We start from the raw sequence: 57,671 nt of genomic DNA, 5'->3' as shown, positions 1-57,671 counted from the left end.
CCGGTGTTGTGATGATGCATATGGGCTACACGATAAATAACCGGATCACGCATATTGATGTTCGGGGATGCCATATCAATTTTCGCACGCAATACCTTTTCGCCATCCGCATATTTGCCTTCTTTCATCTCCTCAAAGAGCTGTAAGTTCTCCTCGATGCTGCGGTTGCGGTATGGGCTTTCCTTACCAGGATTGTTAAAATCACCGCGGTACTCACGGATCTGATCAGCTGTCAGATCGCAGACGAATGCTTTTCCCTTTTTAATAAGAAGAACTGCACACTCATACATCTGCTGGAAATAGTTGGATGCAAAAAACAGGCGGTCCTCAAAATCAGCGCCCAGCCATTTTACATCCTCGATGATCGACTCAACAAACTCCGTCTTCTCCTTCGTCGGGTTGGTGTCATCAAAACGGAGATTGAATTTTCCGTTGTATTCTTTTGCCAGTCCAGAGTTCAGAATAATCGATTTAGCGTGTCCAATATGAAGATATCCGTTCGGTTCCGGAGGAAATCTCGTCTGGACATGATCGTAAACGCCCTCTGCCAGATCTTTGTCAATCTCGCGCTCGATAAAGTTCTTGGAGACAGCCTCTTCCTTCTCCTCTCCCTCTGCCAATGGTTTTTTATTTTCTTCCATATACATTCCCTCCGTTGTTTCTTTTCGTAAATTGATACTGTTGTTTGAGTCAAATCAAACAGTTTTATTTTTTATCATATCACATTTTGGAGTTTTCGAAAAGGGGATATTTGCCCACAAAAAAGGAAGCGCCGCGGGAGGACACTTCCTTTTCTGATTTTCAATTTTTAAGCATCTTTATTATGGCAATTTAAGATGTCCTGCGTTCGCAGGTAATTGTACTTCTTCTTATTATATATGTGTTTTTATGCGATTTTACTTATGCGTTTGCAAGAGCCTCGCCCAGTGCCTCGCACTCAGCACCTGCTGCCTCGTCCGGCGTTGCGTTGCAGATTACCGGCTCGCAAGCCATGGTTACGCCCAGAGTCATGCAGTCGCTCTCCCAGGTACGCATCCACTCGCCGTCGCCCCATCCGTAAGAACCGAATAATGCAATCTTTTTGCCAGAGAGAACCGGGCTAACCTCGTCGAACATCGGCTGGAACTCAGACTCCTCTAACTGTTCAGCCCCCATAGACGGGCAGCCAAATGCGATTCTGTCATACTCGCCAGCTTTGTCAGCGCCAAACTCTGCGGAAGTAAATAAATCAGCCTCGCCACCCGCTTTCTTAACGCCCTCTGCTACGTAATTTGCCATAGCCTCTGTGTTTCCCGTTCCGCTCCAGTATACAATTGCTACCTTGCTCATTTTTATTTCCTCCTTGTGAATAATTTACTTACTTAGATTTATTATGCGGCTTTTACAAGCTGAATAATCGGTGTCCCCTGACGGTATTTCTCCCGGCACACTTCCGTGCATTCCCGGTATGAATCAAACCGCCGTTTTGCTTCCTGCGGGTCGCCATACGTCTTCCAGTAACCGCTGCAGGTATAATTTTTTCCCTGATTTTCAATGAATCCAACAACATCCTCAAGCGGATACCCCAGGAAAATGCCAATCTCATGTGGAAAATCATGTTCCAGACAAAGCCGGTTGGAAAGCTGCCTCAAAAATCCATCGACCGTCTTCTTCATCTGGTAACCAGACTTTTTTAAAAAGTGCTGTACAGATATTTTACCCAGAATGAAGCGAAGCCATTCCTCGCGGTACACCAGAATCAGAAACGCGCCCGTCCGGCTGCACTCTTTAAGCGCCCGCACCTGAAGCCCCGACGGTTCCAGTTCCCGGTTCCAGAAATCAAGCGTTTCCAGGAGTTTATCACGGTTCTGCGGCTGATAGCGGAACAAGTTCGACGGTTTGATACCACGAAGAGTCGGCGCACACACCTCTACGAATACTTCTTCAAACAACCGTTCCATCTTTCTGCCTCCTAACTGCTTCTCTTAGTTAGCCATATCTACCTTTAGTTAGATATGGATAACTATCTTTTAAAAAATAAAAGGCTTTTTCTGCCTTCTATTTTCCTTTTCATAGGTTAGTCTCATCTAACTTTAATGAGACTATATCATGAATCACTTACCACGTCAAGCAAATTTTGTTCATTTTTGCTTACTGAGTTTTTTTATCAGTAACATCATTTTCTATCTTTTGGGACGATAAATAATCTCATTCACCGCATACACCGTCACAAATGCCTTCGGATCTGTTTTTAATATATACGGCATGAGCTGTGCATATTCGTTTTTATCTACGATCGTGATAATTTCCGTCTTCGGCTCATTGTCAAACGCGCCGAATCCCTGATAGATCGTCGCGCCGCTGTGAAGCGTATGCAGGATAAACTGGCGTATCTCTTCTTCTTTTTCCGAGATAATGCAAACTCTCTTTTTCAGATTCAGACCGAAAATAAAATGATCCAGCACAATTCCGTTTAAGTATGTGCCCAGAATGCCCAGCACCACCAGTTTTTTATCGCTAAAAAACACGGATGAGAGCGCCACACACATGCCTGGAAGCGCCATCGCTTTTCCCAGCTCCATATGGAAATATTTGTTTAAGAGCTTTGCCACGATGTCCAGACCGCCCGACGAGGCATTCATCCAGAACAAAAGAGCCAGACCAACGCTGACAACAAAGATATAGCAGACCGTATCCATCATCGCATCCTGGTTGATCGACACAAAATCCGGAAAAACCTGCTCAAACACCCACAGAAAAACCGGCAGAATCAGTGACGTATACACCGTCTTGACGCCGAACTCGCGTCCGATAAAGAGAAAGCCCACCACCAGAAGCGCCGCATTTAAAATAAAGGTCAGCACTGAAATCGGCAGCGGTATCACATTTCCCAAAAGCATCGCCAGACCGGAAATACTTCCCACCGATACACCGCTCGGAATCAGAAAGAAATAGACGGCTGCCGCCACGACAAAGGTCGCCGCTGTGATCATTGTGTACTCCCCGATTACGCGCATGGACTTTTTTGCCATAACTTAAAACCTCCTCATATTACAATTTCGCGCGAGCGCGCATCATTGGCACGTTAGCGCCTTTTTGTGTAATAGAGACTTCCAAGGGATTTCCCATTACACAAAAAGACACATCGCGTCTGCAATGTGTCTTCGTAATGAGGCATCGGGGATTCGAACCCCGGACAACTTGATTAAAAGTCAAGTGCTCTACCGACTGAGCTAATACCCCATATTTAACTGGGCTAGTTGGATTCGGACCAACGAATGCAGGAGTCAAAGTCCTGTGCCTTACCGCTTGGCGATAGCCCATCAGCAAAAGATCCTTTTAAAAGGAAGGTGGATATAGGGATTCGAACCCTAGGCCTCCAGAGCCACAATCTGGCGCGCTAACCAACTGCGCTATATCCACCATAGGAATCTGTCGAAACAGATTCGACGAGCCTGAAGGGATTCGAACCCCCGACCCACGGCTTAGAAGGCCGTTGCTCTATCCAGCTGAGCTACAGACTCATATTCATTTTGCGATTCTGACCGTTTTATCCGGCACTGTAACCATTCCCGCACCTGACCTCTCAGCCAACTGCTTATCTGTCTCATCGACAGCAAAGATAGTATATAACATTTGAAAAAGAATGTCAACAGGAAATTTCATATTTTTTAAAATAATTTCAAAAATTCATTTCTTTTGACTTTCCCCCTATTTTTCCACCTCTTCCTGCTCGTATGACAGGAAGTCCGCCAGAAATCCCTTTTCCCGCAGCGCTGCCTCGATCTCGTCGAGAATCTCCTCCTGATCGGCAGCCACGTGATGGAAATGATAGCCCGATGTCACGTTTAAAAGCGGCGTGGAACGCCCAGTCCGGATATTTTCCACAAATGCCTCAACATCGCGGCGGCTGCGGATATTTAACGGCGCCGATACCTTTCCATAGATGCGGTGGTTGACCATGACATCCAGCACCTCGCCGCCCAGATCAACAATCGTATTCAGCTCTTCGCGCGTCTGCTCGGTCGTATGGCACATTTTAAAAAGGCGTTCCGTCTGGTGCGGCACCTCCAGCACATAACCGCGGGCAGTCGCAAGGACAGGGTGTCCCTCGGTACGCAGAAGCGCGATATCCTGCACCACCACCTGACGGCTCACGCCGACTGCCCGCCCCAGCGCCCCGCCGGAAAGCGGTGTGGATGACTGTCCCAGCATTTCCAGTATTTTCTTTCTCCGCTGTACTCCTGTCATCGTTGTTTCCATCCTGTTTTCCCTGTCCTTTCTTAGTTTTTAAATTTTTATAATGCCCGCAGATGTTTGAGGCTCAAATCCAGAATTGGTGCCGAGTGCGTCAGCGCGCCGCTGGACACATAATCTACGCCTAATTTCGTGATCGTTGCGATATTTTCCTTCGTCATATTTCCGGAACACTCCGTCTCGGCGCGTCCGTCGATGATGCGGATCGCCTCCGCCATCTCGTCCGGGGTCATATTATCCAGCATGATAATATCAGCGCCCGCTTCCACTGCCTCGCGCACCATATCGAGATTTTCCGTCTCCACCTCGATCTTGCGGACAAATGGGGCATATTTCTTCGCCGCCTCAACCGCCGCCTTAACTCCGCCGGCTGCGTCGATATGGTTATCCTTGAGCATCACGCCGTCCGATAAGTTGTAACGGTGGTTGCTACCGCCGCCAACCTTGACCGCATATTTTTCAAATATACGCATACACGGGGTCGTCTTGCGCGTATCTAAAAGCGTCGTCTTCGTTCCTTCTAAGAGCTTCGCCACCTGATTCGTATAGGTCGCAATGCCGCTCATCCGCTGTAAATAGTTGAGCGCCGTCCGCTCGCCGGAAAGAAGCACCCGGATGTCGCCGGTGATCACGCCTAAAAACTGCCCTTTTGTGACGGTATCCCCGTCTTTTACCTCAAATTTTGTCTCGGTCGCCTCGTCCAGAAGTTTAAACACGCGCTCAAACACCTGTAAACCGGCGATAATACCGTCTGCCTTGGCTAAGAGTTGTACCTCGCCCTTGCGGTATTCCGGCATGACCGCGTTCGTCGAAACGTCCTCACTGTTGATATCTTCCTTTAACGCCATGCGGATATACTCATCCGCAACAAGCTGCATCGTAATTGGATTCATACTCTTCGTCCTCCCGTCCGGCGATCTTGCCTGCCGCTCTCTCTGCAAATACAAGGCTTTCCAGCAGACTGTTGCTGGCAAGCCGGTTCTTTCCGTGTACGCCGTTGCAGCTCGTCTCACCAACCGCATACAGGTGGTCCATCGTCGTCTCGGAGAAATGATCGACATAGATACCGCCCATAAAATAATGCTGCGCCGGTACGACCGGAGCCGGTTCCTTCGTGATATCGTAGCCCTCTTTTAAGCACTCCTCATAAATGTGCGGAAAATGGTTCCGGATCGTCTCCTCCGGAACTGCCTTAAACGACAGCCATACATGATCGCTGCCCTCTTTTTCCATCTCCTTCTCGATCGCCTGCGTCACCACATCACGCGGCAGAAGCTCATCGACAAAGCGCTCGCCCTTTCCATTTAACAGAACTGCTCCCTCGCCCCGGGTCGATTCTGAAATCAGGAAGCTGCGTCCCGGCTTCTTGCTGTACAGGCTGGTCGGATGAATCTGGACATAATCGAGATGTTCCAGACGCACGCCGTGTTTCTTTGCCACATCCAGCCCATCACCTGTCAGGCTCGGGAAGTTCGTCGAATGCTTGTAAAGCCCACCGATACCGCCGGTCGCCAGAACCGTGTCTTTCGCATGAATCTTTAAAATATCGCCGTCTGCATTCTTTGCCAGAATACCGGTGCAGATGCCCTTTTCTACCAAAATATCCGTCATAACAGTATATTCCCGGATTTCTACATTCGGAAGTTCTTTTACACGCGTCTGCAGGGTCGTCGTGATCTCTTTTCCCGTGATGTCCTCATGGAAACAGATACGCGGCTGCGAATGCGCGCCCTCCTTTGTATATTTTAAACTGCCATCTGGATTTTTGTCAAACCCTACGCCTAATTTCAGCAGATTATTTATCACATCCCGGCTGGAGCGGATCATGATATCCACACTCTCCTTGCGGTTCTCGTAGTGTCCCGCGCGCATCGTGTCCTCAAAATACGCATCATAATCTGTCTCATCCCGCAGCACGCAGATACCTCCCTGCGCCAGCATGGAATCACAGCTCTCTATATCTTCCTTGCAAATCATTAAGATCCGGTCTTCCGACGGCAGGTTTAAAGCGGTGTACAGACCGCCTACGCCACACCCGACGATGACCACATCATAATTTTCCTCCCGGACCATTTTGTTGCCTTCCTTTCTATACCATACGTTTGCACTTATCTTTTTATCCTGCAGATAGTTCAGCCTTCAAATCGCAGAATACTATCTGCCACTCTATGCTCCTATCGCAAACAGAGTTCTCTTTCAATCCAAAACTTCATTTGTGCATCCGCACCAGTATAGCACATATTATTTCATGTGACAAGACATATGTAATGATATTTTGGGCGATTCTGCAAAAAACATATTACTATTCACGCATACGTGCCCAATAACCAAAAAACTCCAGTTTCATTGACAGTCCACCATAAATCCATTAAAATACCTACTATAATAAGGTATTTCGCCGAATTAAATTTAAACATATGAAGAGAAGGTATTTTCATGAAAATCAATCACGTACACGCAGTCTATTTCAGCCCGACCGGCAACGCGAAAAAGGTTGTTACCACGCTGACGCAGGCGATCGCTGACACACTCGGCGTCCCGATGGATTCCTATGATTTCACGCTGCCGGAAAGCCGCGAAAAAGTTCATACATACGGGGCAGACGATCTGCTCGTCATCGGCACCCCGGTCTACGCGGGACGCATCCCGAACAAGATGCTCCCATTTGTACAGACCCATTTTGAGGGAAATGGCGCGCTTGCCATTCCGGTGGCTGTCTTCGGAAACCGCAACTTCGACAATGGGCTCATCGAGCTTCGCAATGAATTAGAGGCGCACGGTTTCCACACCATTGCGGGTGCCGGTATCCCGACCGAGCACGTATTCAGCGACAAGCTGGCAACCGGACGTCCAGATGCAGATGATCTCGCACAGATCCATGCATTCGGCATCAAAGCAGCTGAAAAGATCACTTCCCTGACCGAAATCCCGGCTCCGATTGCCGTGCGCGGCGATGATCCGGTCGGACCATATTACACACCGCTCGGCACCGACGGAAAACCGGCTGTCTTCCTGAAAGCCAAACCAGTTACCGATCTGGAAAAATGTACCGGATGCGGCATCTGTGCAACCGTCTGTCCGATGGGTTCTATCCCGGCGGATGCACCGGACACCTGTACCGGTATCTGCATCAAGTGCCAGGCGTGCATCAAGATCTGCCCGGCTGGCGCCAAATACTTCGACAACGAGGCTTTTATGTCCCACGTTGCGATGCTGGAGCAGAACTATACACGCAGAAGTGAGGCGGAGTATTTTATCTAAGGATAGCCACATTCCAGCATAGTTTTAGGGCGGCGCCAATTTACTGGTGCCGCCCTATCAATCTACTTTTATGACCGTGCAGTCTTTATTTTTCTATGTCCCGTTCTATTCCTCTGTCTTTTTTCTACCTGTCATTAATACATAGGCTGCTGCCATCATTCCAACTGTAAGTGCAGTCATCGGCACATTCATCTGATCCTCTCCAGTCTTCGGAAGTCCCTCTTCCGGTACGACCGGCTGAGGTTCTGGTTCAACCGGTGTAACCGGTTCGGTCGGTTCTGCTGCCGGACCAGACGCGGTTGTGGTCGAAGACTTTTTACTGCCAGAACCACTTCCACCGCCGTGACCACCATGACCTCCACCGCCATTATGATCCGGGGTCGGATCTGGTGTTGGAGTTGGATTATCGCCTCCGCTCATGGCATTGACAAATTTTACAACTGCTGTTTCTCCACCAGCGATTGTTCCTACATCTCCTGTTTTCGTCACGGTATAGCCTTCATTTCCGCTCTCTTCCACCGTGTAAGCAGTTCCCTCCGGAAGACCGGCTGCTGACTTGCTCTCGCCGTGCTTTAATGTAAATGTTGCTACATTATCGACAAATTCCATATCGCCATAATTTCCGTTCAATGCAGTGCCGCCCTGCAAGGTTACTTTAAACGTGAACGCTTTTTCCTTGTCTCCGCTTCTGGTGACCTCTTTGGAAACCGTCAGGCTGCCGTACCGGATTGGTGCATTGGTCAGTGTAATGTGATAGGTTTTGTTTTCCTTGTCATATTCTGTACTGGAACTTCCCTTCCATCCTTCCAGCGTTTCTTCTTCCACAATATAGTGACAATCTTCCACCTCTCCATTCGAAACGCATTTTGACGGAAGATCCTCAAACGACGCCGACCAGTTATTCTCCGCATTTAGTTCTGCGTGACTGTCGAGCTTCACTTTTTCACCGCTCGTATCGCCTACGCGGTAGAGATCCACGTACACGTGGTCTGGATGAGTTTCTTCGGTCCATTTTTTGGTTACTTCTACCGCCACATCTGCATATTCCATACCAATCACGACTGGACTGTTCGTTGCAATACCGCCGCCACGCTTGGAAACATTGTCACTGATAACAAGCTGCGCCTCCGAAGACGCCAATTTCTGGTGCTCCTCACTCAACTCTCCATGTAAACCAAATGACTTATTTGTATTGGTATAAATAGCCGGATCCGCTTCTGGATTTCCAGCCTGATAGCGATTTTCCGCCTCATCAGAATACCATCTGATCACACCGCCGCCCAGAGAACGACCGGAAACAGAAATGTGGGTAGTTGCGCTCGGCGGGTTGCTCTGAATCGAGAACTTATCCGGTGTATCGGTTCCTTCATAGCGGATCTCATCTCCTGATGCTTCATAAGAATAGGAAATGCCGCCTGTCTTCCCAGTTGCCTTATTTCCATAAAAAGCGCCGCCCAAAGTTGAATAAACCTCTGTCTCAGAGGTCGGGCACGCCCAGATTCCTGCACCACGCGATGCCCGATTTCCTGTTATCAGAACATTCGTAAGATGAAGCGTTGGATTCTCGTGATTCGTGTAATCAATTCCGCCGCCAAAGCCAGACGATCTATTTTCACTGATCAAACCACTGATTAAATTCACCTGGCTGTTCTTATCCATATTCAGCTTCATACCGCCGCCACGCTGACCCGCTTCATTCTTAGCAATGGTATTTCCTTCCAATGTCAGAACACAATCAGCCGCTCCAAGTACCCACAGCCCGGCGCCATTTCCCATGCTGCTATTTTCTGTAATGACATTGTTCTTCAATGTAACTGTTTTCGATATACGGCTGTAAATCGCACCGCCATCGCCGCCTCTGGCTGCCATCTCTGTAATCCGATGGTTATAAGCATGTGAATTTCGAATCCGGTTGCCTGTCAATTCTGCCGTCTGCACCGCATCCAGATGGATTGCTCCACCATAATCCTTAGATGTATTAGAGAAGAAATAATTTTCATTCAGTGTCACCGTTCCGCGATCTGCAAAAAGCGCACCGCCGCCAAACCAATACTGTCCGGTCGTTCCTGTCATATCAATCGCGCTGTTATAAAACAAATTACACTTCTCCATTTTAACCGCTGCCTGAGAAGTATAGACAGCACCTCCGCTCTGGGCGAAATTTCCCTGTCCACTATATTCTTTGTAATTATTATCTTCTCTTGTAAAATAACCGAAATTACATTTCTCTGCTTCCAGCGTACCTCCATTCATCAAAACAGCGCCGCCGTTTCCAGATAACGCCTGAAAACCTGCCAGAATCGTATTCCTCAGAATGACTGTTCCGCCGTTTGCCTCGATCGCACGGTTATCTGCACCCTTGCCGCTTCCGCCAAGCAGACCATTCAAAACCGTAAAGGTTACCGATTCCGCAACCGCAAATGCACTGATTGTCTGTTTTGCTTTTGCTTCCGGAACTACTTTTACTTTTACTACTTTTCCATTCAAATCAAGTGTAAGAGCTTTATCAACTGAAACGGCTTTTGACAGTCCACAGTTTTTCAGCACCTTCACCGTATCCCCATCGTCTGCTGCCGCGAACGCAGCTTCCAGCGTATCATACGCTGTCCCATTTACCTCTGCCACACCGGCAGCTGCCTCGTTTAAAGCCAGCAGAATAGAAAATTCGTTGACGCCAAAGGTCAGTTTTGCTGTCTTTTCACTGTCCTCTGTGCTATCCTGGATTTCAACCTCAGAAAGTTCTGTGATGACATCCTCATGAATATGCAGGATTTTTGTCTCTTCCAAATTTTCTCCTGTCTCACTTTCAACTGCATTCTTTTTAAACTGAATGCTGACCTTGACTTCTTCGGATGGCTCGACTTCCTCTCCTGCCTCGTTTACAAATTTCACATCAAAGGCTGTAAAGGAATCCGCGCGGTATCCTTCTTCATGGATCTGATCGCTCAATGTCTGATGTTCTTCGCTTCCGTCCTTGATCTCTTCTGCTTTCAGCTTTACTTTTTCTTCAAACGCACCCGCCGGTACCGTCAGGGTAAGTACAGCGGAATCTGTATTGACCGTGTAGACCGCATCATCCACACTGCCGGAAAGTCCCAGCTCTGCAGCGGTCGTCACGAATGCAGCAGCTGCCGTATTTTTAAGAAGAACGCTCTCATATGTCTCGCCCTCTAGCCGCTCTGCTCCGTCTTCTATCTCGACTTCCGTCTCCGCATCCGGCTGGTCGGCTGTATTCGTTTCTTTCTCCGATGTCTCATCTTCCGTCTTTATCTCGCTCGCCGTCGCCGGTGCCGCTGTCAGAAACATCTTAAAATGATCCGATCGCGATACCTGCGCCACGTCCCCTGCTTCGCTGCCTGCAGAATCATTCTTTTCATTTTCTGAGCCCGAATCTGCATCCGGCTGACTGTCCTTTTCTTCTGGGGTACCTGTTTTTCCCGCATCACCCGCACCCGAGCCTGCTTCCTGGCTCTTTTCCGGCTCGTTTGCCGGGTTCTCTGCTTCTGCCCCGTTTTCTGCTTTATTCGCCGGATTTTCCGCCTCTGAACCTTTTTCCGGTTCACTTGCCGGGTTCTCTGACTTGTCCACCTTTTCCGGAGTTTCCACCGGATTCTCTTTTTCTGGTTCCTGCGAATCTGTCTCTTTTACATTTTCTTTCTTCTCAGACTCTCCAGCCGTTTTATTTGATTTTTCTTCCGCACCATTCGAAATGGAAACTCCCGTTTCTTCGCTTGCTTCCATTTCTTCATCCTGGATCTGCTTCTTTAACTCTTTAGATGAGAGAATCGAAACTTTTCCGCTTCGTTTTCCATCTACCTCTATCTACCCATATTCTTTCTCAGAAGAACGATTTAACAGCAGAAATAAAATTTCTTCCTCGCCCGTGATCGTATAATGATCCAGATCCTCTTTTTCATCCAGTCTCGCATAGACCTTTAAATTTACCTTTCCGTCCGGTGCTTTCACATCCGGATGCAATTCAAAGAGGGAACCATCTTCCTGAAACAGTGTCTCATACGCTTCTGATTCTTCTCCCTCAAAGGTTAGGGCATCTTCCTTGACCGGTTTTCCTTTCACCGCTTTTAATAGTGCCTCACTCAGCTCTTCCCGATCTAGGACAAAATTCTGATTTTCTTCTTCCGCCTCATTCTTTTCCAACAGCGGAGCCGTTGCTGCCAGCGCCGTCGTACTTCCAATACTGGTACTGATCATACTGGTGCACAAACAGACAGACAAAAGACGCTTCATCTGCTTCATTTCTTTATGAAACAAATGATGCCTCTGTTTCCGGCTCCTCCCCTTTGTCTCTAACTTCTTCATATTCTTACCTCCTGTTATAGATCTATTTCCCATTCTATTCTGCCGCCTCATACGCATATAGAATTGTCCGGGCATTGTTAAATTCATAGCTGCATGTCACAAATGAATACAAACGCACGATCATCCCCTCGACCGGCGCGGACGCGCTCGCGCCCGCTGTCATCTGCTGAATATATGACGCAAATTCTTCTCCCGATGCAAACTCCGTTTTCCGGCGGATCGCATCCGGCGATGTGCAGACAGCCGCCAGGGCTTTTAAATGAATCTCCCGCTCCGGCGTATAAAGAATGATTTCTGAATGCTGATCGAAATAGCCCCGATCCTTGTATCTGGAAATGTCCTTAAACATACTTCCATTCTTCATGTGATGACCGTACAGCACGTTATGCAGGGACGAAAAATCTGCCCGATCGGCATAGTCCAGAAAAATCGTGCCCGCCGTGCTCTTCTGCCCGTTCAGGTCACGGTGCAGGTAATAATCATTGTCCTTCCCCTGAACCACCGGATAATTGATCTGTGTTCCCGGAATCTGAATCCAGGCAACGACGTCCGGATTCTGGGAATCCAGCACTGCGAAATCAATTGCTGACACATATTCTGTCTCCTTTATTGCATTCGTCTCACCTATCTCATTTTCCACTTCTGGCACTTTTTTCTCCGGCATTGTTTCTCCTGTCGTCCCTGCTTCCGACATTCCCACAACCTGAGCGGTCAGCTCTTCCTGCGCCTTCTCCTGACGCATTTCATCCCATTTATGCATTGCCACCCCCGCTGTACCAAACGCCAAACAGATGACAGCTATCACAGCCGCTGCTTTCCGTGTCCACTTTTGCATCGATCCCTCCATCTTTGCCCGTGAAACGTTCTGCGCCTTTATTTATTAAGCAAATTATATATTTTTATAAATGATGTATTAATTTGCATACAAAACGAAACAGATAACAGCATAGTTTTAGGACAGCGCCATTATTTCTGGCGCCGCCCTAAAAACCTGCTCTTATAACCGGGCAATTTTTATTTTTCTATGTCTCGTCTTACTCTTCCGTCTTTTTTCTGCCCGTCATTAATACATAAGCTGCTGCCATCATTCCAATTGCCAGCAGAGCCATCGGCACATCCATCCGATCCGTATCCCCGGTCTTCGGAAGTCCTTCTGCCGGTACAACCGGCTGAGGTTCTGGTACAACCGGCGTAACCGGTTCCGTCGGCTGGGCTGCCGGTCCCGACGCGGTTGTGGTCGAAGACTTTTTACTGCCAGAACTACTTCCGCCTCCGTGACCGCCGTGGCTTCCGCCTCCGTTATTGCCTGGATTCGGGGTCGGGGTAGGATCAGATCCCGGTTCCTGGCTTCCATGTTCTACCACATATGATACGGTCGGCTTCGGGAATTCTTCTGGCCGATACTCATTTCCACGGCTGTCTACCGGATACAGGACCGCCTCCTGATTGGTATAGAGCCCTTCATAGTGCTGGCTGCCGTCCCGGTCATATTTTCCATAGGTTCCATCCGCCGTCTTTGGGTTTATCAGTTTTACGGTATAGGTCAGCTGCACCGGTGCAAAGTTTGAAACTGGTTCATTTATATACCAGGTAAACATCTCTGTCTCTGCCTTATTTCCCGCGTCATATACCACTTTAAAACGATAATTCTGCGGTCCCGGTTCTCCGTCTCCAAAATACCAGGTGTTGCCCTCCTGATACATAGAAAGCGCTTTTCCCCCTACTGTCAGCTGGTCTAAGTGATCGAAATCAAAGTTATAATCCTCTTTCACATAGCCCATATAATCTTTCACAACAGAACCTTTATCAACGGCATACAAAATATCATTTTCTATACTGTCAAATGAAACCTGCTTTCCATTCGCGAGGTACCGCATGAAACTCATTCCCCACTCATAGTTACTTGCCGTTCCGGGCGGCGTAATCGGCATCGCATAGCAGTGATATCCTTCCGAAGCTGCCTGTGCGTACGCCTCGTATGAAAGATATAATGCCTTATCGATCGAATTCACATAATTTCCTGCTTCCTCCACCGGTGTAATAAGCGATGCATCCGGTTCCGTTCCATATGGATAGTCGTGTGTATCTTTCTGCTCTGAAAGTCTGGCTCCTATGCCGGTCAGCCATGCATTCCAGTCCGTCGGTGCCTGATTATTTCCATACTTGGATTTCCAGTTATCCGGTCCTGCAAAATGTTTCGGAGAATCTGCCATAAATCCCCAGGCAACCGCCGTCGGATTCTCATTAAACATATAGGTAATACCATCACTGACAACTACCAGTGTCTTGCGTTCATCTGCCACTCCTGTATCCTGGTCTAACATTGATTTACCCGCTAAAATACCTGCGTGAAGATTGGTTCCACTCTTAATTTCCTGACAAATGGCTGCTTCAATCGCCTCATATTGGGTCTCCAAATCCATAAATCCATCCGTATGCGCTTCCTTGTTAAAGAGCACTACTCCCACTTTGACCTTTGCTCCCTTTTCCTGCACTTCTTTCTTGAGGTTCTGAAGCATTTCCAATGCCTGCTCTTTCAGTCCCGTGCTGGTTGATTTATCTAAGACAAGCACCACATCACTTACCAGCTGCTCCTCCGCTGACGGCAAGGACAAAGCCACTTGAGACTTAAAATTTTCATCCAGCTGTTCTGCTGTCTTCGATTTAGAAGTTCCTCCCTCTGGAATCGTCGGAAGTTCTCCTCCCTGAATCGTATATGATACAGTCGGTTTCGAAAATACTTCCGTTTTTCCTTTTTCCTGATCGCTTCCAACCGGATGCAGCACTGCTTTCTGGTTCGTATAAAGTCCATCATACTCTTCGCTTCCGTCTTCATCATACCGTCCATACGATTCTCCTGGATTGTTCTTCGGATTTACCAGTTTTACCGTATAGGTCAGCTGCACCGGTTCATTATTTTTTACCGCCTCATTCATCGTCCAGATGAAATGTTCTCCGCCTTCCTTATCCGACGGATCGTATTCCACCTTAAAACGATACTGAGCTGCATTCACGTCTTCATTTCCAAAATAAACGGTATTTCCATCTTTCCATTTAGAAAGCTCCCTGCCGCCAACAGTCAGACGGTCGATGCTCTTTAAGTCAAAATTGTAGTCATCCTTGACCCAACCCATATAATCTTCCACAGTCGAGTCCCGATCGACGGCATAAAGGATGTCATTTTTGATATCTTCAAAACTTACCGTTTTTCCGTCTGCCAGATATTTCACAAAGCTCGGTCCCCATGGATAGCTTTCACCAGCAGATGAACCAATCGGCATCGCATAGCAGTGATACTGTTCCTTCGCCGCTTCCAGATATGCCTCATAGGAAAGATAGAGTGCTTTATCAACGCTATTGGCACGTTCTTTTCCTTCACCAGGTGGGGTACATGGCGTTAAATCTCCTTGCTTCATATGGATGGTCAAATTCATCGCCCTGTGCATCCATCTGCGCTTTGATTGTACCCAGGCGCTCGTTCCACTCATCCTCCGATAATGCTTTATTATTCCCATATTTAAGACTCCAGTGATCCGGTCCCGCCCAGGAATGTTCTGAACCATCATTCTCAAATCCCCAGGCAACCGCCGTCGGTTTTTCCCCAAAAATATAGGTAATGCCATCGCTTAAAAGCACCAGGCTCTTTCTTCCTGCTGCCACCTGCGTATCCTCATCCAGCATTTTCTTGCCTGCAAGGATTCCAGCCGAAAGATTCGTTCCGCTGCTAATATTCTCACGGATCGCTGCCGCAATCGCATCATACTGGGTTTCCAAATCCATAAAGTCAGACTTATGCGCTTCTTTATTAAAAATAACGACTCCAACCTTTACTTTTGCGCCATTTTTCTTTGCCTGCGCCTGCAGCTCCTTAAGCATCTCTAACGCCTCATTTTCCAGCTGCACGCTGGTAGATTTATCCAGCACAAACACAATGTCATTTTCCAGTTTTTCCTCCGCTGACGGAAGGGAAAGTGTTACCTGGGATTCAAAGTTTTCGTCCAGATTGGTAGCTTTTTTAGACTTCGAAATCTGCCAGTGTGGAATTTCTTCCACTTCCACTGCCGACAAAATAGCTACGTCTGTCAGACCAAGCTCCATCGCGGAAGTTACAAATGCGGCTGCGGATGCATTCTTAATGCCTACCGTTTCATATGAATCCCCCAGAATGCGTTCAAAATTGTCTTCTTCTGCTTCGTCGCCTACAATCGCCTTATTTTTTTCGTTTTCATCGTTCTCGTTCTCTTCTTCTTTTGCATCAGACGGAGATGCCATTGCAGCTGAAGTCAAAAACATCGAAAAATGAGCCGAACGTGATACCTGAACTGAATCTTCGTCCTGGGCGCTGTCATTTTCTGAATCCGATGTATCTGTTTCGGACGCATCCATGCCTGCTTTTTCATTCTCGTTCTCAGAATCCAGCTCCGATAAATCTTTCTTGTCATCCGCTGCTTCCGGTTCTTCTTTTATATCCGAGGTATCTTCTGAATCTCCTGTATTCGGTTCCTGCTCCTTCTGCTCTGCTTTGTCCTGTTTTTCTGGATCCGAGGTTTCTTCTTTTATTTGATTGTTACCTGTATCTGAAGCATTTTCCTGCTCTTTTACATCGTCCTCCAGAGCCGTATCCTCTTCTGTGATATCTTCACTTCCTGCCGGAACTGCACTTTCCGGTTCTTTTACCTCATTTTCTATCTCGGCCGGAACCGCTTCCTCTGTCTCCAGCTCAACCTGCTTTTTTACTTCACCAAATGGCGCAACCGTCATCCATACGCTGGCTCTTCCATCCACCAGAATCCGTCCGGTGCGCTCTTTTGAAGAAGAATTGGTCATCAGGAAAATAATTTCTTCATTTCCGCTGATCGTATACTGATCCATGTCCTCTTCATCCTCTAAGCGGGCATACATTTTCAAAGTAAGCCGGTCGTTTTTCTTCTCGAAATCTGGATGCAGTTCATATAGATTTCCTTCTTCAAACAGTCCCTCGTAGGTTTCTGCCTCATCGCCGGAAAACGTAAATGCATCCTCTTTTACTGTCTTCCCTTTTTTAGCAGCATCCCGGATTGCCTGCCTGAGAACTTCTTTTTCCAATGAAAATTCCTGTCTTTCATCCCCTCCTTCGGATGTGGCAGCTGCAAATGCGGCTGTATTTGCCACGCTTGTGCTCAACATACTGCTGCACAAAAGCACTGACATGAAACGCCTTGACTGACGTTCAAACCAGCCTTGACTGTAACTTTTCCCCTTTTTCTTCGCTTTTTTCATTCTTTTTGCCTCCTGTCTTATCTATCATCAACGCAGGTCCCCTTATGCAGATTTAAATACCTCCCTTCTGCACCGCTTTCACGCCATGTTCCCGCAAAAATGGCTCGTACAATTCCTCTTCTGCTTTTTTCCGCGCTGCCACCGCATCCTCAAGGTTTACGAAGGTTCCAAGGTTGTACACTTTTCCCTGAAAGCCGATCGCTGCCCGCCACCGGGAATTTTCCCGCTGGTAGACGCCTCGGTAGCCGCTTGTATTGTTTGCCGTATTTTTCTGGTTGGCGATTCGTTCCAGGCAGGTTCCGCCTACAAAATGAATCGCTTTTTTCATGTTTTTCTTTCGTGTCTCCGCCTGCAGGCACCCACAGCTCTTGGTTTTTCCCGCGCACAGGCTTTCTTTGGATGCCTCAATCAGGCGTCCGCAGCTACAGACACATTTCCAATATTCACCTGTCCGGTTGGAATTATCCGCCTCTTCAAGCACTTTCAAACGTCCGAACTGACGACCTGTCAGATCGATCCGCCGACTGGACGGAAGATCCTTCCGATAGCATCCGCAGCTTTTTGTATGCCCTGTTTTCAGATGGGACTCCTCCACGGTCTTTTCTTTCCCGCAGTCGCACCGGCACAGCCAGTAATGGCGGCGGCTTTTTTCTGCCTGTTTTATCTCCCGGCAGACAGTCAGACGTCCATACCGGCGCCCCGTCAGATCTTCTCTCACATACTCCACCTCCCCGGCTGACATAATGGGAATTATGTCATGAAATGAAAAAAATCTGCATACATATCTAAATATATGATTTTATTATCAAGTTTATCACTTCTGAGAAAAAATTTCAACCTACAAAGACGTTAAAAAACAGTACTTGAAAGTACAGATATTTTATCCAAAATCCGACAAAAACCTTGCAAATTAAAGAAAAAACAAAACAGGTGGATATGACATAATTCCCATTATGTTTTTCGTCAATTTTCCCTATCAATCAACAAACCTAATTCCAGCTGTCTGCGGCACGCTTCACGGCTGCTGATGATCGTATAACGTCTTGTCGTTTCCACGCTGCTGTGACCCAGATAGTCTGCCAGACGGACCAGATCGTGATCGCGCTCGTAAAATATCTTGGCAAACAGATGGCGCAGATTGTGCGGATATACCTTGCTCGGAAGAACACCTGCTTCGGCGCAGACGGATTTCATGTCCGCCCACACATTCTGTCTGCGGACTGCCTGCCCGCTTCTTGTGACAAAGATACTGCCTCTCACAATCCGCTGCTTCTGGCAGTACTGCGTCAGATACAGCATCAGCGACTGCGGCAGCAGGATCACCCGCTGTTTTCCCTTACAGTCGATCACTACTTCCCCCTGTGCCAGTGATTCCGCTGTAATATATGAAAGCTCGCTGATTCGTATGCCCGTGCTCGCGATCGTCTGCAATATCGCACAGAGGCGTTCATCGCCGCGCTCCCGCGCCGCCTTAACTAACTTTTGATAATCGCTGCGCGTCATTTCCTGTCTCTCATCACAGAAAATCCGCTTCTGCACCCGGAACGTGCGGACACAGTATTCCTGTCTTCCGATAAAATGAAAGTAGCTGTTCAGAGACGCAAGCATCGAATTGGCGCTGGACGTTTTATAATGAGCTTGCAGATATTCCTTAAAAGATATAATTGTATTTTTATCCCAGCCTTCATCAGCAAACATCAAAAACTTTCTCACATCCCGGCAGTATTTTTCGATCGTATGGCTGCTTTTTTCCTGTTCTCTCAAATAATCCCTAAATCGTTCCAATTCATTTTGTGTTTCCTGTTTCAATGCGTTTCCTCTCTTTCTCACGAAACTTTCTCGCGGATTTGTTTTTTTCGCAGCTGTTTTTCTTTCACAACTGTGACTACTTTTCTATTTTCTGAAAAGTAATCTTATAGTATACGCACCGGAAACAGAAATCTCGCTAAAAAAACATTTTTGCTCTTTTAATCGGATTTTTGCAGAACCGGACATCACTGCGCCCGAAATTTTTTCACATGGACTCTCTTTGATCTTCACAATAAAAACAGGACAGCCGCTCCCATATTGCTCGGAACAGCTGCCCTGTTTTTTCATATATTTTCTTTTATATTCTTTTTTACTCCTCCGCCCGGATCGCCCAGCGCATCTTCGTCGAGCGGGCACGCGGGTTCTGTACGCACTCCTGCGCAGACGGGCGCACCACATCTTTGGAATATTCTTTATAGATACCGGCGCGATATCCCTCTTTGAGCGCCGCTTTCACCAGTTTATCCTCTCCGGAATGGAAGGTCAGGATCGCTGCCCGTCCGCCCGGTCGAAGCGCATTCGGAAGCTTCTCCATAAACTCATAGAGTACTTCAAATTCCTGGTTTACATCGATCCGGAGCGCCTGGAAAACACGCTGACAGGTCTTCTTGACTGTCTCCTTTTTCTCCTTTTCCGGAAGGAAATCCAATGTTTTTTCAATGATTTCACGGAGTTTCGTGGTCGTATCGATCCGGTTTCCACGGCGGATCTCATCCGTGATCGCTTTTGCCAGCTCCTCGCAGTACGGTTCGTCTGAATTTTCGTACAGCATGCCCGCCAGCTCCTCACGCTCGATCGTGTCAAGGCGCTCGGCGGCGCTGATGCCTTTTTCCTGATTCAGGCGCAGGTCCAGCGGTCCATCTACCTTGAACGAAAAGCCTCGCTTCGGATTGTCAATCTGCATCGAAGACACGCCCAGATCGGCTAAAATAAAATCAAAACCACCCGCTTCTTTGGCAATCTCATCGATTGTACAGAAGTTCTGGAGACGGATTGAAAGCATGTCCTCGCCATAGCCCGCTTCTTCCAGGCGTTTCCGCGTCTTGGCGGATTCCTCCGGATCAACATCGGTCGCATACATATGTCCCTGCCCTTTCAGGCAGGCCAGCATCGCCTTCGTATGTCCGCCGTATCCTAGCGTCGCATCAAATCCGACCTGCCCCGGCTGGATCTGCAAAAAGTCCAGAATCTCCTGCACCATAATGGAAATATGCATGCCTGCTGGTGTATTTCCCTTCTGAATCACGTGCTGGATCGTGTCCTGATACTTCTCCGGCTGCAGCTCTTTATATTTTTCTTCAAATTTTTTTGGATATTTTCCTTTATATCTGACACGCCGTTTGTGTGGTGTCTGATTTTCCTGATCCATAAAAGCCTCCCATATCTGCTTAGATTTTCCATTGATTTTCCCATCTGTCAAATCGAAAATCATATTGGTTCAAGCATATATGGAAGGCGTTCAAATGTCAATTCTTTCTTGATTTTTCCAGATAAAACGCAGCATCATAGGTATACAATAAAGGCGTTTTGGTTGAAATGTTTCTCCGGGCAGATGTTTGCAGATGAGCCATCAAATCTTTCTGTATATAAAATACTCATTCTCCCCAATGTCTGACGCTCCTGCCTGCCCGGATACTCCTTTTCAACGTGCATAGTATGACAAATTGTGTGGTGTTTTGCATCGGCGGAATACTTGACACGGCATCCCGCTTTCAATAAAATGATTATATACCGTACATTGATGTACGATACAATCCCTTTTTAGCTAATTTATATAATTTTTACTTATTTTTCATGTAATTATACACAACTATGAGTGTAAAAAATTGCACCAGAATCCTACATGACAAATATACATGATTGCACATCTTATGGATATCTAACAGGAGGTTTTATGACGCACGATAAAAAACGGCTGCTCTCGATCGGCGAGGCAGCCAAAGCGTTGGAAGTGACCCGGCGCATGATTTTAAATTATGAAGACAAGGGTCTTATTCTGCCGGATCAGAGAGACGGTATCAATGGAAACCGTTACTATACAGCAGACACCGTCTCGCGCATCCGGAGCATCCGCATTCTGCAGAATCTCGGTCTGTCGCTGGATGATATCTATGCCTATTATCACGGCACGACGGATCTGGAGCCGCTGATCACTCGTCTGGAAGATCTGCGTGACGAGATCAGCCGGAATATTGAGAAATTAAAAGAACATTCAAAAGGGCACAATGACTTTGAAATCCGACAGATAGAACTTCCCGCCCAGACCGTTTACTGCCAGGATCTGCATTCGACAGAACTTGAAGACAAGAAAGAGCAATTACGTGGCGTCTTCATCAAGGCGATCCGCCAATATGGTTCTGACACCACCCAGCATATGTTTTTCACCGAATACAACCTTTCGAATCCGGGCGATTTTACCTGCTGCATCGCCGTCCCGCCGGAAAGCCGGGGTGAACATCTCGTCACCCTGCCCCGCCAGAAAGCGCTCTGTATCTTTTATCACGGTGCCTATGAAGGTCTTCCTGTAATTGTGAAGCATCTTTGTGCGTATGCAAACAAATATCAGATTCCATTAAAGGGCACCGCCCGCCACCTCTATCTGGAGGGACCGCCCCAGCACAAAAATCCTGAGAATTTTCTGACGCAGGTAGCGGTTCTGATGGCGGATGATACCCTTTAACCAAAACTTATTTCTCTAATTTTATTATTTTAATTCCTCTGGGCGCAGCACGCATTGACCCACTCTATAAAATTATCGGCCGCGGCAGCCCGCATGGACATAAACAAAGCCCTGATCCGTATAATCCGTAAAACTCCGGTACTCCGTCAGATCCTCCTGCGCCGCATATCCCGGCGTATTGACTGGAAATACGATCGGCTCCGAACGTGCCTATCTGTATCCAGAATCACTGCCTTACACTTCAATCGCCCCAAACCGGAACGAATACAGGTAGCGCTCCGCCACCCTTTTTCCTGTCATCTGTTCTAGTGCGCGGGTATAGTAGCGCACCTGTGCCTCATAGCGGCGGATCAGAATGTCTGAATTTTCCACATAATCTGTCTTATAATCCACCAGAACCAGCTTGCCGTCCTCCTCAAAAAAGGCGTCGATGATACCCTGTATCAGAATCCGCTCATCCGAATCCCAGTCGCCCATTTCGCGCGCCGGAATACCGATGACGAACTGTTTTTCCCGGTACAGTTTCCCGGCTGCTGCCGCTCTCTGCATGCGTTTTCCCAATGAACTGGCTGTCAGTTTTGCCAGATCTGAGCCGCGCACCAACGCCGCCGCCTCGGCATCCATCCGCCCCTCAGCCGCCAGCTTCGCCGGAAATGCATTTAACTCCTGTCTCGACATTGCCCGCTCAAACGGCAAAAACTGCAACACACGGTGGTACGCTGTACCGCGCGTCGCGCCGCCTTTTTCTTCCTGCTCCTTCTCCATAAACACTGGCAGCGTCGGCAGAAATACCATCTCCTCCTCTTCTTCCTCCATGCCCTTTTTCTTGAGTTCAGAAACGGACATCTTGGTGTTGAGACTCAGATCGTCCAGGTATGGGTACTGGAAATGGTAGTTGCTGCTGATGATCGATTCTATTTGCCTGATATTTTCGAGCCGATTTTGCGTGTTTGGATGATTCTCGTCATTCGACAAATGGCTGTCCTCCCCCGCCAGCCACCGCAGCCACTCTCTCGATAACGTCTGGCGTATCTGCGTGCCGATCTCACGGTCGATCTGGTCGGAAAGCGTTTCCATCTGATATGAAATCCACGGATTTTTTTCCGGAATACTCATCAAAATCCAATCCAGATACGAGGAAGCCAGCGTCAGAATCGTATACGGAATCGCCCCGTGTTCGGCTGCCACTGCGCTCCACTTCGCAATCCGATCCTCCAATTTCCGGGAGGACGCCGTCAGAATCAGTTTTTCCTTCGCACGCGTCAGCGCCACGTAAAGAACACGCAGTTCCTCGCCCAGCGCCTCCAGTTCCATCCGGCGTTTCATCACATTTTTCTTGAGCGTCGGTCCCTTGATGCGCTTCTCGCTGTCCAGATAGTCGGTTCCGATTCCCAGATCCGCGTCGATCAGAAGTTTCCCCCGCGTATCCTGCTTGTTAAAATTTTTTCCCATTCCAGCCACAAACACGATCGGAAATTCCAGCCCCTTGCTCTTGTGGATGCTCATGATCCGCACCACCGTTCCCTCGGAATCCGCCACCGGCGCCTCGCCAAAATCTGTGTTATATTTTTTCAATTTTTCAATATACCGGATAAAATGGAACACGCCCCGGTAGCTCGTCGCCTCATAGGCTGCCGCTTTCTCCACCAGCATATCCAGATTGCCGCGCCGTCCCGCCCCGCCCGGAAGCGCCGATACATAGCGGTAATAGCCCGTTTTGTCGTAAATCCGGTAGAGGAGCTCGTGCATCGGCAGGTAAACAGCTTCCTGGCGGAATGTATCCAGAAGAGTAAAGAGTTTTTGGAGTTTTCGGCGCAGGTTATTCTTTTGAATTAATTTATTTTTTTGAAAACGAAACACATCCGCGATCGACGACTCGTCACTTTCGTCATTCGACTTCACCGGTCCATCCTCGTTCATATACTCCACAACCGCCCGGTAAAGCCCTGCATCCCGCGACCGGTCAACGCCCGCCTTATGTTCCGCCACAATCCACGCCATCTCCTCATCAGAAACGCCGCCAAACGGCGATTTGAGCACCGACGCCAGGGGAATGTCCTGCATCGGATTGTCGATGACTGCCAAAAGATTCAGCACCGTCTCGACTTCCAGCGTATTAAAATATCCCGTCCGAGACTCTGCGACCGCCGGAATCCCCTGCGTCGCCAGCACCTCGATAAATTCTTCCGCCCATCCGCTGACGCTTCGAAGCAGAATCACAATATCCCCGTACTGCGCCCGACGGTAAGCGCCAAGCTCCTTATCCCAGATCGTGATCCCCCGTTCTTTATCCGTCATCTCACGGATCTTTCCGGCGATCATGCGCGCTTCCAGCTCTCTGGCGGTGTAATCGGCTGCCTCATCATCTAACTCGGGGGATTCCGTCTCTTTCTGCGGCTGCGCCGACAAATCCACCAGCAATAGCTCCGTCTTTAACTCATCCAGGCCATCCCGCTCTTCAAAGGCTGCGCCCGGATGCAGTGCCGCATCTTCCGTATAGGATATATTTCCCAGCTTTTCCGTCATGATACGGTAAAAAATCGCATTGATCGATTCCAGTATGTGATCCCGGCTTCGAAAGTTCTGGTGAAGCTCGATCTTCTGGTGCGCGCTCTCCTCCGACGTGTATGTGCTGTATTTTTCCAGAAATAATTCCGGTCTCGCCAGGCGGAATTTATAGATACTCTGCTTGACATCGCCCACCATAAACACATTCGGGCGGTCAAAGCGTTCACCGCTGATGCACTGGATCAGCGTCTCCTGAACCAGGTTGCTGTCCTGGTACTCGTCCACCAGAATTTCGTCGTACTGCACGGCGAGCTCATCCGCGACTGTGCCTGGTACGCGCACTGTCCAGGCATTTTTCCCTTGCATCTGATCGGTTTCTTCTGCACTTGAAGTTTCCTCCACCTCGGAACATTCTGCTTCCGGTTCTGTCAGAATCTCCAGCGCAAAATGTTCCAGATCATGAAAATCCACCACATTTTTCTCTTTCTTCTTCGCCCTAAACCGCCGTCCAAATTCCTGCGCCAGCTCCAAAAGTTCCAAAATCCGCTCTTTTCCAGCTTCCATATCCGCAAGCATCTGCTCCGGGGATGCAAACAGATACTCTCCTTTTAACTTTTCAACTGCTTTTTTGACCCGGCTGCGGCAGTCGGAAACAAGCGCCTTTTTCTCCGGATCGACCTCCCCGTTTTTGCCGCGGATCGCCGCCAGACGCGAAAACGTAAATTGTTCCAATGCCTCCGAGATCGTTTCAAACGAACCAGCTGCCCCGCAGACTGCCTCCGCATGGCGCAGATCTTCCTCGATCATCGACAGGTACGGCATCGGTCCCCCCGTCTCCTGGCAGATCTCCCACGCCTCCCGAAGCTGTATTTTCCACTCCTGCGCCTGCAATGCAATATCACGCAAAAGGAACTGCATCCACTCCGTCTGCTCCAGCTCTCCCTGTTCGGTCAAGAGCAGCTCCTCACGGCATTTTTCATACCACGCATCCGGCCACGGGTTACTCTGGGCGAAATTGTAGACCTGCATCACATACTCGGCAATTCCATCGTCCGCCTTGCCCGTCGCATACGCGTCCACAAACTCCTCATACCGTTTCCCGCCGTCGCGGTAATAATCTTCCAGCAGCCCATCCATCACATCAGCGCGCATCAGAAGCATTTCGCCCTCATCGCCAACCCGGAATGCCGGATCGATGTCCAGCCGGTCAAAATGTTCCCGCATGATATGCAGGCAGAAGCTGTCGATCGTCGTGATCTGGGCAAACTGAACCAGAACTGCCTGCTGCTGGAGATGTTCATTTTCCGGCTCCGATTCCAGTTTTTTCTCAATCGCCGCCTGGATCCGCTCCCGCATCTCCGCCGCTGCCGCCCGGGTAAAAGTCATGACAAGCAGGCGGTCTATGTCCTTCGGGTTCTCCCCCTCCGTGATCATCCGGATAATCCGCTCAACCAGCACCGCGGTCTTGCCGCTTCCGGCCGCCGCCGACACCAGGAGGCTTTTCTCCCGCCCCTCAATTACCTGCTTCTGTTCCCTGGTCCAATTTACTGCCATTTCTCGCCCTTTCCTTTTTCATGACTGGTTCATTCTTTCATTCCCACAGTCACAGCCAAACACAAACTTACCGTTCCGTTTCCTTATCCTTTTCTTCCATCTTCCCCCAGATCTCCTCCGGGCTCAGCTTATCAAAACGCCGGAACTGGTAGCCGTCCGTTTTCAAATCAAATCCGCACACACTGTGGTACGGGCAATAATCGCACGCCGTTTTCTGGCCGTTTTTGTACGGCGACGCCGCAATGTTTCCATCCAGAATCTCCCGCCCCATATGCTTCATTTTCCGGTTCACATACGCGCCCAGCACACGGAATTTTTCTTCCCCTGCCGCCTGCGAACGCCGCTCAACGATCGCCTCATTTTTAATCGAAACCGGCACAACATCCGAATCCGCCGTCGCCTCCTCGCCCAGCCGGTTATCCAGATGTGCCAGTGCCTCCCGATCGCCGTTTACCAGCCCGTTCATCCGCAGTGCCTTCAAAATATCGGCATTCGTTTCCTCCTCCGACTCCACCGGCTTGCGCTCCACCATCGGATCCTCGATATGATAATAGAAAAGTCCCGCTGGAACCACCGTTTTATCCGGGTATTCCCGCCCGATCTTCTCCATCGCCGCATCCATGTAGACAACCAGCTGCAGCTGCAATCCATAATAAATATCCGTCAGGTCAAATTTCGTTTTTCCCGTCTTGTAATCAATGATCTTAAGGTACAGCCGGTCGCCATCCTCGCAGAGATCGATTCGGTCAATCCGCCCGCGCAGATGGATCGCCTCCTCGCTTGAAAGCGGAATCCGCATCGCTCTCAGGTGATCCATCGGTGAAAAACTGACCTCAAACCCGGCTGGCTCAAAATCACCTTTTTTTAGCTGTTCCGTCAGTGCCCAGATCGTCCGATCCGTGATCCGGTATACCTTCCGTTCCAGATACTGGTTCCGGTACGAGCTTCCCAGAATCGCATTGCCGTATTCCTCCGTGACCGACGCCACACACTCCGCCACCATTTTCTGGCGGTCTTCCTCCGAAATGCCGGAAAACAGACGATTTTCCTCTTTCATCCGCGTGAAATACATGTCGATCGCCGCATGGAACAGATTTCCGATATCCGACGGGGCAATCTCGTACATCTGCCGTTCCGACAATTCCAGCCCATACGAAAGAAAATGTGCATACGCACACGACGCATACAGCTCCATACGCGTCACACTGCCCCGCAGAATCGGGCTATAGAGCGCCCGCGCCGCCGCCTTCCCGATGCCCGTATCCTGATAGGTATAAAATGCAGCATCCGAGAGCGCCTGCATTTCATCCCGGTACGATTCTGACTGAATAAAGTATCGGTACAGCGATATAAACTGGTCATTTTCCCCGCTTTTTTCATCCTGCAGTCCCCGAAGCACCCAGCTCATGCCAAGCTCCGGCGACCAGAGCGCTTCCTTCTCTTCCTTCGGCTGTTCCAGACGTTTCTCCGGAAATAATTTAAGCAGCTGCAGCATCAGACTCGAAGGACGCATCGCTTTTCCCTCGGCAGAGGACGCCGCACACGACAGATAGAGATAGTCCGATGGCTTTGTCAGCGCCAGATAGAGATAAAATCGTTGCAAAAAGCTTTCCTCCCGCGCGGTCGGCGCCAATTCTACCTGCATTTCCCGCAGCGCCCGGCGATCCGCCTCCGAAAGGATCCCTCCGCGTCCCGAAACAGACGGCACTATCCCGTCATTGACTCCGGCAAAAAACAACACTTTTATATTGGAAAGACGGGTTCGCGTGATATCGCCGACCACGATCCGGTCCACGACCGCGGGGATCAGTCCTACCTTGATCTCCGCAAAACCGGCGTCCAGAATCTCTGCATACTCCCGCTGTCCCATGATCTCCTCGCCAAGAAGCGCCACAATCCGGTCAAACAGATCCATCACCAGCCCATACACCTGCCCGTACTCCTTGGCAAGACTCATATCGCCCACTTCTTCAAACTGCTGCGCCATCGCCGCCAGCTTCTGCTCCATCTCAAGTGCTTCGAGAAAATGGACCAGCGCCTCCGTCCGCTCGCGCACCGTTGCTTTGCGGTTGGAAAACACCTCCCGAAGCGGCAGAAATGGTGTGACAACCGCCTCACGGAACTGATTTAACTCATCCAGATTGATAAGCTCTGCCCCCCGGTACACGCGCTCCCATGTACTGTTCCACCGCTTAAACCCGCGGATTCCAAGCGCAATCACATAATTTTCCGCCTGATAGATCACTTCCGGTGAAAGCCCCGCAAGCGGCATCACCAGCCCTGTTTTCAGGAATCGAAACACCGATTCATAGGAAAAGCCCGATTGCAGCACCTCCAGCGCCGCCCGGATTAGTTCCACCATCGGGTTACTTAAAATATTTTTCTTATAATCAATAAAACACGGGATCTGATTCTTCTCAAACTGCCTCAGAATCTCCCGCGAATATGTCTCCAAGTCGCCGGTAATCACCGCGATCTCCCGGTAACGGATGCCCTCCGATGCCACCAAACGCCGGATTTCTCCGCATAAGAAAGAGATTTCCGCCTGCGGGGTTGCTGCTTCAATTAGACGCAGGCTTTCCCGACCGTGTTCAGCCGCAGCCCCGCTTTCGTTCCCGCTCCCAGAATGATACACCTTTCCTCTATATCGGAACAATTCATTTTCAATAAATCCCAGTTCCGGGCTGTCCTTAAATCTCCACATTGGTTTTTCTTTCAACAAAATATCCTCATCCCGGCTGCATCCGGCAGCTGCAGCACGGTCAATCAGACGGCAGACGGTATGACGGCTCATGTAAAAGAGCTTCTGCTGCACGCTCTCGCGGTACGGGTTGTCCTCCGGATCCATCGTGACCGTCACGATCACCTTCCGGCAGCACCGGAATAAGAGTTCCAGAAGCTCATACTGGATCGGCGTAAAGCCTGTATAGCCATCCAGCGTCACAACGCTGTCGCGGATGAGCTGTGACTGCGGCAGCACCCGGCAGAGAAGGCTTAAAATTTCTTCTTTTACGATCACTTTTTCCTCGGTATACGCCTGGAATGCCCGGTATAAAACCTGCATATCCAGAAGCTTCTGGCGCAGCAACGGGCTTTTCGTCTCCCCGATCAGCGTCTCCAGCTTTTCCTCCGTGATGCCGTACTGGAAAAACTCAGACAGCATCGATTTGATCTCGCTGATAAAGCCCGCCTTGTCCAGATGCCCTCCAAACAGGTGCAGATTTCCCCGGACGCCCGATGAGACGCGCCGCAGAACCATCGATTTTCCCATATCATCCAGCACCGCCAGATTTTCAATCGCTAGTTCCTCAAACACCCGGTATGCCAGACGCTCAAAACTGACAATATCGATATTCATCACGCCATGGTTCGGATGCAGCATCACGATCTCTTTCTGCGTCTGCATCGTAAACTGTTCCGGCACCAGAGCAAAAAAACGTCCGTCCGGCTCTTCCATCGACTGACGGATCAGATTTTCATACAATGTCCGTGTCTTTCCCGAACCGGAACCACCGATTATAAATTGCAATGACATAGTTTTCCCTCTGTCTTTCTGTCTATGTTTTCTGTCAGATACCAAAGCACTTCCGCCCGGATGCATCCCGGATTCCCATTTCTTCCCGGTATTTCGCCACGGTCCGCCGCGACAGCGTGATCCCCGCTTCCGCCAGTTTTTCTGACAACACGCGGTCGCTGAACGGCTTTCTCGGATTTTCCGTTTTGATCAGATGGCGGATTGCCTCCCGCGGATCTTTGCCTGTTTCCATCCGATTCACCACTTCTGCCTGAACCGCCGTTTCTTCCTGATTCGCCGCCTCTTCCCGATCTGCCATTCTTCCCTTATCCGTCATCCCGAATCCCCCCGCAGCCATGTGTCTTGAAAAGAAATATGACAGCGGAAAGATCCCCCAGCGGCATTGCAGATATTTTTCACGCACTGTCCGGCTCAGCGTCGGCTCGCTGACCCCCAGCGATTTAGCCGCCTGTTTCTGCGTCCACGGAGCCAGTTTTCCACTTCCTTTTGCAAAAAACTCCCCCTGTACGCACAAAATCTCTTCTGCCAGCCGCGACAATGTCTGATTGCGCTGCCCAATGCACTGGCAGACCCATTCAGCCTGTCGGATTTTTCCCTCGATGTAGTCCTTCGCCTCCGTCTCGGTATCTTTCTGCTTCATCAATGACAGATAATACGGATTGATGGCAATCTGCGGCAGTGTCTCATCGGAAAGCTGCATTTCAAATCCGTGTTCCGTCTGTGAGATAATTATATCTGGTACAATATATTTATCATAGCTCTCATCCCCATATCCGCTTCCCGGTTTGGGATTCAGCTCCCGGATCCGCGCTGCTGCCAGAAGCACTTCCTCCAGCTTGCAGGAGCATGCACGGGCAAGCTGCTTCATCTGGTTTTTTCCCAGCAGATCCAGATGGTTGGAAATGATGCGTGCCGCCAACATTTCGGTTCGCATCGTTCCATTCTGAACAATATCAATCACCGCGCCGCCGTCTTCTGCCAGGTAAGACAGCTGCATCAACAGACACTCCTTCAGCGACCGTGCCCCGATCCCACACGGTTCCAGCCTGCCAAAATTTTTCCAGATCCGTTCTCCTTCTGTCTCCTCAATTCCCAGCCCAGCGCAGAGTTCTCCAAAATTCACGCTGAGATATCCGCTTGCATCCAGATTTTTGATCATATAGCGGAATATTTTTTCTTCTCTTTTCGTCAGATGCAGCATACACGCCTGTTCCAGAAGTGATTCCAAAAGCCCCTCCTGACTTCGTCCCGGCTCTAATCGCCCCGCCTCTTCTTCCTCATCCTGATAATAGGTCTGGTTCTGGCGGTCAAGGCTGGCAAGTTCTTCAAGTCTGCGGATTTTCTCGTTCAGCTCTCCATTTTCTTCCAGCCGTCCGTTCTCCGGCTCCCGCTCTTCCAGATCCACCACTGGATTTTCCAGCGCCATCTCTTCTATGTACTCTTTCAGCTCTATCTGCCCCATCTGAAGAATATTTGCGGATTGTATCATTTTCTGGGACAAGGTCTGTTTGAGCTTTAACTCCTGTTTCAGTTCCATCGTACCACCCCTGAAAAGATGTAAAACGCCCAGATGCCTCGCCGTTTCTGCCTGCGAAGTACCTGGGCGTCCTGTCTTTTGCCTGCCTAATTACTGATCCAGCTCGTCCTCGCCGACCAGCTCATCATATTCCTGCTCGTCCAGAAGCTCGTCAAACGCATCTGCCACGATCTCATACTCATCGTCGTCCTCGATATTTTCCAGGTTCGGCTGTCCGTTCTCATCCTCGCTGTAACGGTACAGATATACCTCTCCGTCCTCTGCCTCGATGTCATCCATCGGAAGAAGGGCAATATAATCCTTGCCGCCTGCCGGGAAAATCGTCAGAACAACACACTCAATCTCTCTGCCGTCATCCAATGTCAGAGTCACTGTCATCTCCTCGCCGTTGTCGATCTCTTCCTGCGTCATATTCTTATTATCTGCCATATTTTACCTCTTTCTTTTCTATGCCTTTTCTACGTCCCACAAGATCCGTTGGCGGAATCCTGTCCTGACTCCACTGTATCAGAGTATTCTGTAAAAATCAAGACTTGACTTCCTCATTGTCCTCTTCATCTGCCGCCTCGTTACTGTTCACGCATACGTGCCCAGTAACGGAATTTGCCGTGGCTTCGCATTTAAATACGGCAAATTCCTGCTGCCGCCACGTTTTCTTACGGCACTTTCGGTTCCAAAAGTGCCTACCCGTGTACAGTATCGCCGCTTCATTCCGATACGCCGCCATCTATTCCAGCCCCTCATCCGGCACCTGTACGCGCATTCCACGTGCAAATGCCCGGTTTAAGCGGATTGTGTGCCGTGCCAGCGGGTTAAACAGCATATAGATGCAGAATACCGCCTCGATAAATTCGATTGCCGCCGCCATCACCAGCATAAAAACCAGCGGAAATGGCAGCCACCAGCTCATCTGAAGCAGCGATACGCCGCCCCACACGATACTCGCCCCACGCCCGATCAGCATCAACACCGTAAGCACCGGGCTCTCCCGCAGCATAAGCATATACCAGCCATAAAAAATAAACGGTCCCAAAAGCGTCATGACCGCATTTGTTTTCTCCATTCCATAGACAAATGTCATAATCAGATAAAACAGGCAGTACAGAACCCGCACCCCCGTCAGAATCCGTACCATCCAGTGCAATGCCTCATTCTGCTCCCCGTAACCCGGAAGTGTTTTTTCCATCTGTTTTCCCCACATTGCCCATTCCCGCTGCACTGCAGCGTACTCCGGACGATGCTTTCTCTTTATAAATCCCATTCAGAGTCCCCTCTCTAATATTCAATTCCCCGCCGCGCCAGGATTTTCCGGTCAAACGGATGCTTGATTTTTTTCATCTCTGTCACGTAATCAGCCCGCAAAAGCAGCTCCTCCGGCGGTTTCCGCCCCGTCATCACAACCTCCAGCCCCGCTGGTCTGTGATCCAGAAAATCCACTATATCCGTCAGCTCCAAAAGTCCCGAAGAAAGAGAAGCGCAGACCTCGTCCAACACCAGCAGAACATCGCAGGTTTCACAGAAGTTATTCTCCTCCAGTGCTTTCGAACCGTTCTCTTCTGCTTCCCCACACCGCTTCACTGCCTCACGGCACGCCGTCTCAAACATACTTTTATAATAATCCGCTGCCTCCTGCTTCACCTCATCGGTCATTTTCCACGTGAATCCAAATGTTTTTTCACAGGGAATCAACGTCACCTCCGGGAGCCGCTTTAAAATCTCCACCTCCCCAGACTGGTCCGTTTTTAAAAAGCGGGCAGCAACTACCTGTTTTCCCGTTCCTGCCGCCCGGACCGCCAAACCGATCGCCGCCGTCGTCTTTCCTTTTCCGTCGCCGCAGTACAGATGTACACATCCCATATATTTTTCCTTTTCTTTCTTTTTATCTCGCTTTTCAGCGCACCGATACCAACTATCTTATCATATCAAACTGCCAACCACAATATTTGCCCGATTGAAAATTTACATTGAAATATTCGGCAGTTACTGTTCACGCATACGTGCCCAGTAACGGAAATTTCCCCCATATACGGAATCTGGCGGTCTGATCCTCTAAGGACCAGAACCGCCAGAAAACCAAAATCAACAATTCAATTTTTACCAAACTTCAAACTTCTAATTTTTCTATTTGAATGCCGCAACCAGCTCTTCCGCATCCTTATAACCCTGTTTTTTCAGTTCCCCGATATACCACTCGGTTACCGGTTCTACAATCGCCTTGAAAGAATCGATATCCAGATCCTCATACGGGATGACCTCGACACCATTCTTGGACTGCCATCTGGAGAGGATCTCATCGTCGCCTGCACGGTTGATCTCGCGCTCGTACTGAACGGCAAGTTTGCCGCACTCATCGACTACCTCCTGCTGCTCCGGTGTCAGGCTGTCGTAAATATCCTGGTTGATGCAGAAGAACAGGCAGTCATAGTTTGCATTCCACATGGAAACGTATTTCTGTACTTCCTGTACGCTTGCCGCATCAATCGCCGGAAGCGGGTTCTCCTGACCGTCTACCGTACCCTGCTGCAATGCCGTGTAAGTCTCGGACCAGTTCATGTTGGTCGCATCTGCGCCCCACAGCTCGTAGCACTTCATCAGAAGGTTTGAACCAGCCACACGCACTTTCAGGTTCTTCATATCTTCCACGGAATGAACCGGGCGCACGCCGTTCGTGAGCTGACGGAAACCATTTTCCGCCATACCCATACAATGCAGGTCATAGGAAGAAAGAATCTCATCCATCTTCTGGCCTGCCTCGCCGTCCAGCTTCGCGTCGGCGTCCTCCACTGAATCAAACAGATACGGCAGCGATACCACGTTGAAACGCGGGTCAAATGCCGAATAAATCAGGTTGCTGTGCATCGAAATCTGCACCGGATCTCCGTTCATCAGCGCCTGGATGCCCTCGGACTGGTTTCCACCAGTCAGCTGATCCGCTGCGTAAACATCTACTTTGACCTTGCCGCCCGTTGCCTGATCCATGAGCTCGCCAAACTTGCGTCCTGCCTGTGCCCAGGTACTGGTTTCTGTCGTGGAACACGTAAAGTTCCAGGTCATTTCCGGCCAGTTCAGGTCACTGTGATCTTCCACCTGATAGGTCGAAGAATTTTCAATGCCCGCCGTCTTAACTGCACTAGCCGCATTTTCAGTAAAGGTGTTTACCAGATCCTCTGCATCATCAAAGCCCTGGGTTTTCAGTTCTCCGATAAACCATTCCGTTACCGGCTCAGCTGCTTTCTTAAAGGATTCGATGTCGAGATCCTCATATTTCAGCACCTCCACACCGTTCTTAGTCTGCCAGCGATCCAGAATCTCCTCATCGCCTGCACGGTTGATCTCACGCTCGTAAGCAACTGCCTTACGGCCTGCCTCATCAACAACCGCCTGCTGCTCCGGTGTCAGGCTGCCATACAGCTTCTGATTGATGCAGAAGAACAGGCAGTCATAGTTTGCGTTCCACAGGGAAACATATTTCTGTACTTCCTGTACACTCGCCGCATCAATCGCCGGAAGCGGGTTCTCCTGCCCGTCTACCGTGCCCTGCTGCAGCGCCGTATACGTCTCGGACCAGTTCATATTGGTCGCATCTGCGCCCCACAGCTCATAGCACTTCATCAGAAGGTTCGAACCAGCCACACGCAGCTTCAGGTTCTTCATATCTTCCACGGAACGAACCGGATGTTCGCTGTTGGTCAGCTGACGGAAACCATTCTCCGCCATCCCCATACAATGCAGGCCATAGCTTTCCAGGATCTCAACCAGCTTGTCGCCCGCCGGACCATCTAAGACTGCATCCGCTGTCTCAACAGAATCAAACAGATACGGCAGTGATACCACATTGAACCGCGGGTCAAATGCCGAATAAATCAGGTTGCTGTGCATCGAAATCTGCACCGGATCGCCGTTCATCAGTGCCTGGATGCCCTCAGACTGGTTTCCACCTGTCAGCTGATCGGCTGCGTAAACATCTACTTTGACCTTGCCGCCGGTCGCCTGCTCCATGAGCTCGCCAAACTTGCGTCCCGCCTGTGCCCAGGTGCTTGTCTCGGTTGTGGAACACGTAAAGTTCCAGGTCATATCCGCCCAATCCAGATCGCTGTAATCGCCGATCGTGTTGAAATCGTCATTGTCTGTCTGGGTGGTTCCGCTGTCGCCTCCGGCTGTCTCGCCATTTTCAATGGCTGCCGCACTTCCCAGTGCCGCCGGCAGACAGGTCGAAATCTGCGGAATATAAGTAATTATCAGTAAAACAACAATGGAAGCGGCTACCATCGGAACGACTGCCCTGGAAATCTCCTGCAGCGTTACGCGGATACCGTCTCTTAATTTGATGCCGATCGCGACAAACAGGTTGACACCGACCGGAGGTGTTACCTGACCAATTGCCAGGTTGACCGTTGCCATGATACCAAATGCGATCACGTTGTAGCCCAGTGCCTTGCAGACCGGCAGCATGATCGGGATGAAAATGTACATCGCAGAATTTGCATCAATAAAGCAGCCCGCGATCAGGAAAATAATGTTACAAATCAGCAAGAAAGTAAACTGGTTGCCTGCCACTCTTGCTAACAGTTCGGAAGCAGCCGTCGAAATACCGAAACGGGTGCAGACAAAGGAGAACAGCGACGCACACGCTACGATCAGCATGATGCCGCCGGTGGTCTTTGCCGAATCAATCAGAATTTCCCACAGGTCTTTAAATTTTACTTCCTTATAAATAATCATACCGACAAACAGACCGTACACAACGGATACGGCTGCCGCCTCGGTCGGTGTAAAGATGCCTCCGTAGATACCGCCCAGAATGATGACCGGCATCAAAAATCCCCAGAATGCATCCTTAAATGCGTTCCAGCGCTCTTTTGCGGATGCTTTCTCTACGGTGGACGGCACGACATGATTGCGGCGTACCTCCAGCATAACGACAACTACCAGAGCCAGACCCATCAGGATACCCGGGATGATGCCTGCCATAAACATATCTCCGATGGAAACACCTGTGATCGACGCGTATACGACAAACGCGATACTCGGCGGGATGACGATCGCGATGGAACTGGAAGTTGCCATCAATGCCGTCGAGAAGGCTGCGGAGAAACCGCCCCGCTCTACCATCGCCGGAATCAGGACCGCACCCAGGGCCGCTACCGTCGCCGGACCGGAACCGGAGATCGCGCCGAAGAAGCAGGCTACGATGATACACACATTCGCAATGCCGCCTTTTCTGTGACCGACACATGTGTCAACGAAACGGATCAGGCGCGTGGAAATCCCCGCCTTCGCCATGATATTTCCGGATAATACGAAAAACGGAATCGCCAGCAGCAGGAATTTACTGATGCCGGAGTAAATATTCGTCGCGACAATCGTTAAAGAAGTACCGGAATACAGGATCGCCGCTGCGGAAGAAAGTCCCAGACAGACGGAGATCGGCACATTCAGCACCAATAATACGAAAAAGGTAATAAAAAGAACTGCGCTAACCATTTATTTGTCCTCCTTTTTCGTACACTCATCGAGACAGAACTCGATAAAATGAAGAATCATGCACGCCGAACCGATCGGTACAAAGGACCAGAAGATCCACTCCGGCCAGTTCAGCACAAAGGTACGTTTCTGGTTCGCAAGCTGCGCCAGTACCTTGTCCATGCCATAGTAAAATAAGATTCCCATAAAGAGAACCGAAAAGATCGTAATCAGAATCACGACCGGCTTCTTTGCTGATTTAGGCAGACGCTCTGTTACCAGATTTAAGCCTACCAATCCGCCCTCACGCGCAGACAGCGCCGCGCCAAGCAGCGTAATTAATACGAAAATGGCAACAACCAGCTCCTCTGTAAAGGACCAGGACTGGTGAATCACCTTACGGGAAAATACATTTCCCACCGTCAGTACAAGGATCAGGAGCATCGTGACTACCAGCACGGTTTTCTCAACCATCGCCACAATATCCATCAGCTTTTTATATCCTTTCATACTGCGCTCTCCTCCTAAAATAAGTATCTCATTTTTCCACATTTCTGTCGGCTGTACGCATTCATCTGAACGTTTTTGTGTCATAGGACGCAATTTCCTAAGGCATAAAAAAACGCCCCCAGATAATAGGGACGAATGAAGTGCCAGATTTCTGCTAAATGTTCTGTTTTTCTCGGAAAACACGCAAACATATGCAGCACCAAACAAACAAACAAACAAACGCTGCTCCCGCTTGTGCGGGATTCGTACAAAAACAGTGACCGCCGCGCCCTTGCTCTCAGTCAATCGAGGCATGAACGGTTCCGTTTTCATATGGAACTATATCAAACTAAAATTAAATATTGCTGATATGGAATATATTCTACACTTTTTTAATACATACGTCAACCATTTTTATAGACTACGGTCTGTTTTATAAAAGCCACATAAAAATAGCATAAAAGAAATAAAATTCTTTTCCCTCAACCTATTGATGATTTGATTTTTCTATACTATAATAAACATTATACGCTTTAAAGTGTGAAAATCTTTTAGACAATACAGGAGGATAAAACTCATGGGATTTGAATATGTCAGCAAGCTGCCGACCCCGGACGAGATTCGTGCACAGTTTCCACTGGCACCGGAGCTGGCCGCAGAAAAAGCTCGAAAGGACGCTGCTATCCGTGACGTCTTTACAGGCGACAGCGACAAGTTTCTTGTCATCATTGGTCCGTGCTCTGCTGACCGGGAAGATGCGGTTATTGATTATGTAAACCGTCTTGCCAAGGTACAGGAGAAAGTGAAGGACAAACTGATTCTGGTTCCTAGAATCTACACCAACAAACCTAGAACAACCGGTGACGGCTATAAGGGACTTTTACACCAGCCAAATCCGGAAGGTAAGCCAAACTTATACCAGGGTCTGATCGCGATTCGCAAACTTCACATGCGTGTGATCGAAGAAACCGGCTTCTCGACCGCAGACGAGATGCTATACCCGGAGAACCTGACCTACCTTTCCGACGTTATGTCCTATGTTGCAGTCGGCGCGCGTTCCGTTGAGAACCAGCAGCACCGCCTCGTTGCCAGCGGCATCGACGTACCGGTCGGCATGAAGAATCCGACCAGCGGCGCACTCTCCGTCATGCTGAACGCCGTACACGCAGCACAGCACGGTCATGAGTTCATCTACCGCAGCTGGGAAGTAAAGACACAGGGCAACCCGCTGACCCACACCATCCTGCGTGGTGCTGTCAACAAGCATGACCAGTGCCTGCCGAACTACCACTACGAAGACCTGAAGCTGCTCTTAGACCTCTACAACGAGCGTGATCTGAAGAATCCGGCCTGCATCATCGATGCAAACCACTCCAACTCCAACAAAAAATACATGGAGCAGATCCGTATCGTCAAGGAAGTACTCCACAGCCGTCGTCACTCCGACGATATCCGTAACTTCGTCAAAGGCGTCATGATCGAAAGCTACATCGAACCAGGCAGCCAGAAAGTTGGCGAACACATCTACGGAAAATCCATTACCGACCCGTGTCTGGGATGGGATGATTCCGAGCGTCTGCTGTATGAAATGGCTGAAGGATTATAAAAAATAGGTATCTGTACTGAACAGTTACAAAATTAGAAATATGCAGAAAAAAAGTCCGGTGGAAAAGCTCCGCCGGACTTTTTTTCGTTAGGAATTCGGATTTCAAAAAGGTTAAAGGATTAAATCTTTTGTATCATGCATTTATTATGGTTATAGTATATCATGCCTCTCTCCAAAATGTTTGTATTCTCTTTAAATAAATTATGAAGAAATTCTTAAGATTCACCATTTCGATGCAATAAAAATCGTCTTTCCTGCATTATATTAATTTAACGTTCTTTTTTACTGCATATCCTTAAACAGATCACAAAAATCAAAGGTCGCAAAATAATCCTTCGGTGTCTCTGCCCGGCGGATCATCTCCACGGAACCATCCTCTTTCAGGAGCAGTTCAGCCGAACGCAGCTTTCCGTTGTAATTGTAGCCCATCGAAAAACCATGTGCGCCGGTATCATGGATGACAAGGATATCGCCCATATCGATCTTCGGAAGCATCCGGTCAATCGCAAATTTATCATTGTTCTCGCACAGGGAACCGGTTACATCGTATTTGTGGTCACACGGCTCGTTCTCTTTTCCCATGACCGTGATGTGATGGTATGCGCCGTACATCGCCGGGCGCATCAGGTTGACTGCACACGCGTCCACACCAATATACTCTTTATAGGTGTGTTTCTCATGGATTGCCGTTGTCACAAGGCAGCCATACGGCGCCAGCATGAAACGTCCCATCTCTGTATAAAGCGCTACATCGCCCATGCCAGCCGGAACCAGAACTTCCTCATAAACCTTGCGGACGCCCTCGCCGATTGCAAAGATATCGTTCGGCTCCTGATCCGGGCGGTAAGGAATGCCAACGCCGCCAGACAGGTTGATAAATTTAATATCTGCGCCGGTCTCTTCTTTCAGCTTGACCGCCACCTCAAATAATACCTTCGCAAGCATCGGATAATACTCATTTGTAACCGTATTGCTTGCAAGGAAGGCATGGATACCGAAATGTTTCGCACCTTTTGCTTTCAACACCTTGAATGCCTCAAATAACTGCTCGGTTGTCATACCGTATTTCGCATCGCCTGGGTTGTCCATGATATCATTGCTGATCTTGAACAGTCCGCCCGGATTGTAACGGCAGCTGATCGTCTCCGGAATATAACCGATCGTCTTCTCCAGGAAATCAATGTGCGTAAAATCATCAAGGTTGATGATCGCGCCCAGCTCGGCAGCCATCTTGAATTCCTCCGGCGGTGTATCGTTGGAGGAGAACATGATCTTCTCGCCATCGTACTTCATCGCCTTTGCCATCATAAGCTCTGTCAGCGAAGAGCAGTCCACGCCGCATCCAAGTTTCTTTAAAATATCAATTACAAATGGGTTCGGTGTTGCCTTTACAGCAAAATACTCTCTGAATCCCTTGTTCCAGGAAAATGCACGCATCAGGCGCTCGCCATTCTCGCGGATTCCCTTTTCATCATACAGGTGGAACGGTGTCGGGTATGTTTTCTTGATCTCCTCCAGCTGCTCCCGTGTTACAAATGGTTTCTTCTCCACTTTTACATCCTCCGAACTAAAATCTACATATAAAACTAAAAAGTCTGGACTACCGGGAACATACACTACTCCCGGCACGCCCAGACTCCTTTGTCCTGCTACTATTTATACACCAAAAACCGTGTTTTATCAACTGATTTCCAAAAAAACGTCCACAATTGGACGGTATTTTGTTACTGTTCACGGGTAGGCACTTTTGGAACCGAAAGTGCCGTAAGAAAACGTGGTGGCAGCAGGAATTTGCCGTATTTAAATGCGAAGCCACGGCAAATTCCGTTACTGGGCACGTATGCGTGAACAGTAACGGTATTTTTTCTCGTTTTCTCCGCCTGGGCACAAACTCCGGACAAATTGAATCATTTTCCAGATACATCTATGAACCGGGCACAGATTCAGGCGCAGAATCCAGTTTCTACTCTACCACAATTACACGCATGATATTCGTATCGGCTACCGGTTCATGGCGGTTGGCACGTGTCACCACACCCGCGGTTGCAACCACAATTTCACCCTCTTTGACGATACCTTTCTCTTTCAGCAGTTCCACCGATGCAAATAAGAGTGCATCCGTCGATTCGGCGCGTTTTGCATGGAACGGCTTAACACCCCAGTAGAGCTGCATCTGGCGGACAGCCGTCATGCTCGGGGAAAGACCTGCGATCAATGCTTTCGGACGCCATTTCGAAAGCATTCTCGTCGTAAATCCGCTGACACTCGGCGCCACAATGACCGGCGCTTCCAGATCGGAGGCGGTCGCTACGGACGAATAACATACCGTATTAGATATATTTCGAAGATTTTCCGCCGATACCTTTCTTCTCTGGTAGAACATATAATCCAGATATTTCTCCGACTCCTCGGCGATCTGGCTCATCATGCGGACTGCCTCGATCGGGTAACTTCCCATCGCCGTCTCGCCGGACAGCATAACCGCATCGGTTCCCTCGTACACTGCATTCGCCACATCCGATACCTCGGCACGCGTCGGACGCGGGTTGCGGATCATTGAATCAAGCATCTGGGTCGCCGTGATAACAACCTTGCACGCTAAGTTACACTTGCGGATGATCATCTTCTGAATGTGCGGAACCTTCTCTGCCGGTATCTCCACGCCCATATCGCCCCGGGCTACCATGATGCCGTCGCTCGCCTCAATGATGGAATCAATATTTTCAATTCCTTCTTCATTCTCGATTTTCGCGATAATCTGCATAGCAGAACCTTTTTCATCCAGAATCGCCCGGATCTCGCGGATCGCATCGGCATTGCGGACGAACGAAGCCGCCACAAAATCAAAGCCTGCATCCACGCCGAAACGAATGTCTTCCTTATCTTTATCGGTCAGCGCCGGAAGCTTGACCCGTACTCCCGGTACATTGACGCCCTTCTTCTCGCCCAGCTCGCCGCCATTTTCAATCCGGCAGACGATGTCTGTTCCATTGACCTCCCGCACGTGCAGCTCAATCAGGCCATCATCGATCAAAATGCGGTCGCCCGGCTTTACATCCTCCGCCAGCCCCGCATAGTTGATGTAGCCGCGTGTCTCATCCCCCACGATCTCCTCGGTCGTCAGCGTATACAGATCGCCCTCTTTCAGCGTCACTTTCTTTCCATCTTTTAATTTGCCGGTACGGATTTCCGGTCCCTTGGTATCCAGAAGCGATGCGATCGGAATCCCCAGCTCCTCGCGCACACTTTCCAGAATCTCCAAACGATGTTTATGCTCCGCATGATCGCCATGCGAAAAGTTAAAACGTGCGACATCCATGCCATTTAACGCCAACTCCTTCATAATCTCCCGGTTATCGGTGTTTGGTCCCATTGTGCAGACAATCTTTGTCTTTTTCATGCCGTTATTCCTCCTCATATTCTGTCATTTTTTTAAGAATTTTCCCATCAGCGAATCATTTATAGCCTCTTTTGTATGCTTTATCCAGCCTATTTAAATCCCCTGCGTAACTGTTCAGTAAATGCGCAGACCTGCTGAACAGTTACTCCCCTGCTAAAAAACAATCCACCGCCTGGTTCTATTTAGAATCTTTCAATTCTTCTTCGGTCACGTGTTTATGCGTATACAGATGATCCATGCAATATTCCAGATTTCCCGCACACTTCGAACAATAGCGGAATTCCAGGTTCGGATCATCCTTCTCGGTGCGTCCGCAGACTGCACATTTATGATGCGTCAGCAAAATTTTCTGAATCTGCGCTTTCTGCATCTCGTTTTTGAACTTCTGCTTGCGAACCGCCTCTTTCGGGCTGATCTTCCGGTAGTTACGCGTCATCAGGAAGAAAATGATAAAATTGAGCATCGAAACAACAATCTCAATTTTCGCGATAATGCCACCCGTTAAGAAACTGTAGACCAGAAGCGCTCCGTACATCATTCCAAGGTATTTCGCCCGGATCGGAATGAAAATCAGAAGGAACTGCATCTCCGGGAAGGTGCAGGCAAACGCCAGAAACAGCGATTCATTTAAGTAATACGGGGACATCGGCACCGAAAAGCCGGTCACACCGTACACCAGGAATGCCGCAATGATGTGTCCCAGCACGCCCATAAAGAAAAACATATTAAATCGGAAGGTTCCCCACACGCGTTCCAGCGTCGATCCAATCGAATAATAGAGATACATCGCGAGCAGCGCAAAGAGGACGCCCGACTGAGGCGGGCATACGAGAAAGGTCACAATTCTCCATACCTGTCCCCGCAGGATCGCCGCTGCATCAAGCGCCAGATACTGCACGTAAAAATACGGATTAAACAGGCTCATCACAAATCCAGCCGCATACATCATGATGATATAGTACATCAGATTCGGGATCGCAAACCGACCGAATTTGCGCTCTAATTTTCTAAAAAAATTCATAATTCACATCCTTTGCCGTTTTCCTTTCATTATAGAGAGCGGCGGATTCTTTGTCAAATTATATTGTCGCTTCCACCACGTTATCTTACGACACATTCGGTTCCAAAAGTACCCGCCTGCGCTCTATAATGGCTGCATTCCAACTCAGAAAAAGCGGTATTTTCCACGCAGAAAATGCCTTTCCTTGTACAGGAACGCCCTTCTCCCATTATGCGCGATATTAACAAATTTTGCACATTTTTAGCATCTTTTTAACGCACCCTACCGATTGTTTTCTTCCTTATTCTATGTTAAAGTATAGCCGAATACATGTGTAATACAAAGGAGGGAAGGGGCACTGCCCCGATTGTACATGAATTCCTGTAAAAAATTAGGAATCGACATCGGTTCCACAACGGTTAAAGTATCTATTATTGAAGACGGCGGTAAGCTTCTTTTCGCCGATTATAAACGTCATTTTGCAAACATACAGGAGACGCTCGCGGACCTGCTCCGTGAGGGTGAAGAGAAACTTGGCGCACTGACCGTCGAGCCGGTCATCACTGGTTCCGGCGGTTTAACACTTTCTAAGCATCTGGGCATTCCATTTGTTCAGGAGGTTGTAGCGGTTGCCACATCCCTGAAGGATTATGCCCCGCAGACCGACGTTGCCATCGAGCTTGGCGGCGAGGATGCGAAAATTATTTATTTTACCGGCGGCATTGACCAGCGTATGAACGGAATCTGCGCCGGAGGCACCGGCTCTTTTATTGACCAGATGGCTTCGCTGCTTCAGACGGACGCATCCGGTCTTAATGAGTATGCGAAAAATTACAAGGCAATCTATCCGATCGCGGCGCGCTGCGGCGTTTTCGCCAAGACGGATATCCAGCCCCTCATCAATGAGGGCGCAACCAAAGAGGATCTGTCCGCCTCCATTTTCCAGGCGGTTGTCAACCAGACCATCAGTGGTCTGGCATGCGGCAAGCCGATCCGCGGCAATGTTGCGTTTCTCGGTGGACCGCTTCATTTCCTCTCGGAGCTGCGCGCGGCATTTATCCGCACCCTGAATCTGGGGACGGACCAGATCATTGCCCCGGATCACTCGCATCTGTTTGCGGCGATCGGCGCGGCGATGAACTCTGATCCGAAGACGACTGCCAGCCTGCACGATCTGATCGAACGGCTGTCCCACGGCATCAAGATGGATTTCGAGGTAAAGCGGATGGAACCCCTCTTTACTGATGAAGCTGACTATGAAAAATTTAGGACCCGCCATGCAAGTCATGATGTCAAAAAAGGTGATTTAGCGACCTACGAAGGCAACTGCTACCTCGGCATCGACGCCGGTTCCACCACAACCAAGGTGGCGCTCGTCGGCGAGGACGGCTCTCTTCTATACCGCTTCTACAGCAACAACAACGGCAGCCCGCTGGCGACGGCGATCCGTGCGATGCAGGAGATCCATGACCAGCTTCCGGAGAATGCACAGATCGCTTATTCCTGCTCCACCGGTTACGGCGAGGCGCTCTTAAAGTCTGCCCTGATGCTGGATGAGGGCGAGGTCGAGACGATCTCCCACTACTACGCAGCGGCGGCATTTGAGCCGGATGTAGACTGCATCCTCGATATCGGCGGCCAGGATATGAAATGCATCAAGATCAAGGACGGCACCGTAGACAGCGTACAGCTCAACGAAGCCTGTTCGTCCGGCTGCGGCTCCTTTATCGAGACATTTGCTAAATCATTAAATTACAGCGTACAGGATTTTGCCAGGGAGGCGCTCTTTGCCAAAAATCCGACCGACCTCGGTACCCGCTGTACTGTTTTCATGAACTCTAACGTCAAACAGGCGCAGAAAGAGGGCGCTTCCGTCGCAGATATTTCTGCCGGACTGGCTTACTCCGTCATCAAAAACGCCCTGTTTAAGGTTATCAAGATTACCAACGCCTCCGATCTCGGAAAACACGTGGTCGTGCAGGGCGGTACCTTCTACAACGATGCGGTTCTCCGCAGTTTTGAGAAGATCTCCGGCTGTGAGGCAGTCCGCCCGGACATCGCGGGTATCATGGGTGCCTACGGCGCGGCTCTGATTGCCCGTGAGCGCTACGACACTTCCAAGACGACCTCGATGCTGCCGATCGACAAGATCTTAAACCTGACCTACAAGACGACGATGGCACGCTGCCAGGGTTGTACAAACCACTGCGTCCTGACGATCAACCGTTTCGACGGCGGACGTCAGTTCGTAACCGGCAACCGCTGTGAGCGCGGGCTGGGCGGCAACAAACAGAAAAAAGACATTCCGAACTTATTTGACTATAAATACCACCGTATGTTCGATTATGAACCGCTGACCGCCGATCTGGCGCCTCGCGGTACCGTCGGCATCCCGCGTGTCCTGAATATGTATGAAAACTACCCGTTCTGGGCGGTCTTCTTCAAGGAACTGGGTTACCGCACCGTTCTGTCCCCGAAATCGACAAGGCAGATCTACGAACTTGGTATTGAATCGATCCCGAGCGAATCCGAGTGCTACCCGGCAAAACTCGCGCACGGTCATATCGAATGGCTGATCCGCCAGGGACTGACCTACATTTTCTATCCGTGCGTTCCTTACGAGCGCAACGAAACCCCGGAAGCAGGAAATCACTACAACTGCCCGATGGTCACATCCTACGCGGAAAACATCAAAAACAACGTAGAATCTCTGACGGATCACAAGGTACATTTCCGGAATCCGTTTATGGCATTTACAAATGAGGAAATCCTGACAAAACGTCTGGTCGAAGAATTTACCAGGGATCAGTCGATCCCGGAGAAGGAGATCCGCGCCGCCGCTCACAAGGCATGGCAGGAACTCATCGCCTCCCGTCAGGATATGGAAAAGAAGGGCGAGGAAGTCATCGCCTGGTTAAAAGAAACCGGACACCACGGCATCGTGCTGGCAGGCAGACCGTACCATGTAGATCCGGAGATCAACCATGGTATTCCGGAACTCATCACTTCCTACGGTTTTGCCGTGCTGACCGAGGACTCCGTCTCCCATTTAGGACGCGTTGACCGTCCGCTGATCGTCACCGACCAGTGGATGTACCACTCCCGCCTCTACGAGGCAGCTTCCTATGTGAAGACACAGCCAAACCTGGATCTGATCCAGCTCAACTCCTTCGGATGCGGTCTGGATGCAGTTACTACTGATCAGGTCAATGATATTCTGACCCGCTCTGGCAAAATTTATACGCTGCTCAAGATCGACGAGGTCAACAACCTCGGCGCCGCACGTATCCGTGTGCGCTCCTTAATCGCCGCGATCCGCGTGCGCGAGATGCGCCACTACCATAAACCGATCGTTTCCAGCGCATACAGCCGTGTTTATTTCACGAAGGAAATGAAGAAAAACTACACGATCCTCTGCCCGCAGATGTCGCCGATCCATTTCGACCTCATCGAACCGGCGGTCCGAAGCTGTGGTTACAACCTGGAGGTGCTGCAGAACTCCGACCGTACTGCTATCGACACAGGACTTAAGTACGTCAACAACGACGCCTGTTACCCGTCCCTGATTGTAGTTGGTCAGATCATGGATGCGCTGCTCTCCGGCAAATACGACTTAGATCACACAGCCGTTATCATGAGCCAGACCGGCGGCGGCTGCCGTGCTTCCAACTATATCGGCTTTATCCGCCGTGCCTTAGAGCGCGCCGGTATGCCGCAGATTCCGGTTATCTCGTTAAATGCCAACGGCATGGAGACGAATCCGGGCTTCAAGATTACCCTGCCGCTTCTTACCAAAGCAATGCAGGCGGTTGTCTACGGCGACCTCTTCATGCGTGTTCTCTATGCGACCCGCCCATACGAAGCAAAAGCCGGCTCCGCCAACGCCTTGCATGAGAAATGGAAAGCAATCTGCATCAAATCGCTGCAGAAACACTCTTTATCCATGGCAGAGTTTAACCGCAACATCCGCGGTATTATCCATGACTTCGACGAACTTCCGAGACGCGATGTCCAGAAACCGAGGGTTGGCATTGTCGGCGAGATCCTGGTAAAATTCTCCCCGTTAGCAAACAACCACGTGGTAGAGCTTCTGGAAGCCGAGGGTGCCGAGGCTGTAATGCCGGATCTGCTTGATTTCCTGCTTTACTGCTTCTACAACAGCAACTTCAAAGCCGACAATCTGGGCGGCAAACGTTCCACCGCACACCTGTGCAACATGGGAATCTCCCTGCTGGAGTATTTCCGCCGCACCTGCCGCCGCGAACTGGAACGCAGCACACATTTCCTTCCGCCTGCACGGATTCAGGATCTGGCGTCGATGGCGAAGCATTACGTTTCCCTCGGCAATCAGACCGGCGAGGGATGGTTCCTGACTGGTGAGATGCTGGAATTGATTCACAGCGGCACGACGAACATCATCTGCACCCAGCCGTTCGGCTGCCTGCCGAACCACATCGTCGGAAAAGGCGTCATCAAAGGACTGCGCGCCAGCCATCCGGAGGCGAATATCATCGCCGTAGACTACGATCCGGGGGCCAGCGAAGTTAATCAGCTGAACCGTATCAAACTGATGCTTTCCACCGCACAGAAGAACCTGCCAGAAAGGAAAAAGGAGTCAAGAATTGGATGATTTTGGATTGATTTTGGATAAAATTTCCAGCTGACTTTTAAAGACGTCTGTGCTATAATAAATTTATATGGAGTTTAAGATAGGCTGTGGATTCCATAGCCTATCTTCTATATAGTGGAACAAAAAGACAGACTAAAAGGAGATCTCAGGATGAAATCAAAATTATTCCTCTGCGCGGCTCTGGCTGCGGCTCTCTACGTGACGCCGTCTTATGCAGCTGATTATTCCGCACAGGTTGTGAGTTTTTCTCAGGAGGACCTGGACAACCTCTCCATCGAGCTGACCGGCTCCAAAGTAATTACCGACGATTTTTCATTCAAACTTCCATCCCAGTCATTTTCGAGACTCATCATGGTTCCGAACGGGGATTCCTACGAGGTATATGAAAAAACAGCCTATGAAGCCAACGGAGGCGGACTTCTCTTCCGCATTCTCGCATTTGAGGACACGCATTACCGCGATTTAAACGGCTGCACCATCTTAGGCTTCTGCGGCAACAAGATCTTCATTCTGGATCCGCACTACGACGAGCAGTATGCCAGCGACAGCGAAGAATATGCAAAATGCAAAGAAATCGTGACCTCGATCAAGAAGAGTTTCATTTCCTATATCAAAGACGCCGGGACGGTTGAGTAGCATCGAATCGAATATAAATATGCAAAAAGAACGTCAAATTCTAAGTTTTTCGCTTGGGTTTGACGTTCTTTTTTACTTTAAACTCTTCTATTTTGGGCTCTTCTATTTTCGTCTTTGTGCCGTAGAGGTCCCTTACAAGACCGCTGATGGTCGTGTACTGGCTTCTACGCAGGTAACGGACTGCCAGCATAGAAGAAACAACCGCGCCGATCGCCCATGCTGTATCATACCAGCCTGCCGACAGCCCCACGGTAAACGCGTTCTCCGCAATACCGATCGTCGAAGCGCCGCCGATCGCCAGACCCGCGATACTAGCTGCCACAACAAACGCATTATTTTTTCCTTTATATAAAAGGAAGTTCTCTGAATCCTTTTTCTGGCTGTAAGACACATAGATACTGATGCCAAACAGCAGAAGCACATATAAAATAACAATTAGCAGCGGAATATTCATTACTTCGCGCCTCCATTTTCCTCTGCCTCGCGGCAAATACGCTCGTAGGCTTCCTTTGTCTGTGGGAGCACGCTTCCGCCGTACGGAATTACATATACATCTTTTCCGTTAAAGTCTACCTCTGCCAGCAGATCCTTCATATCTTTAAACGATCTTACGCCCATATCCCGAACCAGCTCCGGCTCCATGGAAGACAGAAGCAGCGTCTTCGAACGACGGATGGACTCGCAGGCTGCGTAGAAAATATAGCCGCCGATGGTGAAAGACGCACGCAGTGCCTCATCCAGGCATCCCTTAGAGAGAGGCTTAATCCAGTCGAAGAAATCCCTGGAACCGCTTCCCTCCGGGCATTCCGCCAGCATAATGAGTGTACCGCCCTCTTTGACCGCTCTCGATGCGTTAAACAGCGTCTTGGTGGACTGATAAAAATTCAGATCCTTCGGGAAACCGCCGCAGCTTGCAATTACGACATCTGCCTGATAGTCGATCGGCAGTCCGTATCCCTTCTGTACATAACTGCAGCTTGCCTGCCATGCCTTGTCAAACTCACCACAGAATAAACCGCTGTGGCGGGAAGATGTATCTACCACGATATTGATACCGAATGTAACATGTACCATGGCACCTGCCTCGCGCATATCCAGGTTGATCGGGTTGTTCTCCACCAGACCGCTGCCGACACGCACATCCGTCATCGGTTTCTCCGGATCCAGCGCACGCTCATGGTTCATGCGGATCGTCTCACGGGAAGCAATACCTGGAACGATGCTCTTTCTTCCGCCGCCGTAGCCTGCCATCAGATGGTGCACCGTACCGCCGATGCAGATGACCTTTCTGCCGACTGCCAGCGGATTGACCGATACACGCGTTCCGAAGGACGTCGTACCGATGTATACCAGATCCGGCGCATCGCAGTCATGGTCAGTCACGCTCGCTACATGGTCGTAGACAAACTCGCTTGCAAGTTTTCTGCGATCCTCCGCCGTATTCTTGCGGTGTGTTCCCAGTGCAACCACAACCGCAATCTGGTCATATTCCACGCCCATCTCATCGTGCAGATATTTTACCAGAAGCTCGCAAATCACGTCCTGACGCATCCAGAAACGCGTCATATCACTGATCACGATCGTAACCGGATCGGTCGGTGCAATCAATTCCTTTAACGGCTTCGTGCCAATCACACCATCCGTCACACAATGCAAAAATTCTGCTTTTATATCTTCAATGACCCGCATCTTATTTTCATACAGGTATTTTACACTCTTCGCACCGTCAATCTCAAAATCGACCGCCGACGTTCCGTACTTTAAATGTACTTGCTCCATTGTCTTTCTCCTTCACATTTCCTCATCTGCGTTAAACGTTTGCGCTTTAAACCACTAAAGTATATAATAAAGCACCTGTTTTGTCAAGTCTTTCACAAAACAGGTGCTTTATTTTTATAATTTATATGATATTTTTCAATCTTCCCGGTACGCCGCATACATCTGCGTCGTCGCCATATCCGAATGTCCAAGAATCGTCTGAACCGCCCGCATGTCTGCACCTCTCGCAATCAGATGCGCCGCAAAGGAATGGCGCAGCGTGTGCGGCGTGATATCTTCCTCAATCCCGGCTTTCTCGCCGTAATATTTGATAATCTTCCAGAATCCCTGCCGGCTCATCGCGCCGCCCGTACAGTTGACAAAGAAATAGTCCGATCCCTTTCCACGCAGCAGCTCGTTTCTCGCATGTTCCAAATACTCCTCCAGCGCTGCTTTCGCCGAACGTCCAAATGGGATCGTCCGCTCCCTCTCCCCGTCGCGACAGACCAGAAATCCAATGTTCATATTGATATCTTCCATCTGGATCCCTATAAGCTCTGACACCCGGATTCCGGTCGCATATAAAAGAGCCAGCATCGCCTTGTCCCGAATCTCCTTCGGTGTCTGCCCGGATGGCTGTGCCAGAAGCGCTGATACCTGATCGACACTCAGGACCACCGGCGCCTTTTTCTCCACTTTCGGCGCATGCAGACTTTCCGCCGGGTTCCGCCGGATGCATGCCTGCATACATTCATAATTAAAAAACGCTTTCATCGCCGCCATCATCCGTGAAATGGTGGTAGCCGCCTTTCCCTGCTCTTCCATATGAAGAATATATCCATGCAGGCTGGTCTTTGTCACCTTCGCCGCCTCCCGGATCTCTTTCTCCTCCAGATAAGTAATCATCTGCATCAGATCTCTCCGATATGACTGTACGGTATTTTCCGATGCCTGTTTTACCTCCCGCAGGTACTGTTCAAATCTGTCTACTTCCCCTCTCATACTTCCCCAATCTATTCTCGTAACCATTTCCGCCATTCTTTTATTCACGGCATTTTCTGCCAACCCCCCAGCCTGCAGGACAAATATTGTTCCGCGGTAATCCTATCGATTTCTCCATCCGAACCATCCATTCTCCTGAGGTTTTCTCACCCTATCTGCAACTTACCTTCTTCTCCACAAACAGGGCTTTTATCGTCCGCAGGTATCATTATATCTACATTTTCCCATAAAATCAAACATAATTTTCCCCACTTTTCCTACATTTTTCGACTGATTTACATAAAAATACAACATATGGTGCGTCCACTTTTTCCACCCCCATATGTTGTAAATTTTGAATTATATTTTTATTCGGACAGCCCCATTAAAATGGGCAGTGTGAGACCAGTAATGATACAAAACCAGGATTCAGCCACACTTCCAGCGCAGTTCCCATCCCCAGCACCAATAAAAGGATTAAAAATCCAGCCGTCCGTATCCGCCTCTCCTTTGCAAGCGCCCAGGAAAGAAGCAGCCAGAACACAGGAATATAAAACACCACCTGTGGAAATAACGTTGCCACAAATACAGGCAATCCCCAAAAACCGCCCCAGCCAGTAAATCCTGCCAGCAGCCATGCCTGCTCCAGACCTAAGACGAGACAAGCCCCCCACGCAGCCAGGCATGCGACCGGCGTCATACCTGCCAGCCACAGCATCAGCGCCATCCCTGACCGCTGCAGCCAAACCTGAAAAAACAAAGTTCCCCGGCTGGCTGCCTTCATTCCGGCGTTTAGATGCCACCCGGCACCCGATGGATCTCCAATTTCTTGTCCAAGCCTCGCTGCCAGCACACTTTCCAGCCCGGCATGTCCGCTTCCGGACGAAATTTGAAAACAAACGGCTGCTATCGTCCCCAATACAATCCCAAGGATCCAAAAAAACACTGATACATCCCAGGTACTTAAAGCCGGAAGCCGGAATCTCCTTTTCACATGCAATCCCTGCCTATTCCTTTGTTACCTTATCTGTATTCAGTGTTTTTTATAATATGCCTTTATATCTGCCTCTATATGCTGTTAGCTTCATGCGTCTTTCAGCGTTTAATCCATATATTTATTTCATCACAGATGCTTACAGTGCTTCGCTGATCCTTATTTTTACTTCTGTCCTGCTTTACAGGCATACGCCAGAATCGCGGACACAGTCTTTCCATCCGTCAGTTCTCCTGCGTAGATCCGTTTCAAAAGGTCGGAAAGTTCCCACGCCTCTATCTCAATCTCCTCGTCCGGGTCAAGATGCTGATGGGTTTTCTTGAGATCGCGTGCCAGAAAAATATCCAACGCCTCATCACAGAACGCGATCGTTGTGTTGACGCTCATCAGATATTCCAGATGGTCACAACGGTAGCCCGTCTCCTCCTCCAGCTCGCGGTACGCGCAGTCAATCTTCGCCTCATCCGGCGAATCCAGCTTACCAGCCGGAATCTCCAGTGTATAGCGGTCCAGCGCATTGCGGTACTGACGCACCATGAGAATCTTTCCATCCTCCGTAACCGGAAGCACCGCTGCCGCGCCGTCATGATGGATAAAATCCCATTTTGCCTGATGTCCGTTTACCTCGACGGTATCTTCGTACATTTTCAAGATGGTTCCCTGATATTTTAACTCTCGTTTCAGACGTTTGACCGGCACGGGCTCCAGCGATGCCTGCTTTTCTACTTTCTGTTCCATATTTTCTCACCCTTATGTCCAGGTTCCTTCTGGGTTCTTTTTCAACATTTTTTCACTATTTCAGGTCGATGCACTTCTCATAGCATGCGTCACATGCCTTGATAACCGCATTCCGCAAACCATACTCCTCCAGGACGCTGACCGCGTAGATCGTCGTGCCGCCCGGCGAGCAGACATCATCTTTGAGTGCGCCCGGATGCTTACCGGTCTCGAGTACCATCTTCGCACTGCCGACAACGCCCTGCGCCGCCATCCGGTAAGCCACATCTCGCGGCATGCCGTACTTAACGCCCGCATCTGCCAGCGCCTCGATGAACATATAGATGTATGCCGGTGCACTGGAACTGATACATACAACCGCATTCATCATATATTCCGGAACGATCTCCATCATACCAAAAGATTCAAAGAAATTGCTGATCATCTGCTTTTCTGTCTCTTCAAACAGCTTCTTGTCGTAGCAGACACCTGTCATACCCTCGCCGATCAGCGCCGGCGTGTTCGGCATCGCACGCACGATACGGCGGTCACCGCCCAGCTTCTCGTTGACACTGTCAATCGTGATACCCGGTGCAATCGAAATAATAATATTTTCTTTCGTTACATGGTCCTTGATATCTGCCAGTACATTGTCATAAAACTGCGGTTTTATAGCTAATACGATATATTTTGCATTTTCCGCACAATCCTGGTTTGTGTCAACCGCCTTGACACCTGTCTCTTTCTCTATCTGTGCCACTCTCCGGCGGTTCAGATCCGTAAAAGTGATATCTTCCGTTTTATATTTGTTCAGCAGGCTTCGCATGATCGCATAGCCGATATTTCCCATTCCGATAAAACCAATTTTCGCCATAATCTTTGTCTCCCTCCATCTGACATCCGGCACTTCCCTGCCGGATGATCCTCCATTTGTTGTCTGACTGCAGCTACTCTTTCCAACAGCCACATCTGGCTTTCTATTCAGCATCTTGGTAACGGTTCAATCTTCTTACCATTACGCCACAATAAATGCATGAAGCTGCTAAATAATCACTATTTTTCAACTCTATCATGCTATAATACTCGTCTTTTGGACAGTTTGCAAGCAAAATTTCTCCGCCTGCCTTCACGCTCACGACCCTTTATTTTACCCTGCTCATGCAAATTTTCAATCTGTCCGAAAAACAGAGTTTCCGTTTTCCGCTTCATGAAAAAAAACTGTATTCTTCTGTATTTCTTTCTCTCTCAAAAAAGATGTAAAGAATGTGCCTTGGCACATTCGGGCGTCTCGCGCGGTCGCTTGCGACATGTTTCTTCTTCGCGCGAGTGCGCATCCTCGCGGAGCGTTTTTTTGTTTCATAGGACGCAATTTCCCATGAAACAAAAAAGTCTTATGAATGTAATGTATCTTCATCCATAAGACTTTTATTTTCATGCTCAAGTTTACTCCATGCAGCCCTGCTGCCGGGTTTTATTTGGCGTACTCGGTAACTCTCGATTCACGGATTACATTGACCTTGATCTGTCCCGGATACTGTAACTCTTCCTGAATCCGCTTTGAAATCTCTCTCGCCATCAGAACCATATCATCGTCGCTGACCTGTTCCGGTACAACCATGATACGCACCTCACGACCTGCCTGAATTGCGTAGGATTTATCAACACCCTTATAGGAGTTCGTGATATCCTCCAGCTGTTTCAGACGGTTGGTATATGTTTCCAGAGTCTCTCGTCTCGCACCTGGACGTGCCGCTGAAATCGTATCAGCTGCCTGTACCAGACATGCAATCAAGCTCTGTGGCTCTACATCGCCGTGATGGGCTTCCACTGCATTGATAACGGTTGCGGACTCTTTGTACTTCTTACAGAGCGCCACACCCAGTTCTACGTGGGTTCCCTCCTGCTCGTGATCGACTGCCTTTCCAATATCATGTAATAAACCTGCACGTTTGGCGGTCCGTACATCGACGCCCACCTCAGCCGCCAGAAGTCCGGCTAACTGTGCAACCTCAATCGAATGCTTCAATGCATTCTGACCGTAACTTGTCCGGAATTTCATCTTACCAAGCAGCTTGACAAGTTCCGGATGGATACCATGAATGCCAACTTCCAGAAGAGCCGCTTCGCCCTCCTCGCGCATCATGTTTTCCACTTCTTTCTGTGCCTTCTCTACCATCTCTTCGATTCTGGCTGGATGAATCCGTCCATCCACAATCAGACGTTCCAGTGCAATACGCGCTACCTCTCTCCGGATTGGATCGAAGCCAGACAGGACAACTGCCTCCGGCGTATCGTCGATGATCAGTTCCACGCCCGTCAGAGTCTCCAGTGTACGAATATTTCTTCCCTCACGTCCGATAATTCGTCCCTTCATCTCATCATTCGGAAGCTGTACGACTGATACGGTTGTCTCAGCCACATGATCCGCAGCACAGCGCTGAATCGCTGTCACCACATAATCCTTGGCTTTCTTCTCTGCTTCCTCTTTCGCTTTCGCCTCGAGATCTTTGATCAGCTTCGCCGTATCATGCTTTACATCTTCTTCCACGGAACGCAGCAGATATTCCTTTGCCTGTTCAGAGGTTAAACCGGAGATCTTCTCCAGTTCCAGCATACCTTTCTCATAGAGAGCCTCTGCCTCCGCAGTCTTTCTCTTGAGTGCCTCCTCCTTGACATTCATACCCGCTTCACGCTTTTCCATCGCTTCTGCTTTCTTGTCCAGGTTTTCTTCTTTGCTCAGTACACGTCTTTCATAGCGCTGAAGCTCAGCTCTTCTTTCCTTTGTTTCTTTCTCAAGCTCATTCTTTGTCTTTAACGACTCTTCCTTCGCTTCAAGGAGAGCTTCTCGCTTCTTTGTCTCAGCAATTTTCAATGCTTCATCTATTATTTCCCTGGATCGTTCTTCTGCGCTTCCAATCTTCGCCTCATATGTCTTCTGGCGATGCTGGTTCGCAACGACCCAAGTAATAGCTGCTACAATAACACCTGTAACGATAACCGCAATTATTACTTGTGACACAGGAGCACCTCCTTATTTAGTTTTCATTGTACGAAAATACAATACTATAATTTTAAACGGTTTTATACAGTATGTCAAGCAGAATAAGCGCTTCCTAACCAGCTTCCTGAGACACCTTCAGACAGCATTCTGTTCTGTTTCATAATACATTTGCACGTTCACAGTCATGAAACAAAATCCATTCAAAATTATCTTTGGTAAATGACTCTGCGCCTGAAAGTCAACTAAGTGCATCCTCCTGCTCCTTCATCTCTCTCCGGATATCTTCCCATGAAAATCCCCGCCTCATCAGATAGGCAATAATCTTTTTTTCCTCCTCCGGCGCTGTCTCTCCCGCCCTGTAATGCTTCTTCTCAAGCAAGACGCGGATTGCCTCGCCCGAATCATGTTCTGTCTCTTCCAGCTGCTCCCGGATGATCTCGCGCGATATGCCTTTTCGCTGCAGGTAAAGCTTCAATTCCGCCTGGCTTTTCCGCTTTCCATGAACCTGCAAATAATTCGCCGCATATCTGGCATCGTCCACAAAATGATATTCCTGCAAAAATCCAATCGTCTCCTGCACGATCGAATCCGGATACCCGTCCTGGAAAAGGCGGCGGCACATTTCCCCTTCCGTCCGGTCCTGCACTTTCAAAAGATTCAGCGCCCGCTCATGTGCCCGGCGGCTTAAAAGATCCAAAAGCTCCCTCTCCGTTCTTTCTTCCAAAACCGCGCCCTCACAGACACCGTATTTTTCTAATTCCCCATTATATAAAAGAAAGGCAAAGTCCTCATCCGTGAAAACTTTGCACTTTCTCTTATCCAGGGATTCTACGCGTTCAATCCGCATATACAGCCCCTTTTCATAGCTACAGTTCACACGCTGCCAGCTGTAACTTTTCCTGTTACTGTTCACACATATGTGCCCTGTAACAGGATTTTACTCTATTTTTCGTCCTCTGCGTCCACTCCTACCGGCGGAAGCTCCGTCGGTGCTTCCTTGGACGCCTCCGGCATCATCGTGTCTTCGGAAAGTCCGTATTTGACACGTACCTTGTTCTCAATCTCAAGGCAGATTTCCGGATTTGCTGCCAGGAAATTCTTCGCGTTCTCGCGTCCCTGACCGATCTTGCTGCCCTCATAAGCATACCAGGCGCCGCTCTTCTCCACGATGTTCTCCTTCGCCGCCAGATCCAAGATATCGCCCTCACGGGAAATACCTTTTCCGAACATGATATCAAACTCTGCCTCACGGAATGGCGGAGCAATCTTGTTCTTCACAACCTTGATGCGGACACGGTTTCCAATCACTTCGCCGCCCTGCTTCAGAGACTCAATTCGGCGGACATCCATGCGGACAGAAGAATAGAACTTGAGTGCCCGTCCACCGGTCGTAACCTCCGGGTTTCCGAACATGATACCAACCTTCTCACGCAGCTGGTTGATAAAGATAACGATACAATTTGAACGGCTGATTGCTGCGGTCAGCTTTCTGAGTGCCTGCGACATCAGACGTGCCTGCAGACCTACGTGGGAATCACCCATCTCGCCGTCAATCTCTGCCTTCGGAACCAGTGCGGCAACCGAGTCCACAATCACGATATCGATCGCGCCGGAGCGCACCATCGTCTCGGTAATCTCAAGCGCCTGCTCGCCGTTGTCCGGCTGGGAGATATACAGATTATCGATATCAACACCGATCTTCTTCGCATATGCCGGATCGAGTGCGTGCTCTGCATCGATAAATCCAGCGATACCGCCTCTCTTCTGTACTTCTGCCACCATATGCAGGGCAACCGTCGTCTTACCACTGGACTCAGGTCCGTATACTTCGATGATTCGTCCCTTCGGAACACCGCCCAGTCCCAGTGCAATATCCAGGCTCAGGGAGCCGGTCGGAATCGTCTCTATATTCATATTCGCACCAGAATCACCCAGCTTCATCACTGAGCCTTTTCCATATGCTTTCTCAATCTGTGTCAACGCAGCATCCAATGCTTTCAGCTTGTCTTCTTTATTCATCTTTCCCTCCAAAGTGCCGCTCCGCGGCCAATCACGAACAAACGTTCTAAACTTAGCTCTATCATAGCGGATCCGGCTGTAAATGTCAACTGTTTTCTTTTGGTTTTCCCCCGGACGCACTGCAGGATGCTGCCGGATCTATAACCTGATTCTGCGATTCAAAGTATCTACAATTATATCATTTTCCGGCTGGTTCTGTCTATTATTTTGCCGAGAAAAGCTGCTGCCAGAACTGTATCGTACGGAATTTTCAGTTCAGAAAATTCCGTACGATACAG

General features: G+C 49.4%; 40 protein-coding genes and 4 tRNA genes (1 of these 44 cut by a window edge). 5 read left to right on the top strand and 39 right to left on the bottom strand.

All coding sequences use genetic code 11. The annotated features are described in order from the left end of the window. From DW720_RS08340 to DW720_RS08290, 11 genes are all read right to left on the bottom strand, one after another. On the bottom strand, positions 1-641 hold the start of the coding sequence (locus DW720_RS08340; RefSeq protein WP_118467955.1) for a glutamine--tRNA ligase/YqeY domain fusion protein. Its footprint begins 1,060 nt before the window's first position; only the first 641 of its 1,701 coding nucleotides appear in the window; its start codon is at positions 639-641; its stop codon lies off the left edge, out of view. Positions 642-900: 259 nt separating this feature from the next. After that, positions 901-1,329, bottom strand: coding sequence for a flavodoxin (locus DW720_RS08335; protein ID WP_022359957.1), 429 nt, complete (start codon positions 1,327-1,329; stop codon positions 901-903). A 41-nt stretch (positions 1,330-1,370) separates the two neighbouring features. Continuing rightward, positions 1,371-1,940: a DUF3793 family protein gene (locus DW720_RS08330; RefSeq protein ID WP_118524039.1), complete on the bottom strand. Its 570-nt coding sequence runs from the start codon at positions 1,938-1,940 to the stop codon at positions 1,371-1,373. A gap of 222 nt (positions 1,941-2,162) precedes the next feature. Further along, the gene (locus DW720_RS08325) at positions 2,163-3,011 is read right to left on the bottom strand and encodes a YitT family protein (protein ID WP_118628646.1); all 849 of its coding nucleotides are present in this window, start codon (positions 3,009-3,011) and stop codon (positions 2,163-2,165) included. A 138-nt stretch (positions 3,012-3,149) separates the two neighbouring features. After that, positions 3,150-3,222: transfer RNA gene (locus tag DW720_RS08320), tRNA-Lys, on the bottom strand. An 8-nt stretch (positions 3,223-3,230) separates the two neighbouring features. Further along, positions 3,231-3,302: transfer RNA gene (locus DW720_RS08315), tRNA-Gln, on the bottom strand. 26 nt (positions 3,303-3,328) lie between these two features. Beyond that, a tRNA-His gene (locus tag DW720_RS08310) sits at positions 3,329-3,402 on the bottom strand. Positions 3,403-3,429: 27 nt separating this feature from the next. Continuing rightward, a tRNA-Arg gene (locus DW720_RS08305) sits at positions 3,430-3,503 on the bottom strand. Between the two features lie 187 nt (positions 3,504-3,690). Beyond that, positions 3,691-4,230, bottom strand: a complete 540-nt coding sequence (locus tag DW720_RS08300; protein ID WP_333489813.1) for a transcription repressor NadR — start codon at positions 4,228-4,230, stop codon at positions 3,691-3,693. 47 nt (positions 4,231-4,277) lie between these two features. Further along, positions 4,278-5,129: a carboxylating nicotinate-nucleotide diphosphorylase gene (gene nadC, locus DW720_RS08295; protein WP_118524040.1), complete on the bottom strand. Its 852-nt coding sequence runs from the start codon at positions 5,127-5,129 to the stop codon at positions 4,278-4,280. After that, the gene (locus tag DW720_RS08290) at positions 5,095-6,309 is read right to left on the bottom strand and encodes an L-aspartate oxidase (protein WP_118672630.1); all 1,215 of its coding nucleotides are present in this window, start codon (positions 6,307-6,309) and stop codon (positions 5,095-5,097) included. The genes nadC and DW720_RS08290 overlap by 35 nt, the downstream gene beginning before the upstream one ends. A 363-nt stretch (positions 6,310-6,672) precedes the next feature. On the opposite strand from DW720_RS08290, the gene DW720_RS08285 reads away from it, so the two are divergent. After that, a complete protein-coding gene (locus tag DW720_RS08285) occupies positions 6,673-7,497 on the top strand; it encodes an EFR1 family ferrodoxin (RefSeq protein WP_118749515.1) in 825 nt (274 codons plus the stop codon). A 105-nt stretch (positions 7,498-7,602) separates the two neighbouring features. On the opposite strand, the gene DW720_RS08280 is transcribed toward DW720_RS08285, so the two are convergent. The 8 genes from DW720_RS08280 to rsmH all read right to left on the bottom strand — a co-directional run bounded on the left by DW720_RS08280 (position 7,603) and on the right by rsmH (position 20,254). Beyond that, complete coding sequence (locus DW720_RS08280) at positions 7,603-11,238, bottom strand: Cna B-type domain-containing protein (protein WP_118749514.1); 3,636 nt, start codon at positions 11,236-11,238, stop codon at positions 7,603-7,605. A gap of 81 nt (positions 11,239-11,319) precedes the next feature. Then, positions 11,320-11,817, bottom strand: coding sequence for a hypothetical protein (locus DW720_RS08275; RefSeq protein WP_118749513.1), 498 nt, complete (start codon positions 11,815-11,817; stop codon positions 11,320-11,322). Positions 11,818-11,851: 34 nt separating this feature from the next. Then, positions 11,852-12,652, bottom strand: coding sequence for a class B sortase (gene srtB / locus DW720_RS08270; protein ID WP_182436535.1), 801 nt, complete (start codon positions 12,650-12,652; stop codon positions 11,852-11,854). A gap of 199 nt (positions 12,653-12,851) precedes the next feature. Next, positions 12,852-15,251 (bottom strand): VWA domain-containing protein, encoded by a 2,400-nt coding sequence (locus DW720_RS08265; RefSeq protein ID WP_182436534.1) that lies wholly within the window; start codon positions 15,249-15,251, stop codon positions 12,852-12,854. Then, positions 15,193-17,076: a VWA domain-containing protein gene (locus DW720_RS08260; RefSeq protein WP_118749510.1), complete on the bottom strand. Its 1,884-nt coding sequence runs from the start codon at positions 17,074-17,076 to the stop codon at positions 15,193-15,195. Before DW720_RS08260 ends, DW720_RS08265 begins: the two co-directional genes overlap by 59 nt. Positions 17,077-17,128: 52 nt before the next feature. Continuing rightward, positions 17,129-17,794, bottom strand: coding sequence for a hypothetical protein (locus tag DW720_RS08255; protein WP_118749509.1), 666 nt, complete (start codon positions 17,792-17,794; stop codon positions 17,129-17,131). Positions 17,795-18,039: 245 nt separating this feature from the next. Further along, positions 18,040-18,885, bottom strand: a complete 846-nt coding sequence (locus DW720_RS08250) for a tyrosine-type recombinase/integrase (protein WP_118749508.1) — start codon at positions 18,883-18,885, stop codon at positions 18,040-18,042. Between the two features lie 310 nt (positions 18,886-19,195). Beyond that, positions 19,196-20,254 carry a 16S rRNA (cytosine(1402)-N(4))-methyltransferase RsmH gene (rsmH, locus tag DW720_RS08240; RefSeq protein ID WP_117796375.1) on the bottom strand — a complete coding sequence of 353 codons (1,059 nt, stop codon included), beginning with the start codon at positions 20,252-20,254 and terminating at the stop codon, positions 19,196-19,198. Between the two features lie 525 nt (positions 20,255-20,779). On the opposite strand from rsmH, the gene DW720_RS08235 reads away from it, so the two are divergent. After that, positions 20,780-21,565 (top strand): MerR family transcriptional regulator, encoded by a 786-nt coding sequence (locus tag DW720_RS08235; RefSeq protein ID WP_118683898.1) that lies wholly within the window; start codon positions 20,780-20,782, stop codon positions 21,563-21,565. A 234-nt stretch (positions 21,566-21,799) separates the two neighbouring features. Here DW720_RS08235 and addA read toward each other — a convergent pair whose 3' ends face one another. The 8 genes from addA to DW720_RS08190 all read right to left on the bottom strand — a co-directional run bounded on the left by addA (position 21,800) and on the right by DW720_RS08190 (position 36,672). Beyond that, positions 21,800-25,627, bottom strand: a complete 3,828-nt coding sequence (gene addA / locus DW720_RS08230) for a helicase-exonuclease AddAB subunit AddA (protein ID WP_118749507.1) — start codon at positions 25,625-25,627, stop codon at positions 21,800-21,802. Between the two features lie 67 nt (positions 25,628-25,694). Next, positions 25,695-29,162: a helicase-exonuclease AddAB subunit AddB gene (gene addB, locus DW720_RS08225; protein ID WP_118749506.1), complete on the bottom strand. Its 3,468-nt coding sequence runs from the start codon at positions 29,160-29,162 to the stop codon at positions 25,695-25,697. A gap of 34 nt (positions 29,163-29,196) precedes the next feature. Then, positions 29,197-30,699 carry an RNA polymerase factor sigma-54 gene (gene rpoN, locus DW720_RS08220; RefSeq protein ID WP_118749505.1) on the bottom strand — a complete coding sequence of 501 codons (1,503 nt, stop codon included), beginning with the start codon at positions 30,697-30,699 and terminating at the stop codon, positions 29,197-29,199. Between the two features lie 90 nt (positions 30,700-30,789). Further along, on the bottom strand, positions 30,790-31,128 hold the full coding sequence (locus tag DW720_RS08215) for a DUF1292 domain-containing protein (RefSeq protein ID WP_022358993.1): 339 nt from the start codon (positions 31,126-31,128) through the stop codon (positions 30,790-30,792). Positions 31,129-31,426: 298 nt separating this feature from the next. Next, positions 31,427-31,960, bottom strand: a complete 534-nt coding sequence (locus DW720_RS08205; protein WP_117796368.1) for a hypothetical protein — start codon at positions 31,958-31,960, stop codon at positions 31,427-31,429. Positions 31,961-31,974: 14 nt separating this feature from the next. Continuing rightward, positions 31,975-32,556 carry a cob(I)yrinic acid a,c-diamide adenosyltransferase gene (locus DW720_RS08200; RefSeq protein WP_118749504.1) on the bottom strand — a complete coding sequence of 194 codons (582 nt, stop codon included), beginning with the start codon at positions 32,554-32,556 and terminating at the stop codon, positions 31,975-31,977. Between the two features lie 264 nt (positions 32,557-32,820). Next, entirely contained in the window at positions 32,821-36,183 is a 3,363-nt protein-coding gene (locus DW720_RS08195; protein WP_118749503.1) for a TRAP transporter large permease subunit, read from the bottom strand. Beyond that, on the bottom strand, positions 36,184-36,672 hold the full coding sequence (locus tag DW720_RS08190) for a TRAP transporter small permease (protein WP_118468093.1): 489 nt from the start codon (positions 36,670-36,672) through the stop codon (positions 36,184-36,186). Positions 36,673-37,228: 556 nt separating this feature from the next. On the opposite strand from DW720_RS08190, the gene DW720_RS08185 reads away from it, so the two are divergent. Then, positions 37,229-38,257, top strand: coding sequence for a 3-deoxy-7-phosphoheptulonate synthase (locus tag DW720_RS08185; protein ID WP_117796364.1), 1,029 nt, complete (start codon positions 37,229-37,231; stop codon positions 38,255-38,257). 282 nt (positions 38,258-38,539) lie between these two features. On the opposite strand, the gene DW720_RS08180 is transcribed toward DW720_RS08185, so the two are convergent. The 3 genes from DW720_RS08180 to DW720_RS08170 form a co-directional block, all read right to left on the bottom strand. Further along, positions 38,540-39,808, bottom strand: a complete 1,269-nt coding sequence (locus DW720_RS08180; protein WP_118749502.1) for a diaminopimelate decarboxylase — start codon at positions 39,806-39,808, stop codon at positions 38,540-38,542. Between the two features lie 412 nt (positions 39,809-40,220). After that, the gene (gene pyk / locus DW720_RS08175) at positions 40,221-41,675 is read right to left on the bottom strand and encodes a pyruvate kinase (RefSeq protein WP_279221245.1); all 1,455 of its coding nucleotides are present in this window, start codon (positions 41,673-41,675) and stop codon (positions 40,221-40,223) included. Positions 41,676-41,835: 160 nt separating this feature from the next. Next, the gene (locus DW720_RS08170) at positions 41,836-42,678 is read right to left on the bottom strand and encodes a hypothetical protein (RefSeq protein WP_118749501.1); all 843 of its coding nucleotides are present in this window, start codon (positions 42,676-42,678) and stop codon (positions 41,836-41,838) included. Positions 42,679-43,030: 352 nt separating this feature from the next. Here DW720_RS08170 and DW720_RS08165 point away from each other — a divergent pair, with 352 nt between their 5' ends. Beyond that, entirely contained in the window at positions 43,031-47,287 is a 4,257-nt protein-coding gene (locus tag DW720_RS08165) for a 2-hydroxyacyl-CoA dehydratase (protein ID WP_118749500.1), read from the top strand. A 150-nt stretch (positions 47,288-47,437) separates the two neighbouring features. Continuing rightward, positions 47,438-47,923: a hypothetical protein gene (locus DW720_RS08160; RefSeq protein WP_118749499.1), complete on the top strand. Its 486-nt coding sequence runs from the start codon at positions 47,438-47,440 to the stop codon at positions 47,921-47,923. Positions 47,924-47,963: 40 nt separating this feature from the next. Here the strand turns inward: DW720_RS08160 and DW720_RS08155 are convergent, their stop codons facing one another. The 9 genes from DW720_RS08155 to recA form a co-directional block, all read right to left on the bottom strand. Next, the gene (locus tag DW720_RS08155; protein ID WP_233430181.1) at positions 47,964-48,377 is read right to left on the bottom strand and encodes a hypothetical protein; all 414 of its coding nucleotides are present in this window, start codon (positions 48,375-48,377) and stop codon (positions 47,964-47,966) included. Beyond that, positions 48,377-49,702: a nickel-dependent lactate racemase gene (larA, locus tag DW720_RS08150; protein ID WP_118749498.1), complete on the bottom strand. Its 1,326-nt coding sequence runs from the start codon at positions 49,700-49,702 to the stop codon at positions 48,377-48,379. The genes DW720_RS08155 and larA overlap by 1 nt, the downstream gene beginning before the upstream one ends. A 135-nt stretch (positions 49,703-49,837) precedes the next feature. Beyond that, entirely contained in the window at positions 49,838-50,731 is an 894-nt protein-coding gene (gene xerA, locus DW720_RS08145) for a site-specific tyrosine recombinase/integron integrase (protein WP_333549083.1), read from the bottom strand. A gap of 316 nt (positions 50,732-51,047) precedes the next feature. After that, positions 51,048-51,608, bottom strand: coding sequence for a hypothetical protein (locus DW720_RS08140; protein ID WP_147352797.1), 561 nt, complete (start codon positions 51,606-51,608; stop codon positions 51,048-51,050). Between the two features lie 213 nt (positions 51,609-51,821). Then, positions 51,822-52,394 carry an NUDIX hydrolase gene (locus tag DW720_RS08135; protein WP_118749497.1) on the bottom strand — a complete coding sequence of 191 codons (573 nt, stop codon included), beginning with the start codon at positions 52,392-52,394 and terminating at the stop codon, positions 51,822-51,824. 55 nt (positions 52,395-52,449) lie between these two features. After that, positions 52,450-53,247: a pyrroline-5-carboxylate reductase gene (gene proC / locus DW720_RS08130; protein WP_022359673.1), complete on the bottom strand. Its 798-nt coding sequence runs from the start codon at positions 53,245-53,247 to the stop codon at positions 52,450-52,452. A gap of 597 nt (positions 53,248-53,844) precedes the next feature. After that, positions 53,845-55,392, bottom strand: a complete 1,548-nt coding sequence (gene rny, locus DW720_RS08120; RefSeq protein WP_107000340.1) for a ribonuclease Y — start codon at positions 55,390-55,392, stop codon at positions 53,845-53,847. Positions 55,393-55,612: 220 nt separating this feature from the next. Beyond that, on the bottom strand, positions 55,613-56,221 hold the full coding sequence (locus DW720_RS08115; protein ID WP_107000341.1) for a regulatory protein RecX: 609 nt from the start codon (positions 56,219-56,221) through the stop codon (positions 55,613-55,615). Between the two features lie 95 nt (positions 56,222-56,316). After that, positions 56,317-57,393, bottom strand: coding sequence for a recombinase RecA (gene recA, locus DW720_RS08110; protein ID WP_022359677.1), 1,077 nt, complete (start codon positions 57,391-57,393; stop codon positions 56,317-56,319). Between the last annotated feature and the right edge of the window lie 278 nt (positions 57,394-57,671).

This window comes from Clostridium sp. AM27-28 (genome assembly GCF_003480955.1).
Classification (GTDB): Bacteria; Bacillota; Clostridia; order Lachnospirales; family Lachnospiraceae; genus Otoolea; species Otoolea fessa.
Note: the sequence above shows the minus strand (reverse complement) of the source record. Positions and strands in the feature narration are given on the sequence as shown.

Excerpts from the sequence above, each read along its gene's own strand:
- DW720_RS08335 (WP_022359957.1), bottom strand. The coding sequence starts at position 1,329 with ATGAGCAAGGTAGCAATTGTATACTGGAGCGGAACGGGAAACACAGAG.
- DW720_RS08330 (WP_118524039.1), bottom strand. The coding sequence starts at position 1,940 with ATGGAACGGTTGTTTGAAGAAGTATTCGTAGAGGTGTGTGCGCCGACT.
- DW720_RS08325 (WP_118628646.1), bottom strand. The coding sequence starts at position 3,011 with ATGGCAAAAAAGTCCATGCGCGTAATCGGGGAGTACACAATGATCACA.
- DW720_RS08300 (WP_333489813.1), bottom strand. The coding sequence starts at position 4,230 with ATGACAGGAGTACAGCGGAGAAAGAAAATACTGGAAATGCTGGGACAG.
- nadC (WP_118524040.1), bottom strand. The coding sequence starts at position 5,129 with ATGAATCCAATTACGATGCAGCTTGTTGCGGATGAGTATATCCGCATG.
- DW720_RS08290 (WP_118672630.1), bottom strand. The coding sequence starts at position 6,309 with ATGGTCCGGGAGGAAAATTATGATGTGGTCATCGTCGGGTGTGGCGTA.
- DW720_RS08285 (WP_118749515.1), top strand. The coding sequence starts at position 6,673 with ATGAAAATCAATCACGTACACGCAGTCTATTTCAGCCCGACCGGCAAC.
- DW720_RS08280 (WP_118749514.1), bottom strand. The coding sequence starts at position 11,238 with ATGGAAGCAAGCGAAGAAACGGGAGTTTCCATTTCGAATGGTGCGGAA.
- DW720_RS08275 (WP_118749513.1), bottom strand. The coding sequence starts at position 11,817 with ATGAAGAAGTTAGAGACAAAGGGGAGGAGCCGGAAACAGAGGCATCAT.
- srtB (WP_182436535.1), bottom strand. The coding sequence starts at position 12,652 with ATGCAAAAGTGGACACGGAAAGCAGCGGCTGTGATAGCTGTCATCTGT.
- DW720_RS08265 (WP_182436534.1), bottom strand. The coding sequence starts at position 15,251 with ATGAATTTGACCATCCATATGAAGCAAGGAGATTTAACGCCATGTACC.
- DW720_RS08260 (WP_118749510.1), bottom strand. The coding sequence starts at position 17,076 with ATGAAAAAAGCGAAGAAAAAGGGGAAAAGTTACAGTCAAGGCTGGTTT.
- rsmH (WP_117796375.1), bottom strand. The coding sequence starts at position 20,254 with ATGGATCAGGAAAATCAGACACCACACAAACGGCGTGTCAGATATAAA.
- DW720_RS08235 (WP_118683898.1), top strand. The coding sequence starts at position 20,780 with ATGACGCACGATAAAAAACGGCTGCTCTCGATCGGCGAGGCAGCCAAA.
- addA (WP_118749507.1), bottom strand. The coding sequence starts at position 25,627 with ATGGCAGTAAATTGGACCAGGGAACAGAAGCAGGTAATTGAGGGGCGG.
- addB (WP_118749506.1), bottom strand. The coding sequence starts at position 29,162 with ATGTCATTGCAATTTATAATCGGTGGTTCCGGTTCGGGAAAGACACGG.
- rpoN (WP_118749505.1), bottom strand. The coding sequence starts at position 30,699 with ATGGAACTGAAACAGGAGTTAAAGCTCAAACAGACCTTGTCCCAGAAA.
- DW720_RS08215 (WP_022358993.1), bottom strand. The coding sequence starts at position 31,128 with ATGGCAGATAATAAGAATATGACGCAGGAAGAGATCGACAACGGCGAG.
- DW720_RS08205 (WP_117796368.1), bottom strand. The coding sequence starts at position 31,960 with ATGGGATTTATAAAGAGAAAGCATCGTCCGGAGTACGCTGCAGTGCAG.
- DW720_RS08200 (WP_118749504.1), bottom strand. The coding sequence starts at position 32,556 with ATGGGATGTGTACATCTGTACTGCGGCGACGGAAAAGGAAAGACGACG.
- DW720_RS08195 (WP_118749503.1), bottom strand. The coding sequence starts at position 36,183 with ATGGTTAGCGCAGTTCTTTTTATTACCTTTTTCGTATTATTGGTGCTG.
- DW720_RS08190 (WP_118468093.1), bottom strand. The coding sequence starts at position 36,672 with ATGAAAGGATATAAAAAGCTGATGGATATTGTGGCGATGGTTGAGAAA.
- DW720_RS08185 (WP_117796364.1), top strand. The coding sequence starts at position 37,229 with ATGGGATTTGAATATGTCAGCAAGCTGCCGACCCCGGACGAGATTCGT.
- pyk (WP_279221245.1), bottom strand. The coding sequence starts at position 41,675 with ATGAGGAGGAATAACGGCATGAAAAAGACAAAGATTGTCTGCACAATG.
- DW720_RS08170 (WP_118749501.1), bottom strand. The coding sequence starts at position 42,678 with ATGAATTTTTTTAGAAAATTAGAGCGCAAATTCGGTCGGTTTGCGATC.
- DW720_RS08165 (WP_118749500.1), top strand. The coding sequence starts at position 43,031 with ATGAATTCCTGTAAAAAATTAGGAATCGACATCGGTTCCACAACGGTT.
- DW720_RS08160 (WP_118749499.1), top strand. The coding sequence starts at position 47,438 with ATGAAATCAAAATTATTCCTCTGCGCGGCTCTGGCTGCGGCTCTCTAC.
- DW720_RS08155 (WP_233430181.1), bottom strand. The coding sequence starts at position 48,377 with ATGAATATTCCGCTGCTAATTGTTATTTTATATGTGCTTCTGCTGTTT.
- larA (WP_118749498.1), bottom strand. The coding sequence starts at position 49,702 with ATGGAGCAAGTACATTTAAAGTACGGAACGTCGGCGGTCGATTTTGAG.
- DW720_RS08135 (WP_118749497.1), bottom strand. The coding sequence starts at position 52,394 with ATGGAACAGAAAGTAGAAAAGCAGGCATCGCTGGAGCCCGTGCCGGTC.
- proC (WP_022359673.1), bottom strand. The coding sequence starts at position 53,247 with ATGGCGAAAATTGGTTTTATCGGAATGGGAAATATCGGCTATGCGATC.
- DW720_RS08115 (WP_107000341.1), bottom strand. The coding sequence starts at position 56,221 with ATGCGGATTGAACGCGTAGAATCCCTGGATAAGAGAAAGTGCAAAGTT.
- recA (WP_022359677.1), bottom strand. The coding sequence starts at position 57,393 with ATGAATAAAGAAGACAAGCTGAAAGCATTGGATGCTGCGTTGACACAG.